Source organism: Amycolatopsis rifamycinica (assembly GCF_000695625.1).
Taxonomy (GTDB): domain Bacteria; phylum Actinomycetota; class Actinomycetes; order Mycobacteriales; family Pseudonocardiaceae; genus Amycolatopsis; species Amycolatopsis rifamycinica.
This window is the reverse complement of record NZ_JMQI01000081.1, coordinates 1-57,671: the sequence shown is the minus strand read 5'-3', so window position 1 is coordinate 57,671 and position 57,671 is coordinate 1. Positions and strand designations below refer to the sequence as shown.

General features: G+C 65.8%; 53 protein-coding genes. 29 read left to right on the top strand and 24 right to left on the bottom strand.

All coding sequences use genetic code 11. The features are described 5' to 3' along the window. Positions 1-714: 714 nt before the first annotated feature. From hemA to DV20_RS40570, 4 genes are all read left to right on the top strand, one after another. Positions 715-1,968, top strand: a complete 1,254-nt coding sequence (gene hemA / locus DV20_RS40585; protein ID WP_235191144.1) for a 5-aminolevulinate synthase — start codon at positions 715-717, stop codon at positions 1,966-1,968. Next, a complete protein-coding gene (locus tag DV20_RS40580; RefSeq protein ID WP_084093916.1) occupies positions 1,965-3,200 on the top strand; it encodes an MFS transporter in 1,236 nt (411 codons plus the stop codon). The genes hemA and DV20_RS40580 overlap by 4 nt, the downstream gene beginning before the upstream one ends. A gap of 634 nt (positions 3,201-3,834) precedes the next feature. After that, positions 3,835-4,539, top strand: coding sequence for a GAF and ANTAR domain-containing protein (locus tag DV20_RS40575; protein WP_051736332.1), 705 nt, complete (start codon positions 3,835-3,837; stop codon positions 4,537-4,539). Positions 4,540-4,690: 151 nt separating this feature from the next. Further along, on the top strand, positions 4,691-5,689 hold the full coding sequence (locus DV20_RS40570) for an IS481 family transposase (RefSeq protein WP_043788968.1): 999 nt from the start codon (positions 4,691-4,693) through the stop codon (positions 5,687-5,689). A gap of 340 nt (positions 5,690-6,029) precedes the next feature. On the opposite strand, the gene DV20_RS40565 is transcribed toward DV20_RS40570, so the two are convergent. Beyond that, positions 6,030-6,191: a hypothetical protein gene (locus DV20_RS40565; RefSeq protein WP_200876601.1), complete on the bottom strand. Its 162-nt coding sequence runs from the start codon at positions 6,189-6,191 to the stop codon at positions 6,030-6,032. Positions 6,192-6,809: 618 nt separating this feature from the next. Next, positions 6,810-7,118 carry a DUF3099 domain-containing protein gene (locus DV20_RS40560; protein WP_043788967.1) on the bottom strand — a complete coding sequence of 103 codons (309 nt, stop codon included), beginning with the start codon at positions 7,116-7,118 and terminating at the stop codon, positions 6,810-6,812. 618 nt (positions 7,119-7,736) lie between these two features. Here DV20_RS40560 and DV20_RS40555 point away from each other — a divergent pair. Beyond that, positions 7,737-8,186 carry a hypothetical protein gene (locus DV20_RS40555; protein ID WP_043788966.1) on the top strand — a complete coding sequence of 150 codons (450 nt, stop codon included), beginning with the start codon at positions 7,737-7,739 and terminating at the stop codon, positions 8,184-8,186. Between the two features lie 277 nt (positions 8,187-8,463). Here DV20_RS40555 and DV20_RS40550 read toward each other — a convergent pair whose 3' ends face one another. From DV20_RS40550 to DV20_RS47115, 3 genes are all read right to left on the bottom strand, one after another. After that, positions 8,464-9,486, bottom strand: a complete 1,023-nt coding sequence (locus DV20_RS40550; protein WP_043788965.1) for a cytochrome d ubiquinol oxidase subunit II — start codon at positions 9,484-9,486, stop codon at positions 8,464-8,466. Further along, positions 9,483-10,823 (bottom strand): cytochrome ubiquinol oxidase subunit I, encoded by a 1,341-nt coding sequence (locus DV20_RS40545; RefSeq protein ID WP_043788964.1) that lies wholly within the window; start codon positions 10,821-10,823, stop codon positions 9,483-9,485. Before DV20_RS40545 ends, DV20_RS40550 begins: the two co-directional genes overlap by 4 nt. 318 nt (positions 10,824-11,141) lie before the next feature. Then, entirely contained in the window at positions 11,142-11,276 is a 135-nt protein-coding gene (locus DV20_RS47115; protein WP_268747479.1) for a hypothetical protein, read from the bottom strand. Positions 11,277-11,329: 53 nt separating this feature from the next. Between DV20_RS47115 and DV20_RS45695 the strand changes: the two genes are divergently transcribed. From DV20_RS45695 to DV20_RS40535, 3 genes are all read left to right on the top strand, one after another. Further along, the gene (locus DV20_RS45695) at positions 11,330-11,479 is read left to right on the top strand and encodes a hypothetical protein (RefSeq protein WP_160169782.1); all 150 of its coding nucleotides are present in this window, start codon (positions 11,330-11,332) and stop codon (positions 11,477-11,479) included. Positions 11,480-11,656: 177 nt separating this feature from the next. Then, complete coding sequence (locus tag DV20_RS40540; protein ID WP_043788963.1) at positions 11,657-12,118, top strand: VOC family protein; 462 nt, start codon at positions 11,657-11,659, stop codon at positions 12,116-12,118. A 74-nt stretch (positions 12,119-12,192) separates the two neighbouring features. Next, a complete protein-coding gene (locus tag DV20_RS40535; RefSeq protein WP_043788962.1) occupies positions 12,193-13,221 on the top strand; it encodes an aldo/keto reductase in 1,029 nt (342 codons plus the stop codon). A 180-nt stretch (positions 13,222-13,401) separates the two neighbouring features. Here DV20_RS40535 and DV20_RS40530 read toward each other — a convergent pair whose 3' ends face one another. The 7 genes from DV20_RS40530 to DV20_RS40500 all read right to left on the bottom strand — a co-directional run bounded on the left by DV20_RS40530 (position 13,402) and on the right by DV20_RS40500 (position 20,809). Further along, positions 13,402-14,955, bottom strand: a complete 1,554-nt coding sequence (locus tag DV20_RS40530; RefSeq protein ID WP_043788961.1) for a long-chain-fatty-acid--CoA ligase — start codon at positions 14,953-14,955, stop codon at positions 13,402-13,404. Then, positions 14,952-15,668: a nitrilase-related carbon-nitrogen hydrolase gene (locus tag DV20_RS45310; RefSeq protein WP_152603824.1), complete on the bottom strand. Its 717-nt coding sequence runs from the start codon at positions 15,666-15,668 to the stop codon at positions 14,952-14,954. The genes DV20_RS40530 and DV20_RS45310 overlap by 4 nt, the downstream gene beginning before the upstream one ends. Then, complete coding sequence (locus tag DV20_RS45305) at positions 15,629-15,982, bottom strand: alpha/beta hydrolase family protein (RefSeq protein ID WP_051736330.1); 354 nt, start codon at positions 15,980-15,982, stop codon at positions 15,629-15,631. The genes DV20_RS45310 and DV20_RS45305 overlap by 40 nt, the downstream gene beginning before the upstream one ends. A 201-nt stretch (positions 15,983-16,183) precedes the next feature. Continuing rightward, on the bottom strand, positions 16,184-18,352 hold the full coding sequence (locus DV20_RS40515) for a xanthine dehydrogenase family protein molybdopterin-binding subunit (RefSeq protein WP_043788959.1): 2,169 nt from the start codon (positions 18,350-18,352) through the stop codon (positions 16,184-16,186). Beyond that, the gene (locus DV20_RS40510; RefSeq protein WP_043788957.1) at positions 18,349-19,332 is read right to left on the bottom strand and encodes an FAD binding domain-containing protein; all 984 of its coding nucleotides are present in this window, start codon (positions 19,330-19,332) and stop codon (positions 18,349-18,351) included. Before DV20_RS40510 ends, DV20_RS40515 begins: the two co-directional genes overlap by 4 nt. Continuing rightward, on the bottom strand, positions 19,329-19,940 hold the full coding sequence (locus tag DV20_RS44570; protein WP_084093915.1) for a (2Fe-2S)-binding protein: 612 nt from the start codon (positions 19,938-19,940) through the stop codon (positions 19,329-19,331). The genes DV20_RS40510 and DV20_RS44570 overlap by 4 nt, the downstream gene beginning before the upstream one ends. Then, the gene (locus DV20_RS40500) at positions 19,937-20,809 is read right to left on the bottom strand and encodes an oxidoreductase (RefSeq protein WP_051736329.1); all 873 of its coding nucleotides are present in this window, start codon (positions 20,807-20,809) and stop codon (positions 19,937-19,939) included. The genes DV20_RS44570 and DV20_RS40500 overlap by 4 nt, the downstream gene beginning before the upstream one ends. A 155-nt stretch (positions 20,810-20,964) precedes the next feature. Between DV20_RS40500 and DV20_RS40495 the strand changes: the two genes are divergently transcribed. Beyond that, entirely contained in the window at positions 20,965-21,576 is a 612-nt protein-coding gene (locus tag DV20_RS40495) for a TetR/AcrR family transcriptional regulator (protein WP_235191142.1), read from the top strand. Between the two features lie 1,077 nt (positions 21,577-22,653). On the opposite strand, the gene DV20_RS44560 is transcribed toward DV20_RS40495, so the two are convergent. The 4 genes from DV20_RS44560 to DV20_RS40475 form a co-directional block, all read right to left on the bottom strand. Beyond that, entirely contained in the window at positions 22,654-27,357 is a 4,704-nt protein-coding gene (locus DV20_RS44560) for a caspase family protein (protein WP_084093922.1), read from the bottom strand. Further along, positions 27,357-28,271, bottom strand: a complete 915-nt coding sequence (locus DV20_RS43515) for a hypothetical protein (RefSeq protein WP_200876600.1) — start codon at positions 28,269-28,271, stop codon at positions 27,357-27,359. Before DV20_RS43515 ends, DV20_RS44560 begins: the two co-directional genes overlap by 1 nt. A 1,814-nt stretch (positions 28,272-30,085) precedes the next feature. Next, positions 30,086-30,910 (bottom strand): Scr1 family TA system antitoxin-like transcriptional regulator, encoded by an 825-nt coding sequence (locus tag DV20_RS40480; protein WP_043788952.1) that lies wholly within the window; start codon positions 30,908-30,910, stop codon positions 30,086-30,088. 82 nt (positions 30,911-30,992) lie between these two features. Continuing rightward, a complete protein-coding gene (locus DV20_RS40475) occupies positions 30,993-31,334 on the bottom strand; it encodes a hypothetical protein (RefSeq protein WP_043788951.1) in 342 nt (113 codons plus the stop codon). A 418-nt stretch (positions 31,335-31,752) separates the two neighbouring features. Here DV20_RS40475 and DV20_RS40465 point away from each other — a divergent pair, with 418 nt between their 5' ends. Next, positions 31,753-33,234, top strand: a complete 1,482-nt coding sequence (locus tag DV20_RS40465; RefSeq protein WP_084093913.1) for a helix-turn-helix transcriptional regulator — start codon at positions 31,753-31,755, stop codon at positions 33,232-33,234. On the opposite strand, the gene DV20_RS40460 is transcribed toward DV20_RS40465, so the two are convergent. From DV20_RS40460 to DV20_RS40450, 4 genes are all read right to left on the bottom strand, one after another. After that, complete coding sequence (locus tag DV20_RS40460) at positions 33,223-33,573, bottom strand: hypothetical protein (RefSeq protein ID WP_043788948.1); 351 nt, start codon at positions 33,571-33,573, stop codon at positions 33,223-33,225. The two genes, DV20_RS40465 and DV20_RS40460, sit on opposite strands and share 12 nt — an antisense overlap. Continuing rightward, complete coding sequence (locus DV20_RS40455; RefSeq protein ID WP_326938532.1) at positions 33,570-34,688, bottom strand: transcriptional regulator; 1,119 nt, start codon at positions 34,686-34,688, stop codon at positions 33,570-33,572. The genes DV20_RS40460 and DV20_RS40455 overlap by 4 nt, the downstream gene beginning before the upstream one ends. Then, positions 34,645-35,178, bottom strand: a complete 534-nt coding sequence (locus tag DV20_RS47230) for a hypothetical protein (RefSeq protein WP_326938531.1) — start codon at positions 35,176-35,178, stop codon at positions 34,645-34,647. The genes DV20_RS40455 and DV20_RS47230 overlap by 44 nt, the downstream gene beginning before the upstream one ends. 96 nt (positions 35,179-35,274) lie before the next feature. Further along, positions 35,275-35,655, bottom strand: a complete 381-nt coding sequence (locus tag DV20_RS40450) for a helix-turn-helix domain-containing protein (RefSeq protein WP_043788946.1) — start codon at positions 35,653-35,655, stop codon at positions 35,275-35,277. 156 nt (positions 35,656-35,811) lie between these two features. Here DV20_RS40450 and DV20_RS44555 point away from each other — a divergent pair, with 156 nt between their 5' ends. From DV20_RS44555 to DV20_RS40425, 6 genes are all read left to right on the top strand, one after another. Continuing rightward, positions 35,812-36,000, top strand: a complete 189-nt coding sequence (locus DV20_RS44555) for a helix-turn-helix domain-containing protein (RefSeq protein WP_084093921.1) — start codon at positions 35,812-35,814, stop codon at positions 35,998-36,000. Further along, a complete protein-coding gene (locus tag DV20_RS40445; protein WP_043788944.1) occupies positions 35,997-36,332 on the top strand; it encodes a WhiB family transcriptional regulator in 336 nt (111 codons plus the stop codon). The genes DV20_RS44555 and DV20_RS40445 overlap by 4 nt, the downstream gene beginning before the upstream one ends. Continuing rightward, positions 36,329-36,658: a hypothetical protein gene (locus DV20_RS40440; RefSeq protein WP_043788943.1), complete on the top strand. Its 330-nt coding sequence runs from the start codon at positions 36,329-36,331 to the stop codon at positions 36,656-36,658. Before DV20_RS40445 ends, DV20_RS40440 begins: the two co-directional genes overlap by 4 nt. After that, positions 36,655-37,344, top strand: a complete 690-nt coding sequence (locus DV20_RS40435; RefSeq protein WP_043788942.1) for a hypothetical protein — start codon at positions 36,655-36,657, stop codon at positions 37,342-37,344. The genes DV20_RS40440 and DV20_RS40435 overlap by 4 nt, the downstream gene beginning before the upstream one ends. Then, positions 37,337-39,463: an FtsK/SpoIIIE domain-containing protein gene (locus tag DV20_RS46040; RefSeq protein WP_167344430.1), complete on the top strand. Its 2,127-nt coding sequence runs from the start codon at positions 37,337-37,339 to the stop codon at positions 39,461-39,463. Before DV20_RS40435 ends, DV20_RS46040 begins: the two co-directional genes overlap by 8 nt. A gap of 148 nt (positions 39,464-39,611) precedes the next feature. Continuing rightward, the gene (locus DV20_RS40425) at positions 39,612-41,363 is read left to right on the top strand and encodes a recombinase family protein (RefSeq protein ID WP_043788941.1); all 1,752 of its coding nucleotides are present in this window, start codon (positions 39,612-39,614) and stop codon (positions 41,361-41,363) included. Positions 41,364-41,489: 126 nt separating this feature from the next. Here DV20_RS40425 and DV20_RS40420 read toward each other — a convergent pair whose 3' ends face one another. Next, a complete protein-coding gene (locus DV20_RS40420) occupies positions 41,490-41,705 on the bottom strand; it encodes a hypothetical protein (RefSeq protein ID WP_152603823.1) in 216 nt (71 codons plus the stop codon). A gap of 266 nt (positions 41,706-41,971) precedes the next feature. On the opposite strand from DV20_RS40420, the gene DV20_RS40415 reads away from it, so the two are divergent. Further along, complete coding sequence (locus DV20_RS40415; protein WP_051736328.1) at positions 41,972-42,805, top strand: nucleotidyltransferase domain-containing protein; 834 nt, start codon at positions 41,972-41,974, stop codon at positions 42,803-42,805. After that, the gene (locus DV20_RS47365; RefSeq protein WP_084093912.1) at positions 42,802-43,413 is read left to right on the top strand and encodes a metallophosphoesterase family protein; all 612 of its coding nucleotides are present in this window, start codon (positions 42,802-42,804) and stop codon (positions 43,411-43,413) included. Before DV20_RS40415 ends, DV20_RS47365 begins: the two co-directional genes overlap by 4 nt. Here DV20_RS47365 and DV20_RS40410 read toward each other — a convergent pair. After that, positions 43,361-45,016 (bottom strand): DUF4062 domain-containing protein, encoded by a 1,656-nt coding sequence (locus DV20_RS40410; RefSeq protein WP_152603822.1) that lies wholly within the window; start codon positions 45,014-45,016, stop codon positions 43,361-43,363. The genes DV20_RS47365 and DV20_RS40410 overlap by 53 nt on opposite strands. Before the next feature lie 524 nt (positions 45,017-45,540). Beyond that, complete coding sequence (locus DV20_RS44545; protein ID WP_160169780.1) at positions 45,541-46,785, bottom strand: toll/interleukin-1 receptor domain-containing protein; 1,245 nt, start codon at positions 46,783-46,785, stop codon at positions 45,541-45,543. Positions 46,786-47,307: 522 nt separating this feature from the next. Here DV20_RS44545 and DV20_RS44540 point away from each other — a divergent pair. The 6 genes from DV20_RS44540 (at position 47,308) to DV20_RS40370 (ending at position 51,359) form a co-directional block, all read left to right on the top strand. Next, a protein-coding gene (locus tag DV20_RS44540) for an IS5 family transposase (protein WP_407638380.1) occupies positions 47,308-48,173 on the top strand; the annotation gives its coding sequence in 2 pieces (ribosomal slippage) (positions 47,308-47,679 and positions 47,682-48,173; 864 coding nt in all). A 534-nt stretch (positions 48,174-48,707) separates the two neighbouring features. Then, positions 48,708-49,085: a TIR domain-containing protein gene (locus tag DV20_RS40390; RefSeq protein ID WP_043788933.1), complete on the top strand. Its 378-nt coding sequence runs from the start codon at positions 48,708-48,710 to the stop codon at positions 49,083-49,085. Between the two features lie 2 nt (positions 49,086-49,087). Then, positions 49,088-50,038 (top strand): caspase family protein, encoded by a 951-nt coding sequence (locus DV20_RS40385; protein WP_043788931.1) that lies wholly within the window; start codon positions 49,088-49,090, stop codon positions 50,036-50,038. Beyond that, positions 50,035-50,511, top strand: coding sequence for a hypothetical protein (locus DV20_RS40380; RefSeq protein ID WP_043788930.1), 477 nt, complete (start codon positions 50,035-50,037; stop codon positions 50,509-50,511). Before DV20_RS40385 ends, DV20_RS40380 begins: the two co-directional genes overlap by 4 nt. Continuing rightward, the gene (locus DV20_RS40375; RefSeq protein ID WP_043788928.1) at positions 50,508-51,158 is read left to right on the top strand and encodes a DUF6338 family protein; all 651 of its coding nucleotides are present in this window, start codon (positions 50,508-50,510) and stop codon (positions 51,156-51,158) included. The genes DV20_RS40380 and DV20_RS40375 overlap by 4 nt, the downstream gene beginning before the upstream one ends. Continuing rightward, the gene (locus DV20_RS40370; RefSeq protein ID WP_043788927.1) at positions 51,159-51,359 is read left to right on the top strand and encodes a hypothetical protein; all 201 of its coding nucleotides are present in this window, start codon (positions 51,159-51,161) and stop codon (positions 51,357-51,359) included. It begins immediately after the preceding gene. Positions 51,360-51,569: 210 nt separating this feature from the next. Here DV20_RS40370 and DV20_RS40365 read toward each other — a convergent pair whose 3' ends face one another. Continuing rightward, on the bottom strand, positions 51,570-54,632 hold the full coding sequence (locus DV20_RS40365; RefSeq protein ID WP_160169779.1) for a toll/interleukin-1 receptor domain-containing protein: 3,063 nt from the start codon (positions 54,630-54,632) through the stop codon (positions 51,570-51,572). A gap of 235 nt (positions 54,633-54,867) precedes the next feature. Here DV20_RS40365 and DV20_RS45690 point away from each other — a divergent pair, with 235 nt between their 5' ends. From DV20_RS45690 to DV20_RS47360, 5 genes are all read left to right on the top strand, one after another. Beyond that, complete coding sequence (locus tag DV20_RS45690; protein ID WP_160169778.1) at positions 54,868-55,005, top strand: hypothetical protein; 138 nt, start codon at positions 54,868-54,870, stop codon at positions 55,003-55,005. Between the two features lie 287 nt (positions 55,006-55,292). Next, positions 55,293-55,895: a hypothetical protein gene (locus tag DV20_RS45285; protein WP_152603818.1), complete on the top strand. Its 603-nt coding sequence runs from the start codon at positions 55,293-55,295 to the stop codon at positions 55,893-55,895. A gap of 101 nt (positions 55,896-55,996) precedes the next feature. Continuing rightward, positions 55,997-57,055 (top strand): hypothetical protein, encoded by a 1,059-nt coding sequence (locus DV20_RS40360; protein ID WP_043788923.1) that lies wholly within the window; start codon positions 55,997-55,999, stop codon positions 57,053-57,055. Between the two features lie 30 nt (positions 57,056-57,085). Next, on the top strand, positions 57,086-57,505 hold the full coding sequence (locus DV20_RS46300; protein ID WP_326938528.1) for an IS5 family transposase: 420 nt from the start codon (positions 57,086-57,088) through the stop codon (positions 57,503-57,505). Next, the coding region (locus DV20_RS47360; protein ID WP_407638379.1) for a transposase at positions 57,460-57,671 on the top strand (212 nt) is incomplete at its 3' end. The genes DV20_RS46300 and DV20_RS47360, both read left to right, overlap by 46 nt.

The window sequence follows — 57,671 nt, the reverse complement described above, 5'->3', positions numbered from 1 at the left end:
CCTGCGGGCAGCGGCAGGTGCACTCCCGTCCTCTTCCGCTTGAGCGCCGTGAATCGGCTCGGGTGGCGCATTAGCAGGCATCGGGGCAGCTGGCCGCGCACGTCCCGCGGTGCGGCGGTGTTCCCGGCCGACACGCGCTGTGGGCGCCTTTGTGGCTGAGCGAGCGAGGAGTGCGGCTGGTTGGCGGTCGGCGCACGGGTTCTGCGTGGTGGTGTGGCTCACCTGGGCGGTCGGCCGCGGAGGTTACCCACTCGGTGGCCCGCTGCGGCATTAGCCGGGAGCGTCTGCTGACCTGGGCAGTAAGTGACGGTGCGTTGCCATCGGGCTCGGCTTGTGCCAAGCGGGTGAACGGCATCCAGGTGCGCCGAGGGGTAGATGCCGTGCGCCGTGGTGCTGAAACCGTTTCCCAGGGTCCGTTGCGACGCCGGGTCCTTCGTCCGCATCCTGCGGCACGGGGATATCGGTGCGCCGGGCGATGGAACTACGCCGCCGCGGCCACGGCATGTCAGTCTCGGCCGAGGCTGCCGGATCGTCGGATTTCAAGGCGTAGCGGCTGCGACGCTGCACCGATCGGGTGGACCTGGATTCGCAGGTTTCTGGCGAGTCGGAGCGGCAAGCCTCATCTGGTCGGAGGGGGCACCCACTGTCGGCCGGGGACTCAAAAAGCGGGCTCGGTCTGTCAGCGCCCCCACCTACTCCCACGGGGGAACCATCGTGTTCGATTACCAGAGTCACCTTGCCGCGCGCGTTCAGGAACTCAAGGAAGCCGGGAACTACCGGGTTTTCGTCGAGATCGAACGTCTCGCGGGCAGTTTCCCGCAAGCGGTGCACCACCATGACGGAAACCAGCGCCTCATCACGGTCTGGTGCAGCAACGACCATCTCGGAATGGGGCAGAACCCGGACGTCATGGCGGCCATGAAAGCCTCCATCGACCGATCCGGAGTGGCCGCCGGTGGGTCACGCAACATTTCCGGGAACAACCACAACCACATCCTGCTGGAAAAAGAGATTGCCGAACTGCACCGGAAGGAGCGTGGACTGACCTTCATCACCGGCTACGCCGCCAACGAGGCCGCGCTGGGCGTCCTGGGCCGGCGCCTGCCGGGATGCGTGTTCTTCTCCGATGAGTTCAACCACGCATCGATGATCATCGGCATGCAGCAGAGCGGAGCGGAAAAGCACGTGTTCGGCCACAACGACGTGGACCACCTCGACTTCCTCCTTCGATCCGTGGACCGCGACCGGCCGAAGGTGGTGGCGTTCGAGTCGATCTACTCCATGGACGGCGACCGGGCACCCATGGTAGAGCTGTGCTCCGTGGCCAAGAAGCACAACGCGCTGGTGTACGTGGACGAGGCGCACACCGTGGCGATGTACGGACCCGAGGGCGCCGGGTTGGCGGCGCAGCTGGGCGTGGCCGATCAGGTCGACATCCTCATGGGCACCTTCGCCAAGGGGTACGGCACCGCCGGTGGCTACATCGTCGGTGCCGACGCCGTCCTGGATGCCATTCGCAGCTTCGCTCCCGCGTTCATCTTCACCCTGGCCATGCCGCCTTCCCTGGCGGCGGCGGCCTTGACCAGCGTGCGACATCTGCGGCACTGCAACGAGGAACGTCGGCAGCTGCACGCACGTGCCGCGCAGCTCAAGGCGCGGTTCCACCAGGCCGGGATCCCGATGGTCTGCGATCAGAGCCACATCGTGCCCGTGCTGGTGGGCGATCCCCACCACTGCAAGCAATTGGCGGACACGTTGCTGATCGAGCACGCCATGTACGTGCAACCCATCAACTTCCCCAGCGTCGCAAGGGGAACCGAACGGCTGCGGATCAACCCCTCGCCGGTACACCGCCCCGACGAAGTCGACCGCTTCGCCGACGCTGTCGATCTGGTGTGGACACAGCTGGGGTTGCCACGCACCCGGCACAGCACGGTCGTTGAGCGCACGCTGCTCGAGGCCCGATGAACACCGGTAATGTCGCACCGCGGGAGCGCGCAGCCGCCGCTCCCGCGGTGCGGGCCGCCACGCCGTGGCTCCGGTTCGCGGTGCTGTACGCGGTGCTGTGCCTGATGGGAGTGGAAACGTTCCTCATTTCCCCTCTGCTCCCGACCATCGCCTCCGACCTGGGAGCCAGCACCCAGACGACTGCGACGGTCGTTACCGCCTACGTCCTGACCTATGCCATCGTGGGACCTTTCGTCGGCGCGAGATCCGACCGCGCGCCTCGCCGCGTGTTCGTCACGGCCGGGCTGGGCCTGTTCCTGATCGGCAACCTGCTCTGCGGCCTCGCCCCCGGAATCGGCCTGTTGATCGCGGCCCGGGCACTGACCGGCCTGGGCGGCGCCATCGCCGCCCCAGCGATGTGGGCCTACTTCGCCGAGATGGCACGGCCCATGCATCGGGGAAAGGCCATCGGCTTGGGCGCCGCCTCCTATGCACTGGGCCAGGTCCTTGGTGTCCCCGTAGGCGCCACCGTGGCTCACGCAGCGAACTGGCGCTGGAACTTCTTCGCCGTCGCGGCCGGCTTGGTGCTCATCGTGCCGATCATCGCGTGGCGCCTGAGCGGGCCACGCCCCGAAGGGCACGCTTCCCTCAGTGGGTCCTTCCGCATCTGGCGGTCCCGATCGATCCGGTCGGCACTGCTGGCCACCGCCCTCCTGCAAGGCGGCAGGCTGGGCACCTACACCTACGCCGGAGCCCTGCTGACCCAACGATTCGGCCTTTCCGTCGGGCAACTGGGTCTGGTCGGCATGGTCGTCGGTGCCGCCTCATTGATCGGGTCGATGCTGGCCGGCCCCCTGCTCGATCGGACTCACCGCTTCGGCAACGCCAACGGCTGGCTGGCAGCCGCCTGGGCAGTGCTGTTCAGCGTCGCCGTTGCCGTCGCATCGCTGAGCAACCACTTCGTCCTCAGCGTGACCGCGTTGGCGGTGTGGTTCGTGGCAGGTGGAGCGTTCTACACCACCCAGCAAACCTATCTCAGCTCGGCCGAGCCTCGACAACGCGCGTCCACGGTGTCCTGGAACAACGCCATGGAGAACGCGGGCGTCGCCGCGGCCACCTCGCTACTGGGCCTGTTCCCGCTCGGCGGTCCGGCCTTCACCGCCGCGGCGGCAGGCCTAGGATTGGGGGCCGCAGCAATCAGCACAACGCGCGCACTCACCCGTAGCCACGCCTTCGAGCAAGCAAGCCGCTGAATCCGCGCACAGTGAGGGCACCAAGCCGATTTGCACGACGCGGCCACTTCCCCACGCCGAATCGTGCACCGACGGATATCGGCTCATTCGCGCCGAACTGGACGGTGCGCTCCGCGCAGAGGGCGGCAGGCTGCTGAAACCAGCGGAGCAGCGCATGGCCTTCACAACGACATCGCCACGCATCAAGCAGTACCGTCACTATCGAGCCCGCCCGGTAAACGGGGTTCACTGTGTCCTGGTTGCCGCCGTGGGAGCTCGGGGAACCCGCCGGACGCAGCCCGTGGGAGTGGCCGTCTTCGACCACCAGTGAACTGGCCTGTCGCGCCGAGGGCCGATCGACTACAGTGCGAGGTACGGAGGTTTCTCGCGTGCATCGGCTCTGCGGTGCTCCACCTTCTCAGCGCAACCATCCGCGCGACGTGAAGGGATCGCTGCCGCGCCAGCGTGCACGACGATCGCCATTCTTTGGTTCAAACAGCGAGCCTCGATCCCCTGGAATCCTGTGCTGGACGCGGGCACGAGGGGTGGCTGGCTGGGTGTGCCGTGATGCGGGCAGTGGCCGCTTGAGGTCGACGTGGGCCGATGTGGAGGCCGCACCATGACCCGATCAAGTTCCGACGTTCCGTGGCCGCAGATGCTCGACGAGGTCACCAGCGCCCTGCAAACCCTGACCGCCGCACTGGACACCGACCAGGACTTCCAGGTGCTGCTGCATCAGATGTGCCTGCAGGTGGCCAAGGCGGTACCCGGGGTGGCAGAGGCGACGGTGACGCTGCTGCGTGATGGGCAGCCGCACACTGCGGCCACGACCAGCGACCTGGTCGCCGAAGTGGACCGTGATCAGTATCGGCACGGCGGGCCGTGCCTGGAGGCCGCCCGCAGCGGCAAACTGGAACGGGTGCAGGTGTCGGAGGCGCGGGAGCGGTGGCCGAAGTTCGCCGGCGACGCCCACGACGCCGGATTCGACAGCTTCCTGTCCGCGCCGCTGGTGGTCGACGACGAACACGCCGGCGCGATCAACTGCTACGGCACTCAGGCGCACGGCTTCGCCGAACTCGACGCGGCGCTGCTGGAGCTCTACACGGCTGCGGCCGAGGCGATCTTGCGGCTTTACCAGCGCTACCGTCAGGCCAGCGAACTCGCCGAGAACCTGCGCGCCGCGCTGACCAGCCGCGCAGTGATCGACCAGGCCAAGGGTATCCTGATGGCGATTCGCCAGATCAGTGCCGACGAAGCGTTCACCTTGCTCGTCGAGCAATCGCAACGGGAGAACCTCAAGCTGCGTGTCCTGGCGGAGCGATTTGTCGCCCACGCCGTCGGAATCGACGGAAGTGCTTGACCTTCGGCAGCGCGAGCGTTGCCTAGCTGTGATGTCCAGGGACGTTGTCCCGAGTTGAGGTGACCAGTGGCGGCCTGTCGTGCTGACAGGTGAAGGCCTCCGGATGTGAAGTGGAGCTGTCTAGGAACCACATCACCGACCGGAGGCCTTCGTGTCCCACCCTAACGCCACCCTGACCCCACGCACCCGGCTACGACTCGCCCGCCTGATCGTCGAGCAGGGCTGGACCTACACCGCAGCGGCGAAGATGTTCATGGTCGCCGCCAAAACGGCCCGCAAGTGGGCCGACCGCTACCGCGCCGAAGGCGCAGCCGGGATGACCGACCGCAGCTGCCGCCCGCATCACAGCCCGAACCGCACACCCGAACAGTCAGTGCGGCAGATCGTGCGATTGCGGTGGCGCAAGCGGCTGGGCCCGGTCCAGATCGGCGGCCGGCTCGGGCTGCCCGCCTCGACCGTGCACGCAGTGTTGACCCGCTGCCGGGTCAACCGGCTGTCCCGCATCGACCGGGTCACCGGCGAACCACTGCGCCGCTACGAACACGACCACCCCGGCTCCCTGATCCACGTCGATGTCACCAAGTTCGGCAACATCCCCGACGGCGGCGGCTGGCGCTACCTCGGAAAACAGCAAGGCAACAAGAACAAATCAGCGACCTCGCGACGCACCGGAATCTGGAGCGCCGACCGACACGCCCGCACCGGGGTGGCCTTCGTGCACACCGTCATCGACGACCACTCCCGCCTCGCCTACGCCGAAATCCACACCGACGAGAAAGCCCACACCGCCCTCGGCGTCCTTCGGCGCGCGGTCGACTGGTTCACCGAGCACGGCGTTACCGTCGAACGCGTGCTGTCGGACAACGGTGCCTGCTACCGCTCGCACGCCTGGCGCGACACCTGCACCGAGCTGGGCATCACCCCGAAACGGACCCGGCCCTACCGGCCACAGACCAACGGCAAAATCGAGCGGTTCCACCGCACCCTGGCCGACGGCTGGGCCTACGCCCGTTTCTATCCCAGCGAACACCACCGCCGCTCAGCTCTGCCCAGGTGGCTGCACTTCTACAATCACCACCGACCCCACTCATCCATCGGAGGCAAGCCACCCATCACCCGGCTGACCAACCTCCCCGGACATCACACCTAGCTGACGCATGACGTGATCTCCGGTGTAGGGACTGGTGTGACGCAGCCGCTGGTCGTGGGCGGTTAAACAGTCAGCTGCTCGCGGTACCGCGCTCCCCTGGAGCATGATCGACGCTCCGGGGAGCGCGGTATCGACGGGTCCGACACGGTGACGGCCGCGCACCGGAAGATTCACTGCTTCGGACGCTCACCCCATCGGTGTACGCCATGACAACGCCCTCCCGCGAACGCGCCGTCACCGCGGGCGATCCCGCTCGCCGGACGACCTCCGCTTCCCCTCGCAGGGTTTCCCCTACCGTCCGCTGCGCGGAAGCGGTGCTCATCGCGACGGAGAGAGCGGATCAGCGGCGGTCGCCGGCACGCTGACGCGCACCGGCCTTGGCCAAACGGCGGCTGATCATGTAGCCGATGGCGAGGAAAGTGATGTAGCGCAGCGCCTGTTCGGCATTGAACGGGTCACCGCCGGTGCTGGCGTCCCCGTCGACTGTCACGGCGGTGACCACGATCGCGACGACACCGGCCAGGAAGACGAAGAATTCGGTCGTCTTGAACGCCGGTTCCGTCTCCGCCCCGGTGGCCTGCCCCGAAGTCGCGACACCGAGGTCTCCTGACTACCGGCCCGCCGGAGCGGCTGAATTCGGTGGGAAAGGCTGCCCGGCACCGGCAACGGGTCCCGACGGACGTGCTGCGCTGGCCATCATTCTCCTTCGGCCGGATGTCTCTCACCCGGCTCGTGCTCGCGAGTGCCGGTAACCCCAGCACAAGTGATCGGGGGCTGCCGAGGACGGCCGGCTTTCCTGCTCGATCGGCATCTGCACGTCCGGATCCTCCTTGCCGGTTCGACCGGTCAGCGTGGGCGGCGATACGGTCACCGTCACCGTCCGTGAGACCCGACACGGCATGCCCGCGGCGCGGCATGGCGCCGCAGGAAATTCGGCACCTCGGCAGCCGCTGTCCCCTCAAGCGCCGCCAGTAAGGATCGCCACCTACGCTGATCAGGGGTCTAATTTACGTGGGACCGCCTCGCGGAGCCGGCCGGCCGGCTCGGTCTGGGCGGCTACCGGAGGAGCCAGCTCAACCGTCACGCGGCGTCCGACTCCTGTGGTCACGCGGACCGGCGGTCAGCTCACGTCGATGGTGCGGTGATTGCCTGCTTCCAGCTTCTTCGGATCACGGTCGAACCGGCTGATTTTCTCGGTCTTCCGGGGTGGTCGGTCGTTCGCGATGAGCACCGCCATCCAGGGCAGCGGAACCGAGATGGCCAGCACAGCCATGGCCAGCCACCAGGTGCCGTGGAAGATTCCGGCCAATACCAAGCACGGGATCCGGCACGACATCATCAGCAGGTACTTGCGCTTCCGGGCGGCGAGCTGTTCCTCCTGTGAGGAGGCGGCTCCGGTGATCAGCACCGGGGCACCGGTCGTCGTCATGGTCGATCCTTCCCGCCGCGAGCCCACCGCATACCGCGCTCGCGGCCGAACAAACGCCGAAGCAGTCCCGCTTCCGCTCGGCGAAGGTCCAGCGGGGTCGACCTGCGAGCAGAAGCGGGAGAACGAGGCCGGTACGGGGGGTCGCCTCGCGGCGAAAGGCACGACACGGCTCCTGCGTGACCGGTATTCCGTGAAGGCAAGGGGTGAGGCCCGGGGACACCGCCGTACCGACACTCGGTACAACGCCCCGCGACAGCCGGTGTTCCAGGCGACGAACGTGACGTCCATCGCGCAGCAACGACGCCCCGCTGCCGCTCGGAAGCCGCGTTCACTCTCGACCCCCACGCCGTCGGTTCCGTGGTCGGAATCCGACGCGCGCACCTGCGGTCGTTCAGTTTGAAGTGGCGTACCTTCGGCCGTCCCGCCGAAGACATGACCGGGCGATGCCCACCGATCCGACCTCGTGCTCAACACGGTCTCCCATCCGGCCCCGGGACCAGACGTGGCTGTCCGTCAGTCGGACCGGACTTGCCCGATCGGTTGTTTCCGGTTGAGCGAGGTCGCGCCGGGTATCTCGGCCGGATGACCGACAACCGAGATCCCACGCCAGTACCGGAAGTGTCCGTACGGCAGTTCACCGACGAACTGCTCGACGCCGCGAGGGCGGCCGCCTACGACGACGTGGCCGAGGCGCTGAGCGTCTTGGCCCGCGCCGACTCGACACCCGTCCCCGCAGCGGTCGTCGGCGAGCTGGTCGACCGGTGCGCCACTGCCGTCGGCACCCACCACCGCACGGACGCCGACGCGGCCTACACAGTCATCGTGGTGGACGAGCGGGGACAGCTCACCGAGGTGGAACGGCTACCACCTGGGCCGAGATCGGCGATGCGCGCCCTCCTCGCGGCACTCAACCACGACACGGCGAGCCGCGAGATCCACGTGGAGCTGGCCACGTGCGGCACCCCGGCGGACATCGTGGACGTGCTCGCCCACCTGCTGGTGTGGATCGCGGAGCTGTCCAAACCGTCCGCGGCCGCACTTCCCGCGCTGAGCTGCTTCCCCGACTGAAGACAGACACCACCGTGTGGGATCGCGGCGCCAAGGCGATCAAGGCTCTGTACGCAGCACTGCTTTTCGCCGACCGCACCATGATCCCCAAACGCCACGCCTACGAGACCGGGAACGTTTCGCCCGAAAAAAACGGCTGCGGGTGCCCGAGGGGCCGTGAGCGATGCACGAGGGCACGCTTACCGCGACCGCCGTCTGGGCCGCGGCCACCGGGCCCGCCGGAACCTCCCGGAACGGAGGTGAGGAGACCGAAGGCGATCATATCGACCAGCAGGACTCAGGACCGCGCTCCGGTTCTGGCCGAGGGCGGGGCCGGACGCTGGAACAGGCTGAAGAGCCACCACAGCGAAGGCACGAGCACGAGCGCCCCGACGCCCAGCGCCGCGAGGGTGGCCGACAGGACCGCGGGTGTGGCGGCGCCCTCGGCAATGGTGACGTCCGGTTCGAGCAGGTAGGGGTACTGCCCGGCGGCCCAGCCCCACAGAAGCGTCCCCACCGCGAGGGCCGCGGTGATCCGCACCGCGAGGAAACGACGGCGCAGCAGCAACACGAGCGAAACCGCGCCGGACACCGCCGAGAGGATGACGACCGCGAGCCCGCGGTGGGTCAGGCCGTCGAACAGCCGTGGGGCGTCGGTGGCCAGGACAGGTATCCCGGCCGCCGCGACCACCCCGAGGGCGAGTCCCGTCACGAGGGCCCGGCGGCGGAACGCCTCGGCGAGGGCGGGCTCTCCCGCGCGCCGGGCGTCGGCGCAGAGGTAGGTCGCGGCGAGGTAGGCGGCCGCGCCGACCGCGAGGACGCCGCCGAGCACGGACGTCGGGTTCAGCCAGCTCGTGAGCAGGTCACCGCCGGCGATCGCGAGCGGGATCCGGCCGGAGGCGATGCCGCCGGCCACCGTGCCGAGGAAGAACGGGGTCAGCACGGAGGCGACGGCGAACGCGGCGCCGAACAGCCGCTGCCGGCCGAGGGTGTCGCTGGCCTTGCGGAAGGCGAAGGCCGCGCCGCGGATGATGATGCCCAGCGCCACCAGCGTCAGCGGGATGTACAAAGTGGACATTACGGCGGCGAACACCGGCGGGAACGCGCTCCACAACGTCACCAGCGCGAAAATCAGCCACACGTGGTTGGCCTCCCACACCGGCCCGATCGAGTGCTCGATCAGCTCCCGCTGCTCCCGGCCCCGGTCCGGGCCGCCCGCGAAGAGGTCCCAGAACCCGCCGCCGAAGTCCGCACCCGCCAGCAGCACGTACAGCGTCAACCCGACCCAGAGCACCGCGACGGACCAGTCGGCCAGGGTCATGACGACCTCCCCGCTTCCTGCGGCGCCGCCCGGCGGTCGGTGCGGGCCATCCGGCGCAGGACGTAAACGGTCCCGATCGTCAGCACGACGTACACCGCGAGCACGACGATCAGCCCGACCAGCAGACCTGGCGCGGGGTTGACGGCGTCGGCCGTTCTCAGATGGCCCCAGACGATCCAAGGCTGGCGGCCGACTTCGGTGGTGATCCACCCGGCCTCGAGGGCGCAGCAGGCGGCGACGCCGCTGACCGCGACCGCGCGCAGGAACCACCGCGAGCGCGGCAGGTCACGGCGGCGCCACCACACCAGCGCCAGCCAGGCACCGAGCGCGAGCAGGGCGAACCCGATGCCGACCATGACGTCGAAGGACAGGTGCACGACCGCGACCGGCGGACGGTCGGGAACCGGCGTCCGGTCGAGCCCGGTGATCACCGTGTCCGGGCTGTCCCCGACCAGCAGGGAAAGCCCGCTCGGGATTTCGAGGCAATACCGCAGCTCCTCGCCCACCGGGATCCCGCCGATGGTCAGCGGGACGTGCGAGCCGGTGCGGTAGACGCCTTCGAGCGCGGCGAGCTTGGCGGGCTGGTTGGTCGCCAGGAACCGCGCGGCGTAGTCGCCCGCGGCGATCTGCAGCGGCGTCAGCACAGCGGCGAACGTCAAGGGGGTCAGCAGGCCGAGCCGGTGGTGGCGGTCCCGGCGGCCGCGCAGCATGCCCACCGCGTAGACACTGCTGATCAGGTAGCCGGTGACCATGAAGGCCGCGAGGATCATGTGAATCGTCTCCGGCGGGGTCGCCGGGTTGAACATCGCGGCCCACGGGTCGACGTCGGTGACCCGGCCGTGCTCGAGGTCGAAGCCGCGGGGCTGGTTCATCCAGGCGTTCGCGCTGACGACGAAAAAGGCCGAGGCGATGCCGGCGACGACGATGGGGACGCCGGCGAGCAGGTGCCGCCGCGGTGGCAGGCGATCCCACGCGTAGAGGTAGATCCCCAGGAAGATCGCCTCGACGAAGAAGGCGATGCCCTCCATGGTGAACGGCAGGCCGATGACCTGGCCGTAGGTGCCCATCAAACCGGGCCACAGGATGCCCATCTCGAAACTGAGGATCGTGCCCGACACCGCGCCGACGGCGAACAGCACACCCATCGCCTTGGCCCACCGCCGGGCGAGCACGAGGTAGGCCTCGTCGCCGGTGCGAAGCGCCCGCCACTCCGCGAACAGCGTCAGCGCGGGCATGCCCACACCGAGACAGGCGAGGATGATGTGCCAGCCCAGGGACAGGGCCATCTGTTCGCGCGCCGCGAGCAGGTCCAGGGGCGCGGCGGACAAGGTCAGCACGGTGCGGGTCCCTCCGGCGAGCCGGTCGGGAACGGTGCCTCGACAGCTCCTTTGATCACCTTCGGCGGCTACCCACCGGCTGGACCGGGAAACCTGCACCGGCGCGCTTGGTCGGGCTGCAGGCGGAGCCGGTGCCTCCGTGCAGGAGGAGCAGCGACAACGGATGCGTGGCTTCTGGGAAACCAGGCCGGCGTAAACCCAGCGCGACCACTGTCGAGAGCCGTGCTGGTGACGGTGCGCGACGATGTCGCTTGATCGGCCCCTGGCTCGGCCGCTCGGCCGGGTCGTCACCGGAAGTGCGTGGCGAGCCGGCTGCGATCAGCTGACCCGCAGCTCCGCCTCACTGGCCCCGGTGCCGCTGTCGATCACCCGCAAGTGGCCCGTCCAGCCGTCGAGGCCGGCCGGCCGCCACTCCACCCGGCCTTCGGCCGCCCGAAGGTCCGCTGCCTGCACCCGTCATCGCCGGACTGGGCGCCGACGTCCGCCGGACTCCCGGTGGCGCGGCGGTGGTCGGGCTGCTGACCGACCCGGCCGCGGTCGACGAGCTGCGGTTCGCGCGGCTGAACCAGGAGTACCGGCGGTCCGCGCCGGAGAAGCGGTTTCCCTGGGCGTCCCCGAGTGCCGCTACGCCCCTGGCCGGCTTCCGAAGTACCTGACGGCCCTGCGCCACGCGGCGGCGACCATCGCGAAGACGAAGCCGGCACCGCGAACCTCAGCCGGATGACTCGGTCGCCCACAAGAAGAGGACGTTCCCTGGCCGCTACCGCTGACACGGTGGTCCTCGTCGCCGGAAGCCCCCGGCGGCGGAACACTCACGAAGGACCGGAAACACCATGTCGCTCAACGCTGTCGCCCACCTGAACTTCACCGGCCAGGCCCGGGCCGCGCTGGAGTTCTACCAGTCGGTCTTCGGCGGACAGACCACCGTCGTCACCTACGGCGACTTCGGCATGCCCGCGGAGCTGCCCGACGCCACCAAAGTCGTCTTCGGCCGGCTTACCGCTGACAACGGCTTCCAGGTCATGGCCTACGACGTCCCCGGCACCGACGGGCCCGCCGTCCCGGCCACCCCGACCACCCGCCGTGAAAACGGCACCACCCTCACGAGGGAGCGCTTCTTCCTGTCCGTCCGCGGCGAAACCGTGGACGAGGTCTCGCCCGTGTGGAAGGGCCTCGCCGAGGGCGCCACCGTCGTCGAAGAGTTCGGCCCCTCCCAGTGGGCGCCCGCCTTCGGCATGCTGACCGACCGGTTCGGCGTCACCTGGATCGTCGACGTCGCGGCCGCGCACGCCTGACCCGCTTTCCCGTTCGCCGCGGTGGGATGCGCCGGACCGGCCGTCCCACCGCGGCCCCCTGAAGGAGATCTTCGTTGCAGACCCGTCCACTCGGCCGCACCGGCATCCAGGTGAGCACCTACACCCTGGGCACGATGCTGTTCGGCCCGTACGGCAACCCCGACCCCGACGAGTGCGTCCGTATCGTCCACCGTGCACTCGACGGCGGCATCAACACCATCGACACGGCCGACGTCTACGGTGACGGCGAAAGTGAGCGGATCGTCGGGAAGGCGCTGCGCGGCCGCCGCGACGACGTCATCCTCGCCACCAAGGGCAACGGGCCGATGGGACCGGACCCGAACCAGCGCGGCAACTCCCGCCGCTGGATCATCTCGGCGGTCGAAGGGTCCTTGCGCCGCCTCGGCGTCGACCACATCGACCTCTACCAGCTCCACCACCCCGAGCCCGGCACCGACATCGAGGAGCCGCTGAGCGCGCTGACCGACCTCCTGCACGCGGGCAAGGTACGGGCGATCGGGCACTCCAACCTGCCCGCCTCGGAGATCGTCGAAGCCCAGTGGCTGGCGCAGCGACGCGGGCTGGCACGGTTCCGCACCGAGCAGCTGCACTACTCGATCCTCAACCGCGGGGTGGAAAACGACGTCTTGCCGGTGTGCGGGCGTTACGACATGGGTGTTCTCGTCTGGAGCCCGCTGTCGATGGGGCTGCTCAGCGGGCGGTACCGCAAGAACGGCACAGCGGAGGTTTCGGCGGGCCGCATGCACTGGGTACCCCGGCACATGACCGACGAGCGCAAGCTCGACGGCGTCGAAGCCCTCCTCCCCGCCGCCGAGCAGGCCGGAATCCCGCTGCGGCACATGGCAATCGCGTTCGTCACCGCCCACCCCGCGGTCACCTCCGCGATCATCGGCCCGCGCACGGAGGAACAACTGCAGGACCTGCTCGCCGGAGCCGGCACCCAGCTCGGCGACGACCTCCTGGACCGGATCGACGAAATAGTCCCGCCCGGCACCGACCTCGGACCGATGGACGTGGCTTACCAGCCACCGCACCTCAGGCAGCCACACCTCCGCCGCCGCGGCGACGCGGTGCCCGGCTAGCGCCGACTTCGATCAGAGTCCACCGAGGATCCCGGCGGATGCCGCCAGACAGCCGGTCGCCGGACACCGCTCACCATGGGCGCCATCAGAACCGATGGCGCCCATGGCATCCGTGACGACGATTGCCGCGCCTTGCACGGCAGCGAGAGCGCGCTGGCCTGTCCGGCCAGCTCGGCCGTGTCAGCCCTGGATCTGCCCTTTCTCAGCCGGAACCGCCCTGGAGTTCCGCAGATCCCGTTTGAGGATCTTGCCGGCTGCCGACATCGGCAACCGCTCCACGATCTCCAGGCTGCGGGGGCACTTGTGGCCGGCGATCGCCTGCCGGCAGAACTCCCGCAGCTCGGCCGCGGTGAGGGTGGTGCCCGGCAGCAGGGTGACCACGGCGTGCACGCGTTCGCCCCACTCGTCGTCGGGCAGGCCGATCACCGCGACTTGGGAGACCGCGGGGTGTTTCGCGATCACGTTTTCGACCTCGGTCGAGTACACGTTCTCCCCGCCGCTGATGATCATGTCCTTGAGGCGGTCGACGACGAAGAGGTAGCCGCGTTCGTCCAGGTATCCGGCATCGCCGGTGTGCAGCCAGCCGTTCCGGATCGCCGCCGCGGTCTCCGCCGGTTTCTTCCAGTAACCCGCCATGACGTGGTCGCCGGCGACCACGATCTCACCTACCTCGCCCGATGGCAGCTCCTGGTCCGTTTCCCCGACGATCCGGATCCTGGCGTACGGCGCCGCGCGACCGGCGGACCGGCGCAGCGCCGGGTCGTCGTGGTCTTCGTCGCCCAGGATGGTCGTGGTCGGCGACAGTTCGGTCATGCCGTACGCCTGGGCGAACCGCGCGGCCGGAAACGCGGTACGGGCCCGGTCCAGCAGCGCTTCGGAGATCGGGGACGCGCCGTAGGTCAGCAGCTCCAGGCTGCTCACGTCGAAGGTGCCCGCGTCCGGGTGATCGACGAGCAGCTGGATCATCGTCGGGACCAGCATGATCTGCTTGGCCCGGTGCCGCTCGACCGCGCGCAGCACGCCGACCGGGTCGAACGCCGGGAGCGGCACCACGGTCGCGTTCGTCAGCATGGCGGCGATCCAGGAGCCGAACCCGGCGAGGTGGAACGCCGGGGCGACCAGGACGCAGGCACCGCCGTGCGGCACCCTCGTCTGGGCCATCAGCGTGCCCATGGCCGCCATGACGAGCTGCCGGTGCCCGAGCACGACGCCTTGGGGGAAACCGGTCGTGCCACCGGTGTAAAAGATCCCGGCCATCGCGTGACCGTTCCGGTGCGCGTCCTCGACCGGCGCGGCGGTGAGCAGTTCGGCCAGCGGCACGAGGCCGTCGGGGGTGGGTTCGTCGCCACAGTGGACGATCGTGCGCAGGACCGGTGCCCGCTCCCGCAGGCGGTCCACGATCGGGAGGAAGGCGTCGTCGACGAACAGGACGGTCACGTCGGCCTCGTCGAGCGCGTAAGCGTTTTCACCGGCGCTCCACCGGGTGTTGAGCGGAACGACGACCGCGTCGGCCCACGCAATGCCGAGCACGATCTGGCAGAACCGGTCGGTGTTGGGCGACAAGAGGCCGACCCGATCGTCCGCGCGCACGCCGAGACCGGCCAGCGCACCCGCGATGCGGGAGACCACGTCGTGGGTTTCCCGTGCTGTGTGGGTGCGTTCGCCGTAGACGGTGAAGGGCCGGCCGGGCGATTGCCGCAGCGCCCGGTGCAGCGGTTGGGTGAGGTACGTCAACGGCCTTTCGTGACGTCGTCGATCGCCGGCGTTCCGGATGCCCGGGCAGGCCGGCGGAAGACACGAAGTCCGATGAGGACGACCGTGCCGGCCAGGCACAGCCAGGCAACGGCGTCCCCAATCACGCGGTAAGGCGTGGTGACGCCGTGGACCGGCACGTCGACCAGCCACAGGTCCCGGTCGACCAACGTGTCTTGAGTGGACAGTGTGTGGCCGTGGCTGTCGAACGCCACAGACCAGCCGACGTAGTCCTGCCGGACCAGTGAATAGCCGTTCTCCACGGCGCGCAGCCCGGCCATCTCGGAATGCACGCGACCGATCTCCGGCCAGTCGCCGCCGGGCACCAGCATGATGTCGGCGTCGGCGTGCATCATCGCCGGGAAGTCGGCGTCGTAGCAGATCACGCCGCCGAGGCGGCCGTAGGGCGTGTCGACGACGGGGACGACGCCGTCGCCGGGCCGGTACGGCTTCGGCTGGGCTCGGTGGGGCGTGACGCCGACGCGGCCGAGCGGGCGGCCCGTGCCCTGGTCCGCATCCAGGGGTTGCTCGGCCCGGACGCGGTCCTCACCCCAGTCATTGACGGGGCCGTGGCCCCGGTGAGCGCGTCGGGCTCGTCCCGTGGGGCGAACCCCGCCAACCGGCGACGGCGGATCAGCCGTGGCCCGGCCGGCTATCAGCCCCGTCCCCCACCTTGGTGCCGCCCGAACCGACACCGGCGCGCGTCGTCCGTGGCGAGGTCCAGCCGCAGCGCGCCTGTCTTGGCTCGATCATCCCGCAACAAGGCCGGGACTTGGTCATCGGCGGCTTCGGGCCGCCGCGTATACGCGGCGGCCGGCCCGTCGGATGCCGGCATGTACGCGGAAAGGTACACCGCGTGCGCGACCAATTCGGGCGTCTGCTCGGCCACTCGCGTCAGTACAGGGCCGGCCGCGCTGTGCGCGACCACGGTAACCGGCTCGCCAACGCCGATCCGCTTGATCTGTGAAGTCAACAACTCGGCCGCATCGTCGAGACTCACTTCCGCCACGGGTGACACCTCCGTCATGACTGCCTCAGTGTCCTACGGCCGTCGCTGAACGAGTGCGGACGACGGGCGTACAGCCCGTGTCCCGCCAGGCCCACCGCGACGGCCAGGCGACCGGCGGCGACCACATGGGGATCACTTCGCTCCAGCACCAGGAGCCGTGCCAGAGACCGTGCACGAGTACCAGCGTGGGGATCCGGGCGCTCACAACAGCTTGTCCTGGGTGAACGGGACGTCGCGTAGGCGGCGGCCGGTGGCGTGGAAGATCGCGTTGCCGATCGCGGCGGGCACCCCGGTGCCCGGGGTCTCGCCGAAGCCACGGGCGCCGAGCGCGGGTTTGCTGGCCGGGTCCTCGCGGTCGACGAAGTAGGACTCCACCGTGGGTGTGTCGGCGCAGACCGGCACCAGGTAGGTGGACAGGTTCGGGTTGACCACCCGCGCGGTGTTCGGGTCCACCTGCGTGTGCTCCATCAGCGCGAAGCCGATGCCCCAGGTTACGCCGCCGATCACCTGTCCATGTGCGGTTCGGTGGTTGAGTACCCGGCCGGGGTCGTACGCGGCCACCACCCGGCTCACCCGCACCGCGCCGAGTCTCGGCCGGATGCGGACCTCCACGAACACCGCACCGAACGAATGCCCCGGCGTGTTCAACCCGCTCCCGCTCACCACGACGGATTGGCCGTGGCGGGACACGACGTCGCGATAGCTGTCCCTGCGCCCGCGGTCACCGCGCACGAACAGGTAGCCGTGCTCGGCCATGACGTCCGCCGCCGACACGCCGTGAAGCGGCGAACGCGGGTCGGCGACGGCGATCGCGACCACGGCGGTACGCGCGTTCTGCGCCGCTTGGGACACCGGGCCGATCACGCTGGGCATGGTGGACGATCCCGCGGAGATGGCCGCGGCGGGGAACGCCGTGTCGCCGAGCAGCGTCGTGACGTGGTCCAGCGGCACGCCGAGCCCGTCGGCGACGACCTGGGTGAGCACGGTGTAGGTGCCGGTGCCGATCTCCTGGCTGGCCACGCGCAGGGTCGCCCGTCCCGTCTCATCGACGGTGAGCTGGGCGAAGGACGGGATCGCGTTGTAGGTGTGGGTCTCGGTGGCCATGCCCCAGCCGACGTACTCGTCCCCGTCCCGCATGGACCCCGGCCTGGCGTCGCGCCGTGCCCAGCCGAACGCCCTGGCCCCCAACTGGTAACACTCCAGCAGGTGCTTGCTGGAGTGCGGGCTGGCCGGGCTGTGGTTGCGTACCCGCAGTTCCACCGGGTCGAGGCCGACCGCGTAGCTCAGCTCGTCCATGGCGATCTCGAGACCGAAGTGCGCGGTGGTCTCCGGTGAGCGCATGTAGCTCGACGACGGCAGGTCCAGTGGTACACCCAGCTGTCGCACGTGGACGTTCCGGCAGGCGTACAGGTCGAGCGTGGAGTTGCTGGTGTTGTAGATGCTTTCCTCGGTGCGGCTCAGCTGTGCGGTGCTGGTGTCGACGATGGCGGTCAGCCTGCCCTGCCGGGTGGCACCGAGCCGCAGGCTGCGGCGGTACTCGGCGCGGTGCCCGTTCATGGTGTACATCTGCGCGCGGGTCAGCACAAGCTTCACCGGCCTGCGGACCAGTCGCGCTACCGCCGCGGTGAGCAGTGTGTGGGGCCAGGTAGGGCCCTTGGCGCCGAACCCGCCGCCCAGGTAGGGCGAAACGATCCGGATGTCCTCCTCCCGCACGTACTTCGCGAACGCCTGCCCCACGATCCTGCGGGCCAGCACGACGCCCTGCGCGCTCTCGTACAGCGTCAGCGAGTCACCGTCCCAGACGGCGGTGGTGGTGTGCGGTTCGATCGGGTTGTGGTGCTGCGTCGGGCTGCTGTACTCCTGCTCGACCCGCACCTCGGCCGCCGCGAGCGCCCGGGCGGCGTCCCCGCGAATGGTTTCGTTGGGCCTGTCGCGGAAGTTGGGCGGCAGGTACGCCTCGTCGAGCGCGTCGGCGAGGTACGCGGTCGGCTGCTCGGCGTGGTAGCGGACCCGCACCAGGGTCGCCGCCTCCTGCGCCTGCTCCAGAGTCTGCGCCACCACGTAGGCGACCGGCTGCCCATTGTGGTGGATCCGGGTGTCCTGCAGCGGAATGAAACGCTTAGGATAGGGGAAGGCTGGCGGTACCGTCAGCGGCAGCATGTTCTGGTGGGTGTAGACCGCGACGACGCCGGGGCAGGCCAGCGCCTGGCTCGTGTCGAGTTCGGTGATCTCCCCCCGGGCCACCGTGCTCGTCACCAGAAAGCCGTGCAGCGCACCGGGAATCCGGTGGTCGGCGGCGTAGGTGGCCGCGCCGGTGACCTTCGCCCGACCGTCCACCCGCTCGACGCCCCGACCGATCAGCCCGGTCATCGAACGCCTCCCAACTCGGTGAGGACACTCACCAGCGCACGCTGGACGAGCTCGACCTTGAATCCGTTGCCGTCGCGGGCAACCGCGTCGCTGACCAGTGCCCGGCCCGCGGCGGTCATCGTTGCCGTCGTCAGTTCCCGGCCGCGTAGTGCCGCTTCGACACGGGTGTCCCGCCAGGGGCGGGTGCCGACGCCGCCGAATGCCAGCCGCACGTCCCGCACGGTGCGGCCGCCCATCCCCAGCGTGGCCGCCACCGACACCACCGCGAACTCGAACGTGGCTCGGTCCCGCAGCTTCAGGTATCGCGAGCGGGTGGCGGCCCCGGTGCGTGGCACGTCCACCCGGGTGATGAGTTCACCCTGACGCAGCACGGTTTCCCGGTCCGGGGTGACCCCGGGGAGAAGGTAGAAGTCGGCGATGGGGACGGTTCTGGCGCCGTCCGGGCCGAGCAGGTGCACGGTCGCGTCGAGCGCGGTGAGCGCTACCGCCAGGTCGGAGGGGTGCGTGGCGATGCAGTGGTCGCTGCCGCCCAGGATCGCGTGTCCCCGGTTGTGTCCGCCGATCGCCGGACACCCGCTGCCGGGAACCCGCTTGTTGCATCCCGAACCGGTGTCCCGGAAGTAGCCGCATCTGGTGCGCTGCAACAGGTTCCCGCCGATCGCGGCCATGGTGCGGACCTGCGGGGACGCCGAGGCGAGCAACGCCTGCGACAGCACCGGGAACTCCCGGCGCACCACCGGATGTTCGGCAACCTGCCGCATCCTGGCGAGCGCGCCGACGCGCAGCGTGGTGCCGTCCATGTCGATCCGGCCGAGGTCGAGGTGGTTGAGGTCCACCAGGTGGTCGTGCGCTTGCGCACCGTCCCGCATCAGGTTCAGCAGGTCGGTGCCGCCCGCCACGAACGCCGAGTTCGGCGTCCCGGAGGCGATCCGCACCGCGTCGGAAGGGGTCCTCGCAACCGTGTAACCGAAGTTCCTCACCGCCGCACCTCCTTCGCGGCGTCCGCGACCGCGGCAATGATGTTCTGGTACGCGGCGCAGCGGCAGAGGTTGCCGCTCATCCACTCCCGGATCTCCGCCGCGGAACCCGTGTGGCCCTCGTCGATACACGCCACTGCGGACATGATCTGACCGGGCGTGCAGCCACCGCACTGGAACGCGTCGTGCCGGATGAACGCCGCCTGCACCGGATGCAGGGCGTCGCCCCGCGCGAGCCCTTCCACGGTGGTGATCTCGACGTCCTGCCGCATCACGGCCAGGGTCAGGCAGGACTTGATCCGCTTGCCGTCGGCCAGGACGGTGCACGCACCGCACTCGCCCCGGTCGCAACCTTTCTTGGTGCCGGTCAGTGCGAGCCGCTCGCGCAGCGCGTCGAGCAGTGTGACCCTCGGCTCGACCAGCACCTGGTGCCGATTTCCGTTGACCGACAACGTGATCTCCATCGACGCGCCGCCGGCGACCGGGCGCGCGGGTTCGGCCGTGGCCTCGGCGGTGGACGCGAGCTGGGCGGCCGCGACGGTGCCGGCCGCGGACTTCAGGACGGTACGTCGGGTGTGCGTGGTTCGCTGGGGTGCTGGGTCGTCTGTCATCGACTTCTCCCGCCGGCCGGACGGCCGGCGTTGTCACCGGGATCCCCGTATGCGCGGGTTGTCAGGTGCTCCCACGCGGCCCACTCCTTCAGGCGCCGGTCGTAGCTCCCTCGTACGAGCTCGGGTGTGGGCACGCCGAACAGCGCCCCGAACAGCACCCGCAGTGGTGGCTGCTCGGCGTCGACGACCTCGAGCAACGCTCGCGCGGCGGCGGCCGGGTCCCCGGGCACGCTCGCGCGGCGGCGGGCTGCCAGCTCCTCGCGCATCGTGTCGTAGGCCGGCAACGGGTTGCTGTGCCGCGCCGAGGATCCGGAGAAGTCGGTGGCATACCCGCCCGGCTCCACGAGGGTGACGTGCACGCCGAACCTGGCGACCTCGGCGGCCAGTGACTCGCTGAGCGCCTCGAGCGCCCACTTCGAGGCGTGGTAGGCGCCCACACTGGGGAACGCCAGCACGCCGCCGATCGAGGAAACCTGGACGATGTGCCCGCTGCCACGTTCGCGCATCCCGGGAAGGACGGCCCGGACGACGCGATGGGCGCCGAGGACGTTCGTCTCCAGCTGGTCGCGCAGTTCGGCGTCGGTCACCTCCTCCACTGCGGCGATGTGCCCATAACCGGCGTTGTTGACCACGACGTCGAGCCGGCCGAAGTGTTCCTCCGCTTCGGCAACCCGATCGCGGACCGCGTCGGCGTCGGTGACGTCGAGTGCGAGCGCGAGCAGCCCGGGGTGTTCGTCACGGAGATCCCGCAGGGACGAGACGTCGCGGGCGGTCGCGGCGACACGGTCACCGCGACCGAGCGCTGCCCTGGCGAACGCCCGGCCGAAGCCGCGCGAGGCCCCGGTGATCAGCCATGTCTTGTTGTTCATGGCCGTACCTCCAGTTAGGATATGAACAACACGTTCACTTAGGTACCGTACGCCTAAAATGAACAATCTGTCTACATGTGGGATGGTCAATGTCCGAGAACATTCCCAGCCGGCCGGGCCGAGGCCGGCGACCAGCCGCCGAGGTGCGTGCCGCCGTGCTCACGGCCGCGGGGCGCATCCTGCTGCGAGACGGCATGCGAGCGGTCACGTTCGACCGAGTGGCGACAGAAGCGGGAGCGAGCAAGACGACCCTGTACCGGTGGTGGCCGTCACCGGGCGCGCTCGCGGCGGAGGCGTACTTCGCCAGGAGCCTGCGGGTGCTGGAGCTCCCCGACACCGGAGACGTGCGCGCCGATCTGATCAGCCAGCTCGGCGCGTTCGTCCGCTGGCTGAAGGACGAAGGCGCCGAGCGGCCCATGTCCGAGCTCGTCGGTGCGGCCCAGATGGACCCCGAACTCGCTCGAGCCTGGTCGGAGACCTACGCACAGCCGCGCCGCGAGCTCGCGCGTGAGCGCCTGCGCGTCGCGCAGCGACAGGGTCAGCTGCGCGAGGACGCCGACCTCGACATCATCGTGGACCAGCTGTGGGGCGCCTGCTACCACCGGCTGCTCGTACTCAAGGTGCCCTTCGACGAATCGATCGCCACGCGCCTGGTCGACCACGCGCTCTACGGATCGGCACCGCGCGGAGCGGACCACCCAGAACCCGCCACGGCCCGGCAACGTCCCGGCTCATCCCCAGCCCGGCCTGCCGAAACGGCAAGCTGATGCCCGCTCCCGGAAACGCGGGGCGACTTCTCCGCGGCCGAGACGCGAAGCCCCGGGTCGGCGGCCAAGGACCCGATGCGGACATCCCTGGTCCGGGGCGCGCGCTGCGCCAGCAGCATCCGCCGGCCGTTGTCGAGGTAGGCCAGCGGCGGCTGGCCCACCACGGTCCGGAAGCGTACGGCGAACGAGGTCAGCGACATCGCCGAGGCGCCGCTCGTCACCACGACCACGCGCGACGGCGCCTTCAGCACCGGCAGCAGCCCGTTGACGAGGGCTAGTTTGCGCTCGCCGGGCTCATCCACTGCGGTATCTGTAACCGGCGGCTGGACTCGCACTGAGACCACGGGCGACCGACCTACCGCTGCCGCCACGGCCACACCAGCACCCAACGCGCAAGCCAGCCGCGGCCGAAGACGCTCTACATCCGCGAAGACCACCTCGTCGACGAGATCCATATCCGGCTCGGCGTTCAAGACGATGAGGGCCACGCCAGGTTGAAGTCTGCCCGGGCACTGAGCAGTCGCGTCGCGATAGCACTGCGCGATTCGGGACATTACCTAGTCTGCGACAGCGACGGATGGCGACTGAAAGTGATCGACTCAAGCTGGAGTACGGTCACCCCGGTTTTAAGATCGCGTTTCGCGATCCGTGGGGCAATACTGTGTCCGAGGACGATCTTGCACGCTAGCCACAACTCTTAAGCTCGGTTGAACGAGTGTTGTACGTAGAGGCCAAGCCCCCACTGCGCCTCCCAAGGAGGGGTCAGAACTTGGCGCGCAGGCAAGACCATCGAGGACTGGTCTACACACCAACCCAGGTGTCGTGCTTGAAATGAAATTCCTTACACCGACCCTGTCATCGTCTCGAGCGTTTCCGCAACATTCTGAAGCGGATCAACAATGCGATTAGGGCGGATGCAAAAACCCGACTTGGGCCGGATGATGACAGAGACTCCACCTAACGCTGCAACCATACTGAACTCACCACCGTGAAGCGTAGACGACAGATTGACCCCGACCGCCTCATTAATTAATCGTTCCGACGCATCTCATCTAGATACAGACTCGCATATTGGACTTAAGATAATCCTAGACGTCTCCGCCAAGCGCCCGTGATTCGAGGACGCAAAAGGATGACACCTTGCTGAGTACCGACGGCAAAATTGAACGTCTCGCCACAATTTACTGCCGTAAAAGATACAACGAGCGCCGGCAACGAAGTTGCCCAGACCTTTTCATTACTAGCCAGATGACAAAGAGTTATTTCTTTTGTGTCACTCACAGCAACAAGCGCTTCCCCGTTAGGGGCGCTTCCAGTCCACAGAATATGGCTCGCACACACCGGGAGACGATATGTGTGATCCGGAGCGTCGGATCTCCATACCGTCACCGGGACTGATTGTACGAATTCATCCTCGAGTAAATCGTCAGAACCTGATGGATTGATAGATAGCAGAACAGAAGTGCTATCGCGCAGATTGGCCCAACGAATACAGTGACGACCTGTGAAAGTTGCCTTATCATACCGATCGGCTGATTGCTGGGCGGCTTGAACAACGTGCCGCTGATCCGTGGCGAGATCTAGCACGATCGTCGACCCTCCACGGCTACGCATCGCAACGTATCGTGTGCCGTTTTTTCCGTGTTCAGGCGCAATAATTTCGATTCCTGCAAGAAGCACCAGCGGCGTATCCCTAGCCGCTTGCCGCTTCGTGACGTCCCATAGATAACATAAAGATGGTAATTCTGACTCAACGTGAGACGCGGCCGAATCAGCCACCCGCGTATTGTCAGGCGAGCGGCGGCCCGTGACTGTTTCTTCATAACCCGTCGCTTTCCGAACAATTACCATAAGGACCGCGTCTCCCTCTAGCGAGGTGAAAGCCGTCGAGCGAACTAGATCACGTGCAGAATCAATATTCCATGGCACTTGCACCATTTTGCCTGCATCGCTAGGCGACTCCATCAACTGGACCTGGCCGCGGAGCGCGTCGAAGGCCACAACCCGAGCATTCGGATGCGCCGAATTTGATGGAATCAAACACGCACTTATTCTACCTCGACCACCATGAAGCCAATCAAGTTTTAGACCATAAGGATGACCATCCACCGGTATGCGGTTCCAATAATAAGTACCCACCGGCTGCCCATATGCAATATCTGGATCGGTTTTGCTTGTGGTGTGGTGCGAATACTCCCAGGACAATATCTGTATGGTGCCGTCGGCATCTTCGGAACAATCGTGTTCGCGCAAATGACTAACGCTCATCACATGTTCAGAAAAAGGCTGTCCATTTTTCCCATCCAACTCGTCCAAGATCCGCACATCTACTCGCCTAATACCCGGAGGACCGAATAGAATCATTTTTGGATTCGCCCTCCAATCAAGCACTACCTCGGCCTCAAAGGGATGCGACATTTGGTCGTTATTGTTCAAATTCTGTTCGACATCCTGAACCATGACAGGAGAACGCCAGGGCCAGAGTCTAGCGGTCCCATCGTTTCCTACCGCCAAAATACTTATTGAACCGGACTCTGGAAAGCGGATTAAATGAACAGCACAGACAGAACTTTCGTGGCCGCGGAGTGGCTCGCCAACGTAGTTACCTGAGACACAATCGACTACAGCGATAGCGGTATGGTCGTCCGGCACGGTCACCGCAAAGATGCGCTTATCGCTAACGAACGGAATGAAGGTTTGCGAGGATCCTTCGACGTTTTTAGTAATCAATCCGGCAGCAAGTGATCCTGCGAGCAGACCTACCATTTGCCGACCGAAAAATAATGGCTCACCCTCATCCCCCTCCACAAATCCGCCTTCCGGCTTCCATTCGAAACCATTAAAAGGAGAGGCTGAAATTTCTCCAGAGTCAACATCTAGAAGGCAGATTCTCTTAGACGGTTCATAAATTGCCGCGATCGTCCCGGCCTCAGGGTAAATAAATCTATCCATCAAGACTGGGTTCTCTATACTTCCGATGACCAAAACGATGCGCGGGGAAGAATACGCTTCTAGTAAATGAATTGAAACTTCACTCTTTTGCCCGTCGCACAACAAAAGCGCTGTACGGTTATCACCGGTACGCACCAGACAGGCCGTGGCGCCAGGTGACCAAAAGGGAACGTCACTTGGTGTTGTGACATCAGTCTCGTAGACTGTCGCCAAGGCGTTCAGGTCGATTACCGCAACCCTTCGAGGATTTTTGCAAACGATTAGCGGAGCACCGCTAGACGACGTACCGATATCGAGGATCTCGTGGTAGCCCGCCCTTGGAAGCCGTCGAACAATAACCTGATCGACTAGGTCCCAAATGCGCAATTCGCCCGCTTGGTCGAGAGTGACGGCCAATGGTCGATTGTCGGTGCCCGGAATTACAGAAAGCCCGGTGACGGGAGCCGAGTGAATCAAGAGTGTAGATTGCGAGACGTCATTTAGAGACCAGACGTGGACATGTGCCGTCTCCGGCGGATTAGCCAGAATTATGCGCCCACTTCCGGGGATTTCCACGTCTTCGATCATCCACGCCCAATGAGCCGATCTGTTTGAGTACGTACGTTCTGTATGTTGTCCCACAATTCGGTGTGGCGTTACTTTTCGCGGTTCGGCTCTCACTCGCTCCAGCGACGTTGATATACCCTCCGCCCTTCGAGCGAAGAGCGTAGCGCCGTAAGTCTCAGCTACAAATGCTAGCTGTGCCGCGCGATCAAGATTCTTTGAACTGGCGTCCTCAAGTATGTCTGCACAGCGTTCAATGATCATTGCGAGGGTTGGATCGCAGCTCGAATGTCGAACCGCTCGAAGCAATCCGACTGGGTTCGCCGCCAAAACAAAGGCTGGGTCCGCGACCAGGTCACTGATCGAATTTGCTGCCGCGGCATGGGTAGCCAAATGAGAAATTATGTATGGATGAACACGCTTCCAATCGCAATTGGAAGCCAAATGCAGAAGTTCGTCCACGAAGCTTTCTTGAATATCGACAAGATCTCGGTGCTTAAGTGCGTGATTCTTGAGATAGTCGCTTAGCTCCTGGTGGTATAGTCGAAAATACTTTACCCCATCTACTTCCACGCTTGTCAGATACGAACTGTCCTCATCGACTAGCGTATCGATATGCGTTTCAGTTAGTGGCACTCCGCCGACTCGACTGGCGACTCGCACCCAGATTCTTCGTGGCAGTCCGTTACCTTCGCCGAAAGCTAGCGTTGTAAGCAGTGTCATTGTCGAAGAGTGACGCTCGCGCGGAACTCTTTGCAAATACGCATCGAAGGCCGCGCCGACGTCCGAGGGAAGTCTTTCTGCCCACCCTGGCACGGACGTATCGATAGCATCGTCGCGAAGCAGAGCGCTCGCGGTCATCCGTGCGACGAGGAAGCATAGACCGGCTCGTTGGGCCACCTCGTGGGCAATGTCGGCTGCCGTGGCAGGTTGGAGGTGATACGGCGATCCGACGTCCATGAGGATTTGTTCAACATACCTTTTTGTACTCGTATCGGCAGAGTACCTGATATCGTCGAGGTCGACGACGGGCTGGCGGTCTCCAATGTGCGAAAGCAGCTCGCGTCGCGAACCGACGACAAGTCGCACGCAGGGCACGGCTCCAAGCGGACGTATCAGATCCCAGGAAATCCGACGGGCCTCAACTTTGTCGCCAACAGGACCGGCTTCATCAAGTGAATCTACAATGACACGTAACGGCTTCTTTCTATTGGCCAAAATCGATAGCAGGCCCTCGAGGGTTGTTGCTTTGATATCAGAAGAAGCGGCAAGACGACTGACGAGCGAGTCCAAAGTTTGATGCCGTGCATTAATGGAGATATCCGAGCATTTTTCCATCACCAGTTGACCGAGCACGGCAGACTTCCCGGAGCCCGGGTCAGCGGTCACCACTAACACGTTATGACCACCGGAACCGTTCAGGTGTGCTCGAATGACAGTTAAGGCATGGCTCCGTCCCGTAAAGTACATGCCGGGATCGTGTACGTGCTCCACGCCGCGTCCTCGAGGTCCGAAATGCGAGGAGATATCCAATTCCCTCTCGGCATCTTGGCCGTCCACATCGATTTGAGCATAAGGATCGAAAGCAGGATTGATAAAGAACGGCGGCTGCTTTGTCTGATCAGCGGAAGAGGCGGCAGCACGCTGTCGAAGACCGTCCTTTGCGAATATCCTGTTGACCCTATTCACAATTTCGGCAGGAGAAATAAACTGCTGCGAAGGACCGTCGCCTGCCTCAGCCGCCCGACTTACGGCCAGTGCGAATGCACCGTCATCGGCCAAGTCGCGGTGGCGAGCCGATCCCAGTATCCAGGTACCTGATCCAAGGTTATCGCCGCGTGTTCGAGTCGCGACGATAGCGTCTGTCACCGTACTAATTTCGGCTGCGCCGGCCGCCGCATGGCACGCGTCAATCAGAAAGAGCACATTACGAAGGGGCGACGAGCCGAAAACCTCTGCCAAGTTTTGGAGCGACAACCATGATCGCGGTCGATGATGTTCACTATCCACGCAAGCGAGCCGGTAGCGGCCGCCAAGCGGGCGGTCGCCATGCCCAGCATAGTATATAACGACGACGTCATCAGCGGCAAGCTCAGCGGTCGAACACCAAGCGGATAATGCGTCCTCAAACTCTGCAGCGATTGGATCTAATGAGACGGACTCTAAGATCCTTTCGTAGCCCATGGAGGCGAAAAGGGTGACTATTCGCTCGACATCGGTGTGCACGGCCGGAAGTTCAGCATAGTGCTGATATAGGCGCGTTCCAGCCGCGATCAAGTATCTCATTAGATACCGCCTGAGATTTGCGTACGGTTGAGGCCCGAGATAATTGCTTGACCTGTTTCCGCTGCAGTCAAATAGCGCGTTGACTCGTGCATATGGCTTCCATTATTGACAACAACATCCGTGACGAGTTCGCCGAATGAGGGGCGTAGCTTGCGCACGACAGCGACAATGTCAGACAAATCCGCGACATTGGTCCAACTGCGGAGGCACCTCGGCCAGATTGCTTGCTGATTGATTGGCGCCGGCACTAATCGGTCGAGGACCAGCGCGCGCATACCTAAGGGCGAACCGAGAGTGACTAGCATGTCAATGTCCCACCCCGCGTTGAGACGGGAATCGCAAAGTGTTTCATATGCGACTATCGTGCCGAGCGAATGTGAAACGACTACACGCGTCTCAGGTGTAATCTTCGCGGCCAGGCGTGCCCGCGCCTCACATCTCAGCTCGCTATTGGCGAAGTAGGTGGTCATCTGCTTGAGGTCGCCGATGAGTACGCGGTCAAGTATGCCGCGCATGAATTTCGCGCCAGTAAGAGCGTCCAGTGCTGACCTTACGGCGCTCAAACGTAGAGATCGAGACATTGCCCAGCCTGCGGATCCTCGAGTACCGGTTTCAGCTGGGCCCGGTACTGCTTCATCTATGCGCGCAGCCTCTGCCCACCACTCCATCAGGAGCAGGAACTCTTCTTCCGTTTCGATGTCCGCGGCGTCGTAGTTCGGCTGCATCACCGATCGTGTACCCCGTGGTCGAAACAGATCGCCGTAGAACGCGACCTCTAGCTCATTTTCGGCTGGTACTGGACCGCCGGCCAGTCGTATCCCGCCGCGCAGCTCTGGCACGACGTCCCTTGCAAGAGAGTCTTCGCTGAGGTACTGCTTGCCGACGCCGTGCACAAAGACGATCTTCGCCAACATTCCTCCCCTGCTTGTAGTCAGCAAGCGTACCCGCAACGGAACGTAGATCACAGTCCTGATCGATCATGCGACTTCGACGAACAATGCGACCGTGCTAGGCTGGATCGCGCAGCTATGAGAGTGGGCGGTGATCGCGAAATCGCCGAGCGTCTCGGCCAGCTCGCCGTCCAAAATCCGGACAAGTACCACGTGCCTGCCATGCTTAGATCGCCGTCCACCGTCGGATGACGGTCTGCCCAACGGGGCTGCTCCCACGTCCGCGCAGTGGATTCCACCATTAAGAGGCGGCCCTAGTGAGTGCGTCCAGCCGAGTGTTCCACGTTCCACTAGGTACGGTCAGCAGCGCGCTGCCGTCCGCGCCTCCCGGCTGCGTCGCTGGTCGCGTCCAAAGCAGCAGAGCACCTACGCCGCCTGCCGGTTCGCCTCGCAGCGCTAGCAGCGCCACCTTATTCCTCCGCAATCGATCTCGGTCCACATCTAGGCGTCCCTTCGTTGTCGGTCACGGCGGCTCGGAAGTTACGGACTGCTGATCTCGATTCGGCGACGACGTGAACACTCGTCCACAACAGGCCGTCTTGAGGCTGCAGCTCAGTTCTACGGCTTCTGCATGTCCGCAGTGCGGATGCTGCCGTTGAGTAGCAGGCCGACTAGCGCGTCTTGGCGGGTGCGCCACGGTCCGCCTGGCACGGCGAGCGACGTGGCCGCCGTCCGTGCAGCACCGGCGGACCGGCTTCGGAGGCAGGCTTTCCAGCGGCGTCGCCGGTCTCGACCGAGGTACCCGAGCAGGATCGAGTCGCCGGCCAGGACGCGGTAAGTGCCCAAGTTCTCGAATTCGTTGATGCGCTCAACTCGGACCGTGTCAAAGTCGATCAAGTCTTCGCCCGTCACCGGGCGCGCTTCCGGCTCGGCAGGATTCGTGACGGATTGCGTGACATTTGGCTCCGCGGGTCGCGCGGCGTTCAACGTCCCCCCGAGATGCATTGGCGACTTCTGTCTCTGAACCGACGTTAGCCAGTTCGGCGACGGCGCCCAACTCGGCGAGCGCTGCGCGGGGGCCGGTGCCGGATGTTGCGGCGCAGCGCGCGGCGGCCACGGCGCGGCTGGCTCGGTCGAGTAGGCCCAGCAGGTCGGCATGGCGGGTTCCGCGGTGAGCCGAGCGCGGCGGCCGCGTTGGCGGCACGCAGGGCCGTGGTATGCGGCTGGGCGCCCTCGTCCACACGGACTCGGCAGCGTCCTGCCACAACCCGCGCAGACCGGTTCCGCCATGCTGAACCTCATCTTTGTGACCTTTTCGCGACTACGCCCTGCAGCGCATCTTCACGTCACGTAAGTTGTCGCGGAAATCGACTGTCACAACCCCTTGTCGCAAGTCGTCAGCCTGTCACACTGGCTGCGATGGCGCAAAATGGCGATCTACCTGCTAAATACCTTGCTTGGGACGGCTGTGACGGGTCATCGCCGGACCCGTCACAGCCCTCCCAAGCCGCCGTGTGGATGCGGCTTCGAATCGCCGGCGGACGCGCGTCACAGCGAGCCGGACGGACGGAGGGCTGGATCTCAAGGGCGACGGGGCCGCTCTTGCCGGAGCGGGATCCCCTGCTCACATCGATAAATGACGTCGCAGCGGTCGCACTGTCGAGGAATCCGACGGCTTCGACGTTCGCCGGCCATCTGGAACACCGCAGCACCGGAGGCTCCGCAGAGCATCGTTATGACCTGCCCAGGCGCCGGGATCTCTACCAGTCGGGTCCGATGCCACTCACCTTCGATCACCGGGTGGATCGCGAGCGGGTCAATGTAGATCGCCGCGGTCATCACGACCCCCGGATCAGCGCGTTTGCACCCAGTGCGTCAGCAGCCGCAGGCTCATTCAAGGCGCGTCGCAGAAGGACCCTCGCCGTGTCGTGGTAGCGGCTCAGGATCTTGCGGTCGGTCAGGTAGGTGTTGCAGTGGTGGTGTCTGAGCATCACGGCGATGGGCTCAGACCGATCCTCGAAGAGCGTAAAGGCGCCGATCGATTTCAGGGCAGTCTCCGCTGGCGGCACGAACCGGACAGTCACGTGCTTGAGCTGTGCCACCGCGCGGAGGTGCTCGATTTGTTCTCTGTGCAGGTCGTCCATGCCGCATAGTGCCTGGTCAGCGATCACGAATACGTAGCGACGGCTTCCGTCGTTCAGTGCTTGCTGGCGGACTTCGCGGCTCAACAGCTCCATGTCTCTGCGGTCGTCCTGCATCACGGCTTTGTCGAGCGCTCGTTCGGCATACGCCCGTGTCCGGAGGAGCTCGGGGATGCACGAGGGTGCCCACTCCACGACACGGCTGGAGAGCTGTTCGTATGTCCACAGCAGGTGCCCCAGTTGCGGGTCCGACTGGTCGACCAGGTTCGCGTCGCCGACGTGCGGAGCTAGCGCCATCACCCGGTCGTACTCGACCGACTCGACCCGGAGATACCCGAGGACCCGGGCCACGGCGGTCTCCGGAACGACTTTGATACCCAGCTCCCACGCTGAGAGCGTTGCGGGATGAACACCGATCTTCTCGGCCAGCCTTCGCAGGCCGATTCCGCGGCGCTTGCGGGCGTCGCGCAGGCTGCTGCTGACGGCAACCGTCGCGGGCGGGCGGATGATCGGCTTGGGCATCTTCGAGTCCTTGCTGAGGCTGTGGGTGGCAGGAACGCGTACGTGAGCTGCGGATTGAGGAGGGCGGTTGGGTGGCCTGCTGTCAGGGCGGGCTCTCGGCGGGGAGCGCAGCTCTCACTTGGGCGACCAGAGCGCCGGCTGTTGCTGCGACCGTCTTCAGAGCGCCGATATGGTCCAGCAGCCGGTTCAGACCCAGCAGGGTCAGGCGGAGTTCGCGGGGTTCGGCACGGCACTGGAGGTAGCCAGCCGCGCGCAGAAACTCGATGTGCAGGTCCAGGTCGGGCGTGGGGAGTCCCAAAGCTTGCTGGACGGCGAGTTGCGAACGCCAGCTGGTGTCAGCCAGCAGGCAGGCGATGAACAGGCGGACCGGCTGGAGCAACAGCGCGTCGAGGTCCGTTCGCGATGTGGGCGAGATCGGCGTCATCGTCGCCTCACCGCGACGCGCGCGGAGGCGTTCACGAGTTCACGACACGTCGGACATGAACGGTCGGCCGGTGCCAGGCAGGAGTGAATCAGCACCTCGTGGCCGCAGAGAGAGTGGTACCGGCCTTCCTGGAGGCGGATGCCGCGCAGGAACTCGTCGTCCGTGACCGCGTGCGTCAGTCCGTCGAGCACGCACCGGTACCAGCTGATGTAGAGCGCTGAGTGCACCGACCTGCAGCTAGTGCCTGTCACGTCCCCTCCCTTCGACCTCGCGACTGATGAAATCAGTCAAACGGGAGTCAGATTCGACGACCAGAGCAGCAGTGCGGCAGTTGTGTGGCGTGTAGGTCGCACTAGCCGGTCTGAGCTGCAGTTACTGCTGCTACATTGATCTGGTCACGCAGGGTTGGAGGTTGGTCATGCCCATAGGGCGACGTCGCGATGGGCTGATCTCAGCTCGTAAGGTCGCCGGCTTCACCCAGGAGGGTCTGGCGGACGTGCTGCACGTCGACCGGTCGACCGTTGCTCGCTGGGAGGCGGGCGACTACGTGCCACTCCCCTACCTCTGGCCGAAGCTCGCGAGCGTGCTCGGTCGTTCACGAGACGAGTTGCAGGCCCTGATCGGTCCGAGCGCCGTCACGCGGGAGTTCAGCCCGGACGACTCGTTCGAGCCGGTGTTCACGTGGCTCGATCGGCACGCCGGGTGGCCGCTGGGTCATGCCCGTGAACAGGTGTACGCGAGTGCAGCCACCTCAACTCGGAGCCGGCCGAATCCACCGCGAAGCGTCATCGCGGCTTCCCTGGCTGGCTACTACGCGCTGCCAACCAGCGACCACCGGCCCTACACCGCGCGCTGCGGCCGGGTGGAGGTGACCACCAGCGTCCTCACGCGGTCGGCGTGGCTGGATCTCGCCTGCTCGCTGACGGCCACGGGCGAGCAGACCGCCTTCGAGGCTGGTGGCCCGCGGCCACCGGCGGCGGTTGACGAGCGAGCTGCGGTACGGCGTCTCGCAGACGCATCAGCGTCCGGCATCCGGATCGCCGACGTTCCCCTGTATCGGCTGCTCGAGGTCGACCCACGGCCCGGAGCGCTGCGGGCGAAGGTCGGGATTGCGTCGTTCGCCGAGTACGCACTCAGCGTCGACCTGCTGGAACGCGAGTTGATCGAGCACTTGGCGAGCGGTCGCAGCGCTCGTCGAGAGCGCATGCCACTCCGCGACCGCCAGCTGCCCGACGTGTCCGCGGTGCTGAACCTGCCCGGCCGTCTCTGCGCGGGTGGCGTGCTGGCGTTGACAGCGATCGCCCGGCCGACGGACCCGTTCCGTGGTGGCGCCGACTTCGTGCTGCTGGTGCAGAAGAGGTCAGCACAGGTCGTGAACACGGCCAATCGTCTGTCGGTGATCCCGAAGAGCTTCCATGGACCGCTCGCGGACCGGCGAGCGGACGCCCGGATCGGCGTTACCCTGCGCCGTGAGCTTGAAGAGGAGCTGTTCGGCAGGACCGACGTCGACCGGTCCGCCGGAGACCTCAGGGTCGCCGATCCCATGCACCCGACCAGGCTGTCCGCTCCGATGCGGTGGCTGAGCGAGCAGCCTGGCCGGCTGCGGATGGAGTGCACCGGGTTCGGGCTCAACCTGGTCAGCGGGAACTACGAGTTCGCCAGCCTGGTCGTGATCGAGGATGAGGAGTTCTGGCCGCGGTTCGGTGGCGACGTGGAGGCGAACTGGGAGGCAGCCGGACTACAGCAGTATTCGACGCTCGACGGCGACTTGATCACCGAGCTGATCGCTGACAAAAACTGGAGCAACGAAGGACTGTTCGCGTTTCTCCAGGGAATACGGCGACTCGCCGAGATTGGCGGTGATCGGGTGAAGATTCCCGCCGTCGAGTTAGGTTGCTGAAGGCCAGCGAACCGTCAGGACAACCGAATCCGCCAAAGCTTCCCAAGAATGGTCGATCCCGGGCCCCCACATCACGTAGTCACCCTGGCGCGTCATGATCTTGCCGCCGCCTGTGACCTCTATGCGAAACTCGCCGGAGACCAGCATCACCAGCGTGGTTCGCTGGTCGTCGGAGGTCCACTCGGGACGCTTATCCCCAGCAGGATGGTTGGCCCACTTGACTTCGACGTCCTTGGAGGCTCGGACGCCCTGCGACGGGTCGATAAAGTGACCGACCAACCAGCCGCGCGTTTCGGCCGCGTCTTCGTTGGCGTTGCCGGCGGTCCAACCGTCGCTCACTGGCCTATCTCCCATTCGATCGCAGGCAGTTTCACGCGCTCTCCGCCGATTTCCGCAAGGCGTCGAAGTCCTTGCGTCATGGCGAACAGTCCTTCGTTGCTCCACGCTACATCACCCAACAACTCGGTGACGAGTTCCGCATCCGTAGTCGAATACTGACGAAGAGTCGCGGATTCCCAGTTTGCTTCGACCACTCCGCCGTAGCGTGTCCAGAATTCTTCGTCGTCGATGACGATGAGGCTGGCGAATTCGTAGTTACCGCTGACCAGGTTGAGGCCGAACCCGGTGCACTCCATCCGTAGGCGGCCGGGCTCGGCAAGGAGCCAGCGCATCGGCTCCGTGAGCCCGGTCGGGTGCATCGGGTCCGCAGTCAGCGTGTCGGCGACGGTGTTGTCAGCGTCCGGTCGGCCGAACAGCTCTTCTTCCATCTCTCGGCGCAGGGTGGCGCCCATCTGGGTTTCTCGTCGGACGTCGGTGAGCGGCTGGTGGAAGCCCTTCGGGATGACGGCGAGTCGGCGCGTGGCGTTGAGTACGTGGCCGGAGCGTTCCTGGACCAGGAGCACGTAGTCCGCTTCGCCGCGGTAGGGATCGGCCGGCCGAGCGATGGCCGTCAAGGCGAGGGCGCCGCCTGCGCAGAGTCGGCCGCCGACGTCCAGGACCGCGCCGACGTCTGGGAGGTAGCGATCACGCAGGGGCAGCGACGTCGTGTCGCCGACTGCGAGCGCGTCTAGCAGCTCGCCTTCGAGGAGGTCCATCGTCAGGGCGTAGTGGACGAAGTGGTCCACCCCGAACGTGCCGCCGAGGTGGCGTTCACGGATGTCCGTGCTCAGTAGCCGGTAGAGCGGCGCGTTCATGAGCCGGGTGTTCATGGCTACCGTCTCGGCGAGCCGGTTGACCGCTGCCTTCGTCGCGTGCTCGTCCAGGACTTCCCGCGGGTCTGGTCGGGCGCTCGCGATCGTGAGCCCGTCGTGCGGCGGGCGTAGTTCGCACGCCAGATCGAGCCAATCAGCGCAGGTCAGGATGCTGGTGTTCACGGCCTGCTCGCCGCAGCTTCCGGCGTACAAGCCGTGGTCACCGTGGCGCTGGCCGTAGTACTCGGCGAGTGCGTCGGTCACGGCGCTGATCGACCCACGCGCGGCGAGTGGCCCGGGCGTACGCCTCCTGCGCGTCGACGCGCGCGGCCTGCTCGGCGACGGCGCGGCGCGCGGCGCCAGGGCTCCGGTAGGCGTGCTGGTCGAGCCATTCGAGAGCCGCGCCGATGTGGGGGTCCGCGGCAAGTCGTCGGTCGGCTTCCTTCGTGTCCGGCCTGGTGTGGGCGGCCGGCCCGTCGCCGATCAGCTCGGCGAAGCGGGATCGCTCGGCGTCCGACGCCCGCTCATACGCGGTGTCGAGAACCAGCTGCATCTCCGACTGCGGGCGAAGGTCCGGCTTCTGGTGCCAGGACGCGACCGTACGCGCGCCGATTCCGAGCTTCTCCGCGAATTTCTCATTGCTCAGCCGCAACGCGGATTGCAGCGCCGAAGCTGACCGTCCGGTCCAGCCGCCTACCCCGCTCATTGCCGCCCCAAAGCTCTCTTGTGCAGCGGATATGCAGTGGTTGCGCACTGCTTCTGCACTGGTTGTGCATGGGATCGGAAGTCGTTTCGGCCTTGAATTCTAGGTATGGAAACCACCTGGTTCACCAGCCCGAATCGCCCTCCGCTAACGCTTCGGCTTCACGTGCTCGACCACGGTCGCGAGGCTCGTTTGGACGTCCTCCAGCCGGTCGGTGATCTCGGCCAGGCGCTGTTCGAGCGCGTCCAGGCGGGACCACAGCTCGTGGCCGTCGTCGGTCGGCTCGTCTGGATGCGGCGGGGTGCGGTTTTGCAGCACGGCCAACAGGTGCTGCGGGTGCCAGCCCAGCGTCGTCGACAACGCTTCGAGCGTGCGCGCGCTCCGGCGGCGCTCGACCGTGTGGTGCTGGAGCTCGCGCACGATCGCCTGCGACACGTGCGATCGCTCGGCCAGCTCGCGTTGTCGCCAGCCGAGTTCGTTCACGCGCATGTTGATCGCCTTGGCGACTGCCGCCCAGTCCTCCGACACGTATTCCTCCGCGCTCCGCCTCAGCGCCGAGATTAGCGGTTCTTCGCGCTTTCACCACGTCGCCTAGCACTTCGTCGGCGGCGCGTCGGACAAACGCGCCCACCAAAGAGCTGAAATCAACAATATAGTCTTGAAATCATCAGATTGGTCTTTCTCATGAACTCGCACATCACTTTTCACACCATTCGAGAAGCGGCCTGGCTGCTCGGCGTGTCCCGCGCTGCAGTCAGCCGGGCGATCCGGACCCGCGAGCTGCGCGCCACGCGCTGCCGTTCCGGTCTCCGTGTGTCGTCGACCGAGCTGGCCCGTCTGCTCGGGTCGCGTCAGGCCGGAGGTGCCGCATGAGCGCCGACGACCTGCAGTTGATCGGAATCGCCTGGCGGCTGGACCGGCTGCGCTGGGTTCCGACCCAAGTCCTGACCGACGTCGTGACCAGCGAAGGAGTCTGCATGTGGCCCCCGCCGGACGACGGGCCACCCGACGCAGGTAGCGACGGCGAGCTGGCCGAGCGGCTGTGCGGCGGGTGTCCTGTCCGGGACGAGTGCCTGGAGCTGGAGTTGCGGACAGCCGGCCTCGACACGGTCGGCGTCTGGGGCGGGATGACCGACGACGATCGGCGCGCCCTGCACCCTGTCTGGCTGCGGCGCGGCGAGCGGACCGATCGGGGTGCGCGATGAACGGACTCACCGTGACGCCCACGCAGATTCTCGCCGGTGTCGGCGTGCTGCTCGTGCTGTTCTGGGTCTGGCGGGCCGGTTCCCGCCGGGCGAAGGCCGCCGCCGAAGCGGCTCGGAGCGGGGCGCGGCTCGTGTCGCTGGTCGGGCGGGTGCTGTTCAACGCCGGGCTGATCGTCGCTGTTCAGTGGGTCGTGATCGCTCACCCCGGTAGCCCGTGGCTGCTGTTCGCCGTGCTCGGGTTGCCGGCGCTGTTCGCGTCCTACGCGCTGGCTCGCGCGATGACCGTGACCACCGTCGACACGTCGAAGCGGGGTGGTCGGCGATGAACCGGGCGCAACGGCTCGCGCAGGATGCCGCCGAAGCCGCGGAGGTGCGGGCCTACCAGACCGATCCGGACGTCGTGGCGCTGCGGATCGAGCGGGTGCGGCGGCAGGTCGACTGGATGTGCTGGTCCGGGATCGTGCTCGGGTTGGCGTTCACGATGACCAACGTCCAGGGCTTCGCGTCGGCCGGCACGCGGCCGGGGTCGCTGCCGTGGCTGGCTGCGTGGGTGCTGGACCCGACCGTCTCGCTTGTCCTGCTCGCGATCCTGCGTGCGGAGCAGGTCACCGCGCGGTACCAGGTCCGGACCGGCGTCTGGGTGCGACGGGCGAAGTGGTTCACGCTCGCAGCCACCTACGTCATGAACACTTGGACGTCGTTCGCGGCTGGAGAGGCTGCCGCCATCGTGCTGCACTCGGTGCCGCCGCTTGTCGTGTTCGTCGCCGTCGAGGCGATCACCGACCTGCGGGACAAGCTCACCGATGCCGTGTTGGTCGCGGCTGAACGGCGTCCTGTCCAGCAGGAGACCGGGCGACGGGTGCTGTTCGCCGATTACCTCGCTATCGCTCGGGAGAGCTGGACGCCGGACGTCGAGATCACGCCGGCGTGGGTGCGGCGGGCTACCGGCTGCTCGCGTGGCTTGTCGCCCCGGCTGGCGCGGGCGCTGCGGTCGGAGGTGGGTAATGGCTGACTCGTTGCCGGTCAAGGCCGACCCTGTGTTCGACGGCGAACTGGTCGACGACACGTTGCCCCAACCGCGTCGACGTGAGCCGAAGACGAACCGGTTTATCCGGTGGTGGCTGCACTCGCCGCGTGTGCCGTTGTGGCTGAAGAGCAAGCCTCAGGCCATCCAGGCAGGCAAGGATGCCATTGTTGGGCTGGTGAAATCGCCGTGGCGGTACATCGGCGCGGTCGTTCGCGGCATGGTCGTCGGGGTGCGGTGGTGGCGCGGGTGGGTCACCGTCCGGGACTACCGGACGGCCGCCGAAGAGTCGGAGAAGCTGGCCGACAAGTTCACGGAGATTCGGGCGCTCACCCTGTTCCGCTGGAAGGTAACCGGTGCCGTCCTGGTCGTCGCGACCGTTGGGGTGGCCATCGTTGACCTGGTGTACGGCGCTGATCCTCTGTGGATCGGCGGGGTCGCCGCCTCCGTGGCGCTCGCGATCTTCGGGCGTAAGAAGGACGGCAGTCCCGGCCGAAAGCCGGCGCTCGCCGGGCCGCGGACGCTGACTTGGACGATGGACCCGCAGGTACTGGTGGACGCGTTCCGGGACGCGAAGCTGATCGGTAAGGACGAGGTGTTGCGGCTGGTCGAGCGCGCGACGCGTGTCGGCGACGGGTGGGCGGTCACCGTCGACCTTCCAGCCACCCGTAAGGCGGCCGACGTGGTGAAGAACCGGGACGCACTAGCGTCCGCGCTTGCCGTCGATGAGGTCCAGTTGATCGTCGAGCGGGTCCGCGGGAACGGTGGGCACGCTGGGCGGGTGTCGATGTGGGTGGCCGATGAGGACCCGTACGCCTCTCCGCCGTTGCGGACGCCGTTGCTCGGCGTGGCGCAGTGGGATGCGTGGCGCCCGATCCCGTTCGGGCGGGATGCGCGGGACCGGCGGATTGACCTACCGCTGGTGTGGACGTCACTGCTGGTCGGCGCCATCCCCCGGCAGGGCAAGACCTTCGCCGCCCGGCTCGCGGCGGCCGGGCTCATCTTGGATGCATGGGTGCGGCTGTACGTCGCGGACTTTAAGGCGGGAAAGGACTGGGACGCGGCCGGCCTGGTGGCGCATCGGTTCATGTCCGGCGACGAACCCGAGCACGTTCTGGCGCTTGTGGACTGGCTGATTGAGCTGGTCGGCGAGGTCCAGACGCGGTTTCGGCGGATGCGCGACCTGGACGACCTCACATGTCCGGAATCGAAGGTCACGCCGGAAATGTCCCGAGACAAGGCACTGAACATGCCGATCACGGCCATTTTCATCGATGAGGTTCAGGTTCCTCTGGAGGATCGCACCCCCGTCGACGTGCAGGGCAAGAAGCTCACGGCGGGCGAGTACATCGGCGAGCTGCTGACGTGGCTGGCGAAGAAGGGGCCGGCCGCTGGGATCGTCCTGGTGCTCGCCACGCAGCGGCCGGACTCGAAGACGATCCCGTCGGGGCTGCGGGCGGTACTCGGGTCGCGGTTCGCCCTGCGGGTGATGGACTGGCGCGACTCGAACATCGTGCTCGGCGAGCAGATGAACACGCGCGGGTTCGACTCCAGCCGGCTGCTGCCCTCCCACAAGGGCGTCGGCATCCTGCGGCCGGACGGCGACACGTCAGCCGGCGCCGACGTGCTGGCCATGACGGTTCGGACCTACTACATGCCGAACGAGGACTGGCGGACCATCTGCGAGCAGGGCCGGACGCTACGCGAGACAGCCGGGACGCTCACTGGGCACGCGGCGGGGCAGGAAACCATGCCGGTGCTCGACCACGCGGCTGCCGTCAAGGCAATCGGTGCAGGTCACGCGGCTGAGTCACCTGGCGAGCTGCCCGAGGTGCTCGCATCGCTCGTTGAGTGCTTGGGAGACGATCTCGGGCCAGACGGCCGGGACTTCGTGCCGACAGCCGAGTTGCTAGACGTGTTGGAGGTCGACTCGCGGACGTTCGCGCAGCAGATGTCCGAGGTGGGGCGCCGGCCGACGCGAGACCGCGTGATCGGCGAAGACGGCGAGACGAGGCAGGTTCGCGGATACCGGACGGCTGAAATCAGGAGCGCAATCGACCGCGCAAGGGAAGGCGGCGAGTCGACCGGGCAGGAAGGTCGGTCATGAGCGCCAATCACTCCGAGGATCGACCGATCCGGGTTATTCTACCTGCGGGATTGCCAGAACTGACGCCAGCCGTGGCACGCGGACTGCTGGCCGTTCTGATCGAGCTTACCGAGGTGCCGGTCCTGGACAGACCGGCAGAGGAGGAACCGTGACGGCTGAAATCAGCAACGACCCGTGGTCGACGCTGGACGACATCCTTGGCCTTGAGGTGGCCGAGCCGGTCGACGACGGGATCGGTGAACTCGCGGCCTACGGCCGGTGCTCGACGGAGGACAATCAGGACCCGGAGACCTCTCGCGGCTGGCAGTTCGGGAACGCTCGGAAGTTCGTCGAGCCGCTGGGCGGCCGGATCGTGGCGGAGTACTTCGATATCGGGCAGTCGCGGTCGGTCCCCTGGGAGCGCCGGAACGAGGCCGCGCAACTGCTCGCCGAACTGAAGAATCCCCGGCGGACGTGGAACGCCGTCGTGGTCGGCGAGGGCACCCGGTGTTGGTTCGGCAATCAGTTCTCACTGATCGCGCCGCGGTTCGCCGCGTACGGCGTCGACTTGTGGGTGCCGGAGCTGGGCGGGAAGTACGACGCGCGGAACCCGTCGCACAAGATGCTCATGAGCGTGCTCGGTGGAATGAGCGAATCGGAACGCCAGCACGTCCAGGCGCGCGTCCGCGCGGCGATGGACGCGCAGGTAGTCAACGAAGGGCGACACCAAGGCGGCCGGGCGCCGTACGGGTACGTCGTCGTTGACGGTGGGCCGCACCCGAACCCGCGTAAGGCCGCCGAGGGGTTCCGGCTGCGCGTGCTGGCCATTGATCCCGACGCAGCCGAGGTGGTCCAGCGGGTCTTCGCCGAGTACATGGAAGGCGTCGGTGACCGCGCGATCGCGAAGGGGCTCAACGAGGACGGAGTGCCCTGCCCTTCGGAACGCCGGCCCGACCAGAACCGGCACCGGCTCGCCGACGGCTGGCAAGGCAGCACCGTTCGATCCATTCTGGAGAATCCGCGATACACGGGGTACGCGATCTTCGGGCGTTGGACCAAGCACGAGACGCTGCTGAATCCGGATGACGTCGGCGCCGGGCACGTCGTGCGGTTCAAGCGGGCGGCGCCCGAACGCGTTGTTCGGTCTCGACGACCCGCGCATCCTGAGATTGTTTCTGTCGAGACGTTCACGCAAGCGCAGCTGATGCGCCGATCCCGTGCGGCCGGTGGACTGCCTGGGATTGCCAAGCTCGAACGAAACCGGGCGGCCACCAAGCACACGTACCTATTGAAGGGGCTGGTGCGGTGCGAGATCTGCACCCGGAAGATGCAAGGCGCTGCGATCCGGAAGGGCGGCTACTACCGGTGCATTGCTCGAACGATGGCGTCGGGTTCGGCGGCGCTGGCCGATCATCCGAAGACGGTGAACCTTCGAGAGGACGTCGTAGTCCGGCCAATCAACGAGTGGCTATGCCAGATCTTCGCCCCGGACAACCGTGACGAGACGGTGCGGCTGCTCACCGGGTCGCAGGATGGCCGGGTGGACGGCCGTCGAGCCAACGCGGAGAAGCGGCTGAAGGGTGCCGAGGAGAAGCTCCGGCGGCACCTTGCGGCTATCGAGGCGGGCGTGGACCCCGTCAACTTCGTCGAGCCGATGAAGCGCGCGCAGGCCGAGCGGCAGGCCGCCATGGAGGAGTTGAGGCACCTGCCGGACACGCAAGCGGTCGACGTGGCAGAGGTGTACGCGATGCTCGACCAGCTCGGCGACGTCGCCAGGCACCTCAACTCACGGACCCCGGAGAGGATCACGCAGGTCTACCGGGACCTGGGCCTGCAAGTCGTCTACGACAACAAAAAAGAGGCAGTCACTGTGACTGCCTCTTCCCGTGTGGGTAACGTGTGTGTCCGAGGGGGGACTTGAACCCCCATACGTGGGATATCTCCCGTGTTAGGGGAGATCATGCCCTCATAGTAGCGCAGAGCCACGGCGATCGCACAGACGGCCCACCGCGCGTCCGTGCCTGACAGTGGCATTCAGCGTGGCCAGCTACCCGGACGCAGGCGGCACCAGCAGGGCCGCGCGGGTCCAGATCATCGCCGACGCGCCGGCACAGCCGGACCGTCTTGACCAGATGAGCGCCTGCACGAACTCGATCCCGAGCGCCGGTACCAAGACGACCCGGCACGCGCCCACGGCGAACAGCACCAGCGGCTTCAGGTCCGACCGCCTCACCGACCAGCCGAGCCTCGAGAACACGGCCATCAGAACGTCCGAACCGGACTTGTACAGCGCGACCGCCCGAAACACGGCCAGGACGGCCTTGCCGAGGTGTCGGCCGAGCTCCCCCGCCGCGTCCCGCCGCCCGCGCCGGATGCGCTCGACGAGGCTGACCTGACCCCTCCCGGCCCCCGCGCCCTCGCACCCCGCCTTGTCGCAACAATCCCGCTGTTCAAGTCGGACATTGCCACCGAGTCGTTACGCTTCGACATATCGACACCTGAACGGGACTCGCATGGTATTCGTAGTCCATGACACCCGCCGCAGACAGTTCGGGGAGCATCGCCGAGACGGCGGTCGATCAGGCTGAGTTCAGGCGTCGACTGAGCGACTTCGGTGTACCTGGTTCCCTCATCGACGACGCATGGGAGATCGTTGCGGGTCCCGCCCAGGGTGTGCTGCTCTACGGCAGCTATGCCAGGCGGGAGGCGGCGGCTCAGTCCGATCTAGACATCCTGGTGTTGTCCGACGAACGGACTCATTCCGCCGAGTCGGAGCGAGTCAGTGTCGCCCTCTACACGTCCCCCCAGCTCCGCGAGGCACATGAAACTCTCTACGGGATGCACCTGGTGCGGGACGGTGTGATCATCCATGACAGTGCCGGCATGCTAGCGGAGATTTTAGCAACTTTCAGTCCCCCCGACCCGGATCAGCTCCTGGAACGCGTTCGCCAGTTCGGCGTGATCCTCGACGTCACCGACAGCGATCGCTCGACCTACCTTCCGGGCCTCGTTCAGGTAGCGCGCTATCTCCTGCGGACAGCGACGTATGCGCTGGCACTTCGCGACGGCGACCCCTGCTTCTCAGTGGAGGAACTAGCGGTCCGGTTCGGCCAACCGGAGCTGACCACTCTCCTGTCGTCGCACCCCGGCGTGTATCCCGAGCCGACGCCCGAGGTGCTGGCCGACCTGACCGATCGTTTGTCCTCGGCCGTTGGCTCGCTGCCGCAGAACCGTCACCGTTCGCTCCGCGCGCTGATCGTGACAACATCCGTCAGCGACCCTGATGTTTCACACCTCGCCACCTTCGCCTTGGGCAATGACTCCACGTTACCCTACACCGAAATTCCCAAGGTCGTCCTGTGACCGAGTATGCTTTCGTCGGCGACATTCACGGTTGTTTCAACGAACTCGAAAGTGTCGTGGCTCGTGCCCGCTCCCGGACACGGCACTTAGTATTTCTGGGCGACTACGTCAATCGAGGTAGGCAGTCACGACAGGTCATCGATTTCCTTATGAGCCTGCAGGAATCACGCGAGCTCGAGTGCGTCTTCTTGCGAGGCAATCACGACCAGGCGTTCCTGGAAGCCCTCGACAATGCCGAAATCGACGTGCTGCTTCGTATGGGCGGAGCGACAACGATCGCGTCCTACGTCGACGAGCCTTCCGACGACGTCCTGGCTCAACTCAGGCGGTCAGTTCCGGACGAGCACGTTCAGTTTTTCCGCAACCTTCCGATGTCTATGTCAACCGATCAAGTGTATGCGAGTCACATTCCGGACCTACGACTAGGAGAGCAGCAAGCAGCGGCCGGGAAGTACCGAATCCACGGTCACGTGGTCCAATCGAACGGAGTTCCGACGATCACCGAAACCCATGCTCTCATAGACACCGGCTGCGGCACGACGCCGACCGGCCGTCTCACTTGCTTGTTCTGGCCGAGTCTGGAGTGGGTTCAGTCGGAGCCTCGGTAGCGGGAGCCGCCGCCCATTCGCGTCGCACGACATCGATATCTCTCACCAGAGGCTCGTTGCCACTGCTCTGCGCATACTGCTGCGCCTTCGCGAGGTCTTCGGCGGCGGCGCGCCCGTCACCCTCTTGGCGGGTGATCATCGCCTTCAGCAAATACGACGTACCATATCCCGTCGCACTGTTTGTCCGCTCGCTCTCCTCGCGACAGAGTTCGGCGTGGCCACGTGCGAGACCCACATCGCCCTCGGCCAGAAAGTACTTAGCTAGCAGGGCATGAGCGATGCTGGTTCCGTCCGAGTTTCCTAGTGTTTCGTTGACTTCGAGCGCACGCTCGAGCAGCACTCGAACGCCGTCCCGCACCCCAGCCCGCAAATGCGCCTCGGCCAGCCCGCACAATGCGTTGGCCAAACAATGACCGTCGTTCTCGGTCTCGAGGATGCCCAGCGCCTCTTCGAAGAGCGTAGTGGCGTGGGCGAAATCCTCGCTAACCAAGCTCTGTCGCGCCAAGTTGATCGCGGACTGCGCGAGTTCGAGCGATGTGCCAAACTCCTTGCGCACGGAGTACGTCTTCTCAAACTGCTGCCGAGCCAGGTCAAGTTCCCCTACACGCAGCAGACTTAGCCCGTAGTTGTCGAGGGCGTAGCAGAGTTCCTGGTAAACCGGAGTGGCGCTGGATTCCGCCGTGCGCACAGCCTCCCTGAGCACCTTGATCGACTCGGTGAGCGAACTTCGCTTTCGGTGGATGATGCCCATGTTGACCAAAGCACGCACCCTGCGAGCCACAGAATCATGGTCTGTCGAGCTCAACACGCCGGGGTCTTCGATGATCTTCTGGTTCAATTCCAGCGCAGTGTCCAGCCGACCAGTCCTCCGCATAAACAGGGCAAATTCAGCGACAGCTTCGACATCACCATCCTCGATCGCCTGAGCGAACAACAGCTCGGCTTGCATGAGCAATCCGCTCTTCGCGTGCTCCTTCGCAGCTTCGAGCAGTTTGATGTGACTTGCCACTGTCGCCCCTGCCTCGATAGTCCGAAGCTTCGGAAGGTCGATCTTGACCGGCTCACGCTCCGACAGCGGGCGGGCCCACTCGGCGAGCTGCTTCCGAATCGCCGCCTCAAAGCTCTGCTCCGAGTCGAAACTAACGAACTGCAACGACTTTGCCTCTTCGAGATCGTTACGGAAGTTCATCACTTCCAGCAACTGCGGCCCCGGATCACGCAATCGTTCCGGCTCCAGCGTGCGAAACACAACGAGCAAGTCGCGCATCACCGCGGTCGGACTGGCGAGAAGGTCAAGACACCGGTAGAACTCTTCCTCCGTCCCGGACGAATACGGCCCCTTCACCGCCGGCGGGGAGCCCCACCTGTCCCCGAGGATCAAGATCATGTAGTCGCACTCGTCGAGTTTGGGGTTGATGCGGTCTTGCGGGCGCCCGACGCCACCCGGCATGTCCTCCCAGGCACGAAGCAGAAAAACCACCTGCTCGGATTCGTTGGACAACTCGTTGAACTCCCTGACCACCATGCGACAGGCTTCGCGCTCCTTCGCCATGTTTCCCGGCGAAGCCAGGAAGATCAACCGACCCGAGAGTTCAACAGGCATGCGGACAGGGTAACCGGGAGAGCGACTCGCGAACACTCTAGAGTACGCGTGTCCCAGTCCCTTTTTTCCAGCACTTCGGTGCGAAGCCGATCGACGTCGCGACCGTCCGCAGTGGCCTCTGGACAGCAGCCGTCGACAGATGGCCGACCGCGACAGTGCTCGGCCGGCGCTGGCCGACGGGTTTCCTTAGCCGCACACCGCACCCTGACCGCAGTGAGCGCATGTGGGGTCGAACGCCTTGGCGTCGTGGCTGCTGTTCCGGCCGCCAGCTCGGGTCGGAGCCTGGCGTTGGACAGTGCGGTCGTACCGGCGGCTCAACTCCGCCCGGTACGTCGTGATCGGGATGATTGAGGAGTCGCTGCCACGTCCTCATACAGACGTACAGAGTGGAAGATGCCAGACGAGGACCAGGCACGATGCTGGCCGTTCGCCCATCTAGACCAGTCCGCAACATCAGCCGGAACGAAGCCGACTGGCGGCAACACGAGGCACTGTGACGCCGTCGCGGATCGGATAAACTACACTTACTGAACTATTTCTGAGGCTGAAACAAACCCACAAGAACCCTTCCACACGTTGACTAGGTACCACTCACCATTCGCCAGCACTCCCTGAACTCGCGAAACACCGACGTCGTGCCCCTCGCTCGGCTTGTCACCTGCGCCGATGATGATCGATCGAGCGCCGCGAGAAGGGCGTTCCCGGAACACGGCACTCGGCGTCACCGCAAGGTTATCACCTGGCAATACCGGGCTGATTATCAAAGGATTACATTGCTCAAGAATTACACCCTCACAGAACTCATAGTGGTCGAGCACATAGTTCCGATCGCGCAATTTATAGATCGAGTACAGCGGCTCGCCACTAATAAACAGGTCTGACGCAATGATCTCCTTGCCGCCACCTTGAGCCCGCCGAACTCTTGGCGCCGAGGAGCCCTGCACATCGAGAACCATCGCGTACGATCCCGGTGAATTAGTCACGTATACTTCCATCGGGCAGCCGCCCGATCCACAATAGAGGTCATTGCTGATGAAGTAATCTATCAGGCCATCTTCGTTTAGATCATCCGTGCGAAGAATTCTGTATCCCGCGCCGTCGCTGGGCGACATTCCGGGAAGCTTCCTCAATTCGGTTGTAATCCACTGCTCAAATGCGACTTGCTGCTGCTCTGGAGACCTCTGCTCCGCAGCACGCTGTTGCCACAGTGCCGTGCCGACGACCGCGATGACGACCGTCACGACTGCACACCAAGCCGCAATCATCTTTTGACGACGTCGGCGGTGTCGGCGCCACAGTACGTCAAAGTGGACGGCCAAAATGGCAGCAACGACACGCACGAGGCTGTGGCGCTTCAGTCGGCGCTTGACTCGACAATCCACCCACAAAAATTCCTGCCGCTGTTCACGCAAGGTCGGAGGAAGTTCAGGTGGCCGATTTGGATCGCCGCCAGTGACAACTATGGCAAGGCGTTCAGTACCATGGGTGGCAACAAAATGAGCGACCTCAAGATCTACATAAGGTGATCTCGCGGACGCGGGGGATGCCAGCAGCACCATCGCTGAAGAATTTTCTATAGCCTGGCGCAGCCTTTCGTCTAGCACCCCAGAACCGGTCATCTCGTCGTCGTCGCGGAACACCGGACGTAGACGTCGATCCGAGAGGCCAGGTGCACGTATGACAGGTCGGACAGGCCGAGGAACCTCAAATCGCTCCAGCCGTCGGTGCAAGGAGCGTGCACGTCGCTTGTCTGACCAGTTGTAGGACATGAAGGCCCAGTAGCGACGCATAGTACCCGTGACATCGGCAGGCACGAGTAATTCCACCCCCAAGACTACTGCGGCGAACCAAATGCTGGTCTCAACGGTCGCACCGGGGCCGCGACAAACCTACGCGCATCAGGATACGCGAGAGCCGCAGGCCGACTGCGGCCGGATCTCAACCACGGCGCGCAGACCCGAGGACCCAGGCCGCGAGCTCCAAGTAGTCGCCTGGTCCTGGCCAGTAGACGTCGAGTGAGACCAGCTTGCCGATGTGGTCGAGCCCCAGACGAACGAGGGTGTTGTGGGGACGAGGGATGGGGATGACTCCTGGCGCCAGGACAGCGAATGGCCATCAGATGAGTCCTCGTCGCTGGCCGCGCCTTTGAGCAGCGGCGACTGGTGGTTCTGTTGTGATGGTCCTGTAACCGGTGCAGCAATCCCAGCCACTGATCCCGACATCGCATGTGGCAGCGACTAGGGCGTGTCCTGTAAGCGGTTGAGCTGGTCCTCTGGTAGTTGTGCGCGGTGGTGGGTCGCGGTGAGTTGACGGACAAGGCGTGGGCGGTGATCGAGCCGCTGCTGCCGCCGGTGCAGGGTGGTGGGCGGCGGTGGCGGGATCACCGTCAGGTGATCAACGCGATTCTGTGGAAGCTGCGCACCGGTGCCCCCTGGCGTGACCTGCCCGAACGTTACGGCCCCTGGAAAACCGCGCATGAACGGCTGCGGCTGTGGACCAAAGACGGCACCTGGAACAAGATCCTCGACCGAGTGATCGTCAAAGACGACGCCGTCGGCGACCTCGAATGGATCATCTCAGTCGACTCCAGCGTGGTCCGGGCTCACCAGCACTCCGCTGGCGCCCGGAAAAAAGGGGATGCAGCGACAAAGTCGAAGCCCTCGTCGTCGACGGCGAGGGACTCGGCCGATCCCGCGGCGGACTGAGCACCAAGATCCACCTCGCCGTCGACGGGCGGGGCCTGCCAATGCGGTTCCTGATCACCGCAGGCCAGGCAGGAGACAACCCGCAGCTGGTTCCGCTGCTGGATGGCATCAGCGTCGCTCGCGTCGGGCCGGGGCGTCCGCGGCGCCGGCCGGAGACAGTGATCGCGGACAAGGCGTACTCGCATCCCTCCACGCGGGAGGCGATGCGGGACCGCCGGATCAGGTTCGTCAGCCCGGAGCGAGATGACCAGCTCGCCCGCCGCGCCGCCAAAGGCTCCCGCGGCGGGCGTCCACCAGCCTTCGACCGCGCGGCCTACAAGCACCGCAACGTGGTCGAACGCTGCTTCAACCGCCTCAAACAGTTCCGTGACCTGGCCACCCGCTACGCCAAACGCGCCGCCTACTACCAGGCCGAACTCACCATCGCCGCCATCATCCTCTGGCTCCGATGACTTACAGGACAGCTCCTAGCCGGACGTCGTGTGCAGCTCCCGTGCGTGCGTCGCGTCGATCACCCGAGTGCGTCACGGCACAGATCGCCGAATCCGGCAAACCGCGAGCACGACAACGTGGCGACTGGAGGCCGGGACACACCCAGCCCACCGTCCGGTCGCGCGGCAGATCAAAAACCAGCCCAAGTGGTACCCCGACCGGGTCACTAGCAGCAGTGCCGCACCCAATCAACCCCCGATGCCCACCTTCGACGATCGCGCCAGACACTCTGTCACCGAACGTTCCAATCGTTAGACTGTGAGTAGTCTGAGGAATGTTGTCGTTTCGCGCCGAGATACCGCGTGAATAGCCCAAACTCGCTTTCGAGTGTTCAAATCCCGTGGCGTGTCCCTCACTGAGGGTGACCGAATTGCCCCGAACGAACGGAACAGCCCCGATTTTGTCGGTGCCCTCGGGTACGGTCACTCGCTATCAGAGTCGCCGCGCAGCATGGGATGTCTACGCGTCGAGGGAAAGGCACGAGAGGGCTCACGATGGCGGATCAGAAGACAGTGTTCATCGCCTTTGCCAAGGAGGATGAGGCGAGCCGGAACCTGTTCAACGGGCAGCGGTTGCTGGTGCGCTCGCCATACGGGTACACGGACATGTCGGTGAAGGAGCCCTACGAGAGCGAGTGGAAGGCCAAGGTCCGGACCCGGATCCGCCGCTCGGACGGGGTAATTGCGCTGATCAGCTCGAGCACGCCGAAGGCGGACGGGCAGCTGTGGGAGATCAAATGCGCGGTAGAGGAGGACAAGCCGTTGCTGGGCATCTGGCTGGGACAGTATCGGGTCAAACCGGCGGAGATGGGGTCCGCACGGTGCACGTCGTGGACGTGGGACAGCATCGCCGCGTTCATCGACGGGCTGTAGCCATGCGGCGCGCTCTGTTGGTCGGCATCGACCACTACGATCACCAGCGGCCGCTGACCGGGTGCGTCAACGACGCGACGGCGCTGCAGCCGCTGCTCGCCCGCAACGAAGACTCCACCAAGAACCTCGACTGCCGACTGCTGACCGGGGCGGTGACCCGCAATGACCTGCTGGGCGGTGTGCGAGCCCTACTGGCCGGCGGCGCGGACTTCGCGGTGCTGTACTTCGCGGGCCACGGCACACCCGTCGACGGCGACGTCGCCCTTGTCACCAGCGACGGCCAAGGCGAGACGCCTGGAGTCCTGTTCGCCGAGGTGCTGACGATCGCCCGGAAATCGCAGGTGAAGGAGATCGTAGTGATCCTCGACTGCTGCTTCTCCGGTGGTGCGGGCACCGTCGCCGCGCTCACCGAGGCAGCCGTGCTGCGCAGCGGCATGTCGATTCTGACCGCCAGCCGCGGTGACCAGTACTCCGCCGAGGCCGGCGGGCGCGGCCTGTTCTCCACTCATTTGGAGGGTGCGCTCGAGGGTGGCGCTGCTGACGTGCTGGGCCACGTCACCGTCGCCGGTCTCTACGCCTATGTCTCGGAATGCTTCGACGCCTGGGAGCAGCGGCCGACGTTCAAAGCCAACGTCGACCGGCTGCATGACCTGCGACGATGCGAGCCGTCGGTGCCGTTGCCCACGCTGCACAAGCTGCTGGAGTGGTTCCCCGATCCAGCGCACCACTACCGGCTCGATCCCACCTACGAGCCAGACAAGTCGCAGTCCGGACTGGACCCGCACCCCGCGCACGAGGAGATCTTCGACCAGCTTCAGAAGTGTCGGGCGAACAAGCTGGTCGAGCCGGTGGATCATCAGCACATGTACTTTGCAGCGATGGAGAGCGGCAGCTGTCGGCTGACCCCGCTCGGGCGACACTATTGGCAGATGGCCAAGCGAGGGACCCTGTGACGACGATCGGGATCAGCGGGCACCAGAACCTGCCCGACATCGCCCGACGCCAAGCCGAACACGACATCCGCGCGCTGTTCGCACAGAAGCCCGGGCCGGTGACCGGGCTGTCCAGCCTCGCCGCCGGCGCGGACCACCTGTTTGCGCAGCTGCTGCTCGCAGCAGGACATCGGCTACACGCGGTGATCCCGTGCCGCGGCTACGCCGACACCTTCAACCCCGGCGACCTCGCGGTCTACCAGGAACTGCGGGCCGCGGCCGCCGAGGTTACCGAGCTGGACTTCGCCGAGCCCAGCGAGACCGCGTTCGACGCCGCCGGCAAGTACGTGGTCGAGCACTGCGACCTGCTGGTCGCGGTGTGGGACGGGCGACCAGCCCACGGGCTCGGCGGCACCGGCGACACAGTCAACCACGCCCGCGAGCTCGGCCGCGACGTATTGATCTCCTGGCCCGAAGGGGTACGGCGGACGTGATCGCCACCTTCCAGGGACTGCTGGTGGCCGTGCTGGCGCTGCTGCCCGGCGCGGCCTACACCTTCGCGCTGGAAAGAGTCACCACCGGCTACGGGGTCAGCTTCTCCGACCGCCTCGTGCGGTTCCTTGCCGCCTCCGCGGTGATGCACGCACTGCTGGCCGCCGGGGAGTACTGGGTCTATCGGTACCTGGTCGTCGAGCGACGGCTGGTCAATGGGACCGCCAACCTGTGGCTGCTGGAGGTCCTGGCCTTGGCTTACGTGCTGGGCCCGATCATGGTGGGCAGCGTCGTGGGCTGGGGCCACAAGAACCACAAGAAGTGGGGGACGCTGCTGGTGGGGGCGGCCGTCGAGCCCCGGGCCTGGGACTACCTGTGGCGACGCACCGACCGCGCGATCGTCCGGATCAAGCTCAAATCCGGGATCTGGCTGGCCGGCTACCGCGGCGAAGCTCCCAATGGCCGGCGCAGCTACGCCTCCGCACATCCCGAAGAAGGCGACCTCTACCTGCCTCTGAGCTTCACCATCAACCCCTCCAGCGGCGAGCTGACGCTGGATGAGAACCGCCGCCCCGTGCCCGTGCCCGGCGAGTCCGGGCTGATGGTGCGGTGGACCGAAATCGAATACCTCGACATCAAGGAGTTCTAGATGCCCGACTACAGCAGCCGCGAGGTCCAGTACCGTGTCGTTCCCGACGCCGGCGATCACGTCATCGAGAAGCGCGGCGGCTATGAGGCGCCGAGCACGCCGTTCGCGCTGCCCGAGATGCCGGCCGGACCAGCTCAGGGGGCCTCCCCTGCTGGCGGGGCGGACGCCCAGTCGCAAACCACATCGACCAGCGACGACTGACCGCCAATCGCGTAAAGACTCGCGGACGGAGTGGGCCGTAGGAGCGACCCATTAGTCGCGGAGAGCCAAACCTCGACGGTCGGCTGATCCTGCGGTGACGATCGTTCATCGGGAACGCACAGATTGTCGCGGCTACGGTAATCACGATCATCGGGTACGGGCCGCGTGAACAAGCTCCCACGAGGGCCAGCTCAGCTACGCATCGGGCACTCACCACCACGCGGTACTGGGAGTGCCGTCCGGCTCCAGCCCGTAGTGCCGAATCTGCTGCCATCGTCGGTCGTCCGGGCATGCTTCCGCGATCATCCATAGAGACTCGGCATCTCCGGCGTTCGCGGCTCGTACCGCCAAGGCTTCGGCTTGCCGTACCTCGCCTCGGTTGCCTCGCGCAGCGACGAGGCTGCGGTAAACGGCGGGGTATCCGGCGTGTGCGGCCTGGTCTGCCAAGCGCTCCGCCTCGTCGTACTCGCCGTTGGCCTCGCAGACCTCGCTCAGCAGCTCGAGGTCGTGACTGCTTGGCCGGCTTCCCGCGGCCTCGGCGTCGGCGATCGTCTGCCGGAGCGATCTTTCCAGCTCGGCTGCGCCACCACTAAGTTGCTGGATGTCGTGCAGGGGGCGTCGGACAAAGGTCTTGACACCTTTGGCAGCAGACGCACGGAGCTCGCGCGCTTCCACAGCGTCCCCAGCCTCGGCACGCAGGCGAGCCAGCTGGCGAAGCGGGCGCCCGCGATAGCTCCCGGCGGCTGCGGCAGCTTCCCGCAGGAAGTGTTCCGCGCGCGCGTTGTCACCCGCTGACTCGGCATGCTGTGCCAGCATCTCTAAGGCGACATAGTCGCCCCGTTCTGCTGCCAAGGCTAGCCAGCGCTCCGTTTCGGTGGCGTCTCCGCGGACGTCACAGCAGCGCGCGACTTCGATTTGCGCGGCCGCATCGCCCGCGTCGGCGCCGCGCCGAAACGAGATCTCCGCCAGCCTCGCGTTCCCACTATCGCGATACAGTCGGCCAGCGTGCGTGTACGCGGTGAAACTGCCGAGCTCTCCGGCACGCTCGTAGAGCAGAGTGGCGTGCCGGGTGCGTCCTCGCGCTGCGGCAGCGCCAGCGAGAACCATCAGCGCGTCGGCAGCGAGGTGTGCGCAGGCGCCGTCCCAGAACGCCGCCGGTGGAACGTCGAAGGAACGCCGGTCACCGGCCCAATGGGCGATGTAGTCGGCCAGCCGATACCCGGGTTCGCCCGCGGGATTGTGGCCGGGTTTGGGGCGCCGCAGCACCAGCAGGCCCGCAGCACCGCGGCAGGGCGCAAGAGCGAACCCGAGCGCTTCCTGGAGCCAGTCCTCGCTGGTCGCCTGCCACTCGGTGTCCGACAGATAGCCCGGTGCCGCCAGCTCCAGGAATGACCACGGAACGTCACCGGCGTACCCCAGCCGGCGGACATCGGTGGCGACGTCGATAACAGCGTGCGCAGCTGCCGGGGCGACCTGGTACCGCTCAACCATCGCAGGTGCGCCCGCGAGATACTGGGTAATTTCGCGAGATTGGGTGTGCAGCGCTTGGCGAAGCCGTGGATCAATCTGCGCTGCTTCGCCTAGTGCCGCGAGCTCCGCCTGGTCGAAGCTTGAGGGCACCGCGATCTGAATGTCCTTGACGAGCTGTCCCGCTTGAGTGTGGGAGCCAAGTTCCGCCGCCGGATCCACGGAGGTGATCGTTCGCATCCGCTCCGGCCAGATGGTTCCCAGGACCAGCACGGGTGCGTTACAACGATCTCGAAGCAGGGCCCGAAGCCGGGCCGCCACCTCTTCGCCCAGGCTGGGCTCGGCCGTGAGGAGGTACTGCTGGAGCTCGTCGAGCCAGACAACGGTCCGGGGCGGCACCTCGGCGAGTCCGTCGAGCAGAGCCTGCGGCGGCGTCGGCGAGATCGGATGCCACACACTCCAGCCCGTCGGCAACTGTTTCGCAGCTTCGAAACAAGCCCTGGTCTTGCCCGTGGAGGAACTCCCGACGAGGATCGCGATGCCGCTAGTGCCGGCGATCGCTTGCCGCACGTTTTCCAGAAGCTTTCGGTCGTGTGGCCGTGTCACGTATCGAGGCAGGGCTGGTAGCGCGTCGTCTCCCACATCCATCGAGATCGCTCGATGGACGTCGAGTTCGAAGGGATCCAGGTCTTCGACGGGGACGAGCGGCAGACGGGGCCAGACCACACCGGGCAGCGGTTGTACCGTGGCCTCACCGGCCACGGTGGGATACGGCGGCAGAACCGGCACTTCACCCAGCGGAGGGCGAACGTGACCTGGTTGAGCTGTGATGGTTCGCAGCAGTTCTTCGATTCCGGCCTGTGTCAACGCTGAAACCAAGTAGTGGTCGGCACAGTAGGGCTGGAGGAACAACGGGACTTCGTCGATCGAACGGTCCGGCAGCACTACCGGGAGCAGCTTGGCCGTCCAGACGGCGCGATCCCGGTGGAGCCGGTCTCGAAGGAGAGCTGCCTCGCTTTGCACGCCGCGGTTGTCGCTGGTGGCCACCACGCCGTCGCCAACGTGGCGGTACCTCGGCGACGCGACGATCAGGACGAAGTCGGCGTTTTCGATGCACCCGGTAGCCCACGATCCCCAGTCTTTGCGCGCGGGACCAGCCCACGAGTCCAGGTCGACGTCGATGCCGTTGTGCACCAGCAGCTCCGCCAGGGCGCGTACGGCGACCTTATGCGCCTCGTCATCGTGTGCATACGACACGAAAACCTTCACTCGATCAGGTGATACCGGCGCGCGGCACACGAGCTGGATCGTCCGAGCGCTCCAAGGCGGCCGTAGCGTGATCTCTCCGCCTCGCGATGGATGCAGTCCGGCCCGTTCGAGGCGCTCAATCATCTTGGTCTGTTCGCCGCCCGGTTCCGCGTTCGATGCCGTGCAGTGCAGCCTGGTCACTACGGTTCCGACCTCGACCCGGTCCACAGAGAAGAGCCGGTTTCCCCCGCCGCTAAGGTCCGCGAAGGAGTGCCCCTCGAAGCCAAACCAGCGGAGAAACGTGGTGGCGAGGGCATCCGAGACGACCGCCCGTGCCGTCGCGGGCGGCAGATCGACACGCCAGTCGACGCCGTGGATCCCGAAACCCGCTGCCGGCCCGGCGTACTCCTCCACCAAGGCTCGCACCGTCGCCGACAACTCGGCAGGGTCCACCACCAGCGCTTCGGCCAAGGCTGCGACCAGCGAGACGTCGACGGACACGACTGTTGTACCACCGGCGGCGGTCAGCAACCCAGCCAACCGGTTCTCAAGCTCCACGAACGGATCCTAACTGTCCGCGGGTTCCGGTATCGCGGCCCAGAACCGGGGCACCGTAACGTCGGGACGGGCCACCGCGACTCGGACAAAGACGCGCGAGCTGATCGCACCCGCCAACCGGACGGAGTGATCGCGTTGGCCAGCTCGCGCACCGCAGAAGCGACGGGGCAGTTGTGGGAGATCAGATGTGAGTTCGGGGACTTCGGGCCACCGCGGAGCGGCGTGGAAAAGGGACGTGATCGCCGCGTTCATCGACGTGTCCTGCCACGTGCGGCACGCCCTGCCGGGCGGCTTCGACCACTACGACCGCCAGCGGACCTTGTCGGCCGGCTCAACGGCGCGACCAAGTTGGCACAATCCTGCAACGTTCTGATCTCCCGGACCGAGGGAGTCCGGCGGATATGAACGCCCCTTCGAGGGGATTGCTCGCAGATGTGTTGGCCTTGCTCCCCGATGCGGTCTGCACCTTCGTGCCGGAACGGTTCCCGACCGGCTATGGGGGGCGACTCTCTCGGCTGGCTCTTCCGACGCTCGGCAACTCCGCCGTGCTGCGCATTACTTGCCGTCAGAACGACGAGGGACGATTACCCCGCGCGTAAGCCCGTCACCCAGCATCGACAACCAGTCGACCTGACTGCCATCGTCTAGAAGGACACCCGGTTGGATCCGAACCATCCTCCTGCCTGGGCCACCGGCTTCGTCGACTGGGCGACGTCCACGTGGCCTGGACGCATCGTGTGCGGCCTGGTCGTGCTAACCATAGTCCTTCCTCGCCTGGGTAGAATCCTCAAGAAAATCATCCCGGTCGTCGTGGGTTGTCTGCCGATCGTCCTCGCTTTCCTGTCCGCTCACTGGTTCGAGACACCGAGGACCTTCGACTCGGCTGGTTCTTCATGCGCAATGGCCAATAGTGCCTTGTCCGTGCCGCCAGAGCTGGGCAACGGCGTCGTCGCCGGGCCGGTTGTTCCCGTAGAACTGCGGCTACAGTCGAACAGCACCGACCTGTCATGGCTTGAGCAGTACTGGGCTATTCAATGCGCGCTTTCCCGGACTCTCAAAGATCACGGCGACACGGTCCTGATCGGGGTTATCGACTACGCCACAAGCGCTCAAGCTGCCGACCGGGTCGATCCGCCGAGTTCTCTATCGCCTTCGAACCTGCCTGGCAACACGCACGCCTTGTTCGGTCCTACGGTGCAACCCGGTGGAACGACCGTCGTGGAAGTCCAGTTCGCATCCGGCCGCCTTTCACCGACGTACTGATCGAGGTTCCCGGTCACGATAACGAGTCAGCCGTCCGCGCGCGCGACTTGGCGATCAGCGCCGCTGCAACCGCCAGTGTTCACGAACACGAGGCTGCCGACGTGGACGCACACCGGCCGTTCAGGAACTACCTCGCTGGGGTGTGGGCCGCTTGGCTGGTCGTCCTGGCGATCCTGCCGGCCGTCATCCTGACCTTCGCGGACAGCGACCGCCGCAAACTTCTCGCCCTGCACCTCCAAGTCCTGGTACTCGAGACCCTCGATTTCACCGGCATCGGTTCACGAATCGGCCTTCCAGCCGAAATATCCGCACCCGGCCTGCCGTTGGTCACCCGCATCCGCGCGATACGCGCAGCACGCGCGCTCAGCAGCCTTTTCTCGGTCGCGGCGTGGGCGGTGGCACTGCTCCTCTTGCTCCGGTGGTTCCCGCCGCAGACTCCGTTGTGGGTGACTTCTGTGATGGTAGGCGGGATATACTTCTCAGCCGACCTCGTCCGCACAGCGTTTCTCGGCTTTATACCACGATATCGGTACCTCCGGGTTGTCTCCTGGCGTGAGTGGATCCGTCGACTCCTGTCGTTAGCAGTCGAGGCGACCTACGTCGGTCTCGTCGTCTACTCGGCAGGCATGTTGGCCATCGCCTGGGTCTGGACTCCGATCGACACCCCGAAGGCAGCGAACCCAGTCGCTCCGATCGTCTACATGTGGCTTTTCGGGCCGATAGTTTTCCTTTCTGTCAGCGCAATCTTCCGTGCGGCGTCGCGTCGCGTCCAGGCACGTGATCTGGAGACGACACTCCGAAATGACCCACGACCTCAGGTGCTCTACCTGCGCTCATTCAGGGACGACCGGCATGCAACTCCCATTCATCTTTCGGTATACGAGTCGCTAGGCCAGCTCTTCGACTGGTCCCGGAAGTCGAGATTCGAGGAGGTCCTGGTTCGGCGTCTCTGGCGTCACGGGCCGGTCCTCGCTGTAGGGCGCCCCGGTGAGAAGCGAGCAAAACTCGGCGCTGCCCGGCTCTACTACCCCGAAGACGCGTGGCAGGAACCAGTTCGGAATCTCGTGGCCTCCAGCGCGTTGGTGGTCGTCACGATGGGAAAGACGCCGAGCCTCGGCTGGGAGCTGCGCACCCTCCGCGACTTAGGGCGTGTCCTGTAAGTGGTTGAGCTGGACCTCTGGTAGCTATGCGTGGTGGTTGGTCGCGGTGAGTTGACGGATAAGGCGTGGGCGGTGATCGAGCCGCTGCTGCCGCCGGTGCAGGGTGGTGGGCGACGGTGGCGGGATCACCGTCAGGTGATCAACGCGATCCTGTGGAAGCTGCGCACCGGTGCCCCCTGGCGTGACCTGCCCGATCGCTATGGCCCGTGGAAGACCGCGCATGAACGGCTGCGGTTGTGGACCAAAGACGGCACCTGGGAGAAGATCCTCGACCGGGTGATCGTCAAAGACGACGCCGTCGGCGAACTCGAATGGATCACCTCGGTCGACTCGAGCGTGGTCCGGGCGCACCAGCATGCTGCCGGTGCCCGGAAAAAGGGGGATGCAGCGACGGAACCGAAGCCATCGCCTGCGACGGGGAAGGACTCGGCCGGTCCCGCGGCGGACTGAGCACCAAGATCCACCTTGCCGTCGAAGGGCGAGGCCTGCCGGTCCGGATCCTGCTCACCCCAGGCCAAGCGGGAGACAACCCGCAGCTGCTGCCGCTGCTGGATGGCATCAGCGTCGCCCGGATCGGACCAGGCCGGCCACGCTGCCGGCCGGAGACCGTGATCGC

What these genes read in the sequence shown, in the direction of transcription:
- DV20_RS40580 (WP_084093916.1), top strand. Translation starts at nt 1,965, where the DNA reads ATGAACACCGGTAATGTCGCACCGCGGGAGCGCGCAGCCGCCGCTCCC.
- DV20_RS40575 (WP_051736332.1), top strand. Translation starts at nt 3,835, where the DNA reads ATGCTCGACGAGGTCACCAGCGCCCTGCAAACCCTGACCGCCGCACTG.
- DV20_RS40560 (WP_043788967.1), bottom strand. Translation starts at nt 7,118, where the DNA reads ATGACGACGACCGGTGCCCCGGTGCTGATCACCGGAGCCGCCTCCTCA.
- DV20_RS40550 (WP_043788965.1), bottom strand. Translation starts at nt 9,486, where the DNA reads ATGACCCTGGCCGACTGGTCCGTCGCGGTGCTCTGGGTCGGGTTGACG.
- DV20_RS40540 (WP_043788963.1), top strand. Translation starts at nt 11,657, where the DNA reads ATGTCGCTCAACGCTGTCGCCCACCTGAACTTCACCGGCCAGGCCCGG.
- DV20_RS40515 (WP_043788959.1), bottom strand. Translation starts at nt 18,352, where the DNA reads ATGACCGGGCTGATCGGTCGGGGCGTCGAGCGGGTGGACGGTCGGGCG.
- DV20_RS44570 (WP_084093915.1), bottom strand. Translation starts at nt 19,940, where the DNA reads ATGACAGACGACCCAGCACCCCAGCGAACCACGCACACCCGACGTACC.
- DV20_RS40500 (WP_051736329.1), bottom strand. Translation starts at nt 20,809, where the DNA reads ATGAACAACAAGACATGGCTGATCACCGGGGCCTCGCGCGGCTTCGGC.
- DV20_RS44560 (WP_084093922.1), bottom strand. Translation starts at nt 27,357, where the DNA reads ATGAGATACTTGATCGCGGCTGGAACGCGCCTATATCAGCACTATGCT.
- DV20_RS43515 (WP_200876600.1), bottom strand. Translation starts at nt 28,271, where the DNA reads ATGTTGGCGAAGATCGTCTTTGTGCACGGCGTCGGCAAGCAGTACCTC.
- DV20_RS40480 (WP_043788952.1), bottom strand. Translation starts at nt 30,910, where the DNA reads ATGCCCAAGCCGATCATCCGCCCGCCCGCGACGGTTGCCGTCAGCAGC.
- DV20_RS40475 (WP_043788951.1), bottom strand. Translation starts at nt 31,334, where the DNA reads ATGACGCCGATCTCGCCCACATCGCGAACGGACCTCGACGCGCTGTTG.
- DV20_RS40465 (WP_084093913.1), top strand. Translation starts at nt 31,753, where the DNA reads ATGCCCATAGGGCGACGTCGCGATGGGCTGATCTCAGCTCGTAAGGTC.
- DV20_RS44555 (WP_084093921.1), top strand. Translation starts at nt 35,812, where the DNA reads ATGAACTCGCACATCACTTTTCACACCATTCGAGAAGCGGCCTGGCTG.
- DV20_RS40445 (WP_043788944.1), top strand. Translation starts at nt 35,997, where the DNA reads ATGAGCGCCGACGACCTGCAGTTGATCGGAATCGCCTGGCGGCTGGAC.
- DV20_RS40440 (WP_043788943.1), top strand. Translation starts at nt 36,329, where the DNA reads ATGAACGGACTCACCGTGACGCCCACGCAGATTCTCGCCGGTGTCGGC.
- DV20_RS40435 (WP_043788942.1), top strand. Translation starts at nt 36,655, where the DNA reads ATGAACCGGGCGCAACGGCTCGCGCAGGATGCCGCCGAAGCCGCGGAG.
- DV20_RS46040 (WP_167344430.1), top strand. Translation starts at nt 37,337, where the DNA reads ATGGCTGACTCGTTGCCGGTCAAGGCCGACCCTGTGTTCGACGGCGAA.
- DV20_RS40420 (WP_152603823.1), bottom strand. Translation starts at nt 41,705, where the DNA reads ATGGCCGTGTTCTCGAGGCTCGGCTGGTCGGTGAGGCGGTCGGACCTG.
- DV20_RS40415 (WP_051736328.1), top strand. Translation starts at nt 41,972, where the DNA reads ATGACACCCGCCGCAGACAGTTCGGGGAGCATCGCCGAGACGGCGGTC.
- DV20_RS40410 (WP_152603822.1), bottom strand. Translation starts at nt 45,016, where the DNA reads ATGCCTGTTGAACTCTCGGGTCGGTTGATCTTCCTGGCTTCGCCGGGA.
- DV20_RS44545 (WP_160169780.1), bottom strand. Translation starts at nt 46,785, where the DNA reads ATGTCCTACAACTGGTCAGACAAGCGACGTGCACGCTCCTTGCACCGA.
- DV20_RS40390 (WP_043788933.1), top strand. Translation starts at nt 48,708, where the DNA reads ATGGCGGATCAGAAGACAGTGTTCATCGCCTTTGCCAAGGAGGATGAG.
- DV20_RS40385 (WP_043788931.1), top strand. Translation starts at nt 49,088, where the DNA reads ATGCGGCGCGCTCTGTTGGTCGGCATCGACCACTACGATCACCAGCGG.
- DV20_RS40370 (WP_043788927.1), top strand. Translation starts at nt 51,159, where the DNA reads ATGCCCGACTACAGCAGCCGCGAGGTCCAGTACCGTGTCGTTCCCGAC.